This window comes from Colwellia sp. RSH04 (genome assembly GCF_003545765.1).
Classification (GTDB): domain Bacteria; phylum Pseudomonadota; class Gammaproteobacteria; order Enterobacterales; family Alteromonadaceae; genus Colwellia.
The window spans coordinates 403,700-461,370 of record NZ_QXIO01000003.1; the positions used below are offsets into that span (position 1 = coordinate 403,700).

Genomic DNA, 57,671 nt, shown 5'->3' on the forward strand with positions numbered 1-57,671 from the left:
GATTGACTCTTGCTGATTATGGCGCCAGTCACCTGAAAGAGACAACATAGTTTTGTCACGCTTAGCACTAAACTGATTTACAGAAATGATGTCATCATGGCTACGTTCAACAGTAAAATTAACTTCGCCTAAATTTAAAAGACCAACCTGACAGCGATCACAATGAAAGTTCATTTTGGGAATATTCGCAAAGACCATATCATTGGTAACAATTTCAGACACTGAAGATTCAAGCGCTAATGCCGCTTCATTAGATTTTTCAGGCTCTGAGTCAGTCGGAACAAGGTGTACAAACTCAGCATTTATATCAACACCTTGCTCGTACCAATCAGGGTAGAACTTTATCTGACTTCGAGTCTCTTTAGCATTTAGCTGTAGTAACCACCAATGCTCTTTATCTAGTAAGTTAAACGAGACATTGTTTAGTGTTTGTCCTAAAACGGCTAACTCACCAATAGTGCCACGGATACGCTCTGGCACAGCAAATAAAGGGGTGCTATCTGCTGCGATTTCATTATTTTTGAGTTGTTCTTTGTCATTAACAGTGTCAATAATGTCACTAATTAATGGTTGCCAATGAGAGAATTCTGCTTGCTTTAGTTTAGTCGTAATGTGAAAACCGTTCATGGGTAATAACATTTTTTCATTACCTAATACTAAATGGGCTTGAGCAAAACTAGTGTTTTTATGATGTAAAACGCCATAAAAACTCATCTCCTCACCAAGCTGCGCATTAATCGTTGACCGTGCCTTTTGCCCCGTTGCGATTACAGAAAAGCCATTTGTTTGTGCTGCTTTTTTACCATAAGGTTGAGGCAAATTCAGAATGCTACCCGTTAAGTCTGAAGATATCGCTAAATTATAGGAAAAACCGTCTTGATGATGTTGATGCAGGGATAAAGTACCAGACCAAGGTAATTCACCTGCACTATATTTTTTTAATAAATCAGGCACATGTTGCTGATAGACATCTTCTTGCCAAATCGCCTGCATTGCAATATCTGTATTATAATAACTCTCTTTATTTTCGCCATTTATATCAAGCTTGATTGGTAAGCCTTGCCACAATAGAGATAAATTCTTTGTTTTAATTCTATCGTTTGCAAAAGTTAACTGGCCATTTACCTCACTAAAATCCATGCGCGGAGTTTGCAGTGCCACGTTATTATCAGCAAAATTGATCACCCCCCTTGCCAAACTCTGTGATACGTCATGTAACGGTAAATCTAATGAAAAATTACCACTTATTTCACCCGACACTTGTAATTGTTCGAGTGTCGCGCCCACGGTGTCTTTTAATGGGCTGTGATTCATTAAGTTTGCGACAAGTTCGGCTTGTGAAGGCTTTATTTTCGTTTCAACTTTTAACAGCTGTTCACCTTTCAATTCTTCAATTTCAGCACGAACACCAGTGACATCAAGCCCTGATAAGAATCCTTTTCGTCCAGTTATTAGCATTGAATTATTAGTAAAATTCAAGTTTGCTGAGAAATCAGTTATTTCAGGCCAATCATTGGCAAACTTAAACGTACTCTCGGTCAATTCAGCATCAACGACGAAAATACCGCTGCCATCAGTAAAAGGGAAATGAGATAAAGGACCATTCACTAATACCTGAGCTTGTTCAATAGTGCCATCAACTATTGCAGAGTTTAAGTAGCCGACTAAATTATCACTCATCAAAGATAATGGATAAAAATGACCTGCTAAAGCGGCATCGCCTTGATGAATATCAGCCATCAGCGCCATAGTTGTTTCACCACCAGAAGGTGAATCCACCTCAACCTGTGCTGAAAGGTTAAGTTTAGGCGAGACAAAATCTAATGAATTAACGGCTAAACGCCAACCTGACGCTAATAAAGATAGATTAAGTTCGGCATTAAGCGTTTGATAGTCAATTGGGGTGATAAAGTGCTGTTCAAAATCTAAAGCGCCGTCATTTGCATTAATCTTTATAAATAATTCATTATTAACATAACTGATATTCCCAGAAATATTGGTAAGCCCAGGAATACCATGACTAAATTTATTACTTAGTTGTGAAAAGTCTGTAACGAGTTGAAAGCTTTCTTGTTGCTTTGCAATATGTATATCGGTGACTTGACCTGAAAGGGACAGTTGTGAAAAAAGGTCTCGCGTTGCTTGCTCTTCCACAACTAATGGCCCAAGTTGACCTAGTAAGGATAGATCTAAAGCAGAGATAAAGGCGGAGAAGTATTCACTTTCTTGATTAATCGAAACAGTAAACTCTTGTTTTTCTTGCTGGTTAAATTGCAACAACAAAGGAGTACTAAACATTCTAAAGCTATTTGGTTTCTTCCCTTTCACTAAAAGAAGCTGCCCTTCTCCTAAGCTTAGTTTTTGCTTTGACTCCTTGATAAACCAATGAATATTATTTTCATCGAGTTTTGCTTGTAGTCGTTCTATGGCACTATTTTTAACATTTAACCAAGCCGAAAAGCTAATATCTGATTTTGTTTTGTCGTTTTCAACAGCTAAAACAGAGTCAAGCCATGGGGTTATATCTAAATTGTTTGCTTCAACATAAATTTGTCCATTTAGCTCATTACTACTTTCTCCCGTTAAATTTAAAGAGAGTTGAATATTATTAGAACTTAAATCATTGATAACGACACTGCCTTGTGCTTGATGTAATTCATCTGTATTTAACCAATGCAGGTTATTAATATGGACATCTCGCTCAAGAGCGTCATTCTTGATAACAATTTCACTATCGATTATTGAAAAGCGATTTAAGCGGTTGAGGAATATATTGGTGATCATAGAAAAGTTATCAGCATTTTCTTCTTGTGCTGATACAGGCGATTGATTCACCTCGTTATTAATAGGTGTTTGATTAGACCACAAGCTCTGTTCAATATGAACTTTAGCGCCTTTAATCACTAAATTACTTGATACTAATGTTTGCTGGCTTAAAGAGGCCCAAAAATCTAATTTCAACTCCATTTGCTTTATGTAAACAGACGCTTGATCAGTATCAAGTAAGGAGACATCAGTTGAAACAAGAACAGGTCCAAAGCGATGCCATGCCATGCTTAATGAGCCGAGTGTTATTTGAGTTTGGTTTTTTTCGTTTAGGTAATCTTGTAAATCAGCACGGTAATGTCCAACGTAAGGTAGCAGCAATCGAAAAGCGCTAAGCAGCACTGCCACTATCACCAGAAAAATGGCAATAGTTTTATACAGGCGATTCAGCCAACGGTTCGAAATAGTGGTTATACTCATGTAAAAACGATTTATTCCTAATGACTCTTATTGCTTAGATGCTTTATTTCGTTGAAAGTTAATTTTATATCGTGACTTATTTTAATCTACATCATCACAACATCGAACTGTTCTTGATTATACATTGGTTCTACTTGTACTTTAATTAACTTACCGATAAAGACTTCTACTTCCCCTAGGTTATGATACTCATCATTCACTAGAAACTCGCTGACCGCAGGTGAGGCATAGACAATAAATTTGTCTGCATCATGAGCACGATTTACTCTTACAATTTCCCGTAATATCTCAAAACATACGGTTTCAACGGTTTTTAAATTACCACGACCTGTACAAACTGGGCATTCATCACATAAAACGTGCTCTAAACTTTCTCGCGTTCGTTTTCGTGTCATTTCGACAAGACCAAGCGATGAAAAACCCTGAATTGAATATTTTACCTTATCTTTACTCATTGCCATATCAAGACTATGTAATACTCTGCGTTTATGATCTTCGTTGTGCATATCAATAAAATCAACAATGATAATGCCACCTAAATTTCGCAGCCTTAGTTGTCTAGCAATCGCTTGAGTGGCTTCAACATTAGTACTAAAAATGGTGTCTTCTAAGTTACGATGTCCGACAAAAGCCCCCGTGTTAATGTCAATTGTTGTCATGGCTTCCGTTTGATCAATAATTAAATAGCCACCTGATTTCAATTCTATTTTTCTGTGTAATGCGCGTTGTATTTCTCTTTCAACAGAAAACAAGTCAAAGATCGGACGTTCACCAGGGTAATACTCAAGTACAGGCGTAAGTTCAGGAACAAACTCTTGAGTAAACTCCGCTAATTGATCATAAGTTAATTTAGAATCAACTCTTATTCGCTCAAGTTCAATACCAACAAAGTCTCTTAATACTCGAGAAGATAACGGTAAGTCTTGATATAAAGGTAACTTTACTTGTTTGCGTAATTTACGCTCTAATACTTTTTGCCAAACACGACGTAAAAACTCCGCATCATGTTTAAGCTCTATTTCTCCTGCTCCTTCACCCGCTGTTCTAACAATAAAACCTTGGTGCTCATCGCAATAGGGACTAACGATACTCTTTAATCGTTTACGTTCTTTATCATCTTCAATGCGTTGAGAAATACCTGCATGGGTTGCATGAGGCATTAACACTAAATAACGAGAAGCAATGGTAATATCTGTTGTTAATCTAGCGCCTTTAGAGCCAAGTGGATCTTTAACCACTTGCACCATAATGTACTGCCCTTCATGAACCAATGAGCGTATATCGGCAGTTTGATCATTTTCTTCTTTTAACAGTAATTTAGAATTGATATCTGACGCATGCAAAAATGCCGCTTTTTCTAAATTAATATCAACAAAAGCGGCTTGCATACCTGGTAAGACTCGGATGATTTTACCTAAATAAATATTACCTACGATACCGCGTTTTGCTTCACGCTCAATATGAACTTCTTGCAATGAGCCATTTTCAATAACAGCGACACGTGTTTCACTTGGCGTTACATTTATTAATAATTCTGCGGTCATGTTCGTTGCCTTAATTGAAGTCAGATAATGAAAAAAATGTCATCAAATCAGCCTTTATTCTGAAGACATAGGTAATACACTTGTTAAGCCAGCTTGCTTTAACAATTGACCACATTCAAATAATGGTAAGCCGACAACAGCAGAAAAACTCCCTTGAATTGACTTAACAAATTGCCCTGCAATACCCTGAATAGCATAAGAGCCTGCTTTATCTTGTGGCTCTTTGGTTTGCCAGTATTGTTCAATTTCATCAAGAGTTAATGTTTTGAAAAAAACACGAGTGGTAACAACATCAAAAGTAACCGTGTTGTTGCTCACTAACGCAATAGCTGTCAATACTTGATGCTCTTTACCTGAAAGTGAAGTTAACATCGAAATACTATCAGCTAAATCGTTAGGTTTGCCAAAAATACGCCCATCACAAACAACACAAGTATCAGACCCTAATACTAAACTATTGTCTTGATTTGCTAATAAATCAAAAACATGTTGAGCTTTTTCTTTAGCTAACCTAACAACATAATGCTCAGGGTCTTCATTGCTATATTGATCTTCGTTTATATCAGCAACTACCGTTTCAAATTTGTATCCTAGTTGATTCAATAAACTTTTGCGTCTTGGCGACTGTGAAGCCAGAATTAATTGCTTACTCATAATTACATAATCTTGAAATGGCGACGAACTCGGCGCAGTAATAAAAAGACCCAAGGCCACAACACGACACTGGTAATAACCGGGTATAAATAACTGGTAAGAAAAACAGCATCAGTAAGGAAGCGCTGCATCCAGAAAACTAATAAATGATATAAAGCAGCTAAAATACCTATGATTAACGCTTGTTGCCAAACGGAAAAATTTCGTATTTTTTGAAAGTTTACCACAACAATATATACTGATAATGCCATAGCAGCCGCATGCACGCCCAATACCGAGCCTAGCAATACATCAAGTATAAACCCCATAAACCAAGCGGTAATAATATTAACTTTACTCGGCAAAGCTAAACACCAATAGACTAATACAATGAGTACCCAATCAGGGCGAAAAGCATCAACACTAAGTGGCATTGGCATAATGCTCGCCATCAGTGCTATCAACAGAGTAAAAACAATAATAATGCCATTATGAGAAAACATTAGTTACTCTCCGTTACGCTAGCTGCTTCTTTTATTTTTTCACTCGCACCTTTGGGTGCAAAAATGCTGACAGGCTCTTCTTTAGAGAGTAATAACACATATCTTAAGCGATCTATTTCGGCAATGGGTTGACTGTAAACACGTAAAAACTCGCGTGTTTCATCATTGCTTACTCTAGTCACTCTAGCCACAGGGTAACCTTCAGGGTATTTACCGCCTAAACCAGAAGTAACAATTAAATCACCTTCTTGAATATCTGCACTGTGTGGAACAAAATTATGTATAAGTAAGTCAATTCTACCGGTACCTGAAGCTGTTAACCGCAAGCCATTTCGTTGAATTCGTACTGGAACTGCATGAGTCACATCAGTGATTAATATGACACGTGAGCTTCTTGCGCCAACATGTAGGATTTGACCTACAATACCTTTTTCATCAAGTACAGGTTGCCCTTCATAGACACCATCGCTAGTACCACGATTAATCAAAACTTGATGCGTATAGGGGTCACTATCTACTGACAGAATCTCAGCAAACATTTTTTTTATATCAGGTCTTACAGGTGAGGCAAGTAATGAGCGTAGTCTTTCATTTTCTTGTTTTATGATGTTCAATTGCATGGACTGTTCATGAAATGAAAGTTCATTTTTACGATACACTTCATTTTCAGTCATTAATCGCTGACGAGTGACTAAGTTCTCAGCCCCCCATGTCATCAATTGTTTAGGGGCATTCGCCATATACTGCAATGGACTAACAATCGATTGCAAATAACCTCTTACTACATCAAAGCTTGACATCTTATGATCAAAAAATATCAACACTGCAGAACAGAACAGCACCAAGATAAGTCGGTGCTGTGGGGATGGTCCATGTTTAAAAATTGGGTTCATAGAAAAGCTACAAGTTTTGCGTATTTAAAAAGTTAAAAACATTAAATCCTTGTGAGCAATGGTTTATTCGTAGGAGAATAAATCTCCACCGTGCATATCAATCATCTCTAATGCTTTACCACCGCCACGTGCAACACAAGTTAGAGGATCTTCAGCCACAACAACCGGTATCCCTGTTTCTTCCATCAATAAACGGTCTAAATCTTTAAGTAATGCTCCACCACCGGTAAGCACCATACCACGCTCAGAAATATCTGAGGCAAGTTCTGGTGGTGATTGTTCTAAGGCAACCATAATAGCGCTAACAATACCAGTTAAAGGTTCTTGCAATGCTTCTAAAATTTCGTTGCTGTTTAAGGTAAAGCTGCGTGGAACACCTTCGGCTAAATTACGGCCACGAACTTCAATTTCAATTAACTCTTCGCCTGGATAAGCTGAGCCAATCTCATGTTTAATGCGTTCAGCCGTCGCTTCACCAATTAAGCTACCAAAGTTACGACGTACATAATTAATAATGGCTTCATCAAATTTATCACCACCAATACGCACAGACGATGAATAAACAACACCATTTAATGAGATGATACCAACCTCTGTAGTACCACCAATATCAACAACCATAGAGCCTGTTGCTTCTGATACCGGCATTCCTGCACCAATTGCCGCCGCCATAGGCTCATCAATTAAGTAAACTTCACGAGCGCCAGCGCCCATAGCTGATTCACGTATAGCTCGACGCTCAACTTGGGTAGAACCACATGGAACACATACTAAGACACGAGGGCTTGGGCGAAGAAAGTTATTGCTATGCACTTGTTTGATAAAGTGCTGTAACATTTTTTCAGTAACAAAAAAGTTAGCGATTACGCCATCTTTCATTGGGCGAATCGCTTCAATATTTCCAGGTGTACGACCTAACATTTGTTTGGCAGCTACCCCAACGGCAGCAACACTTTTCGAGCCACCTGCGCGGTCTTGTCGAATAGCAACTACAGAAGGTTCATTTAATACTATGCCTTGATCTTTGACATAAATAAGGGTGTTTGCTGTTCCTAAATCGATGGATAAGTCGTTAGAAAACATGCCGCGTAATTTTTTAAACATAGGGTCGAAATATCCTATTAAAATGGTCAATTAACTAGTGCGCGTGATCTTTAAATCACAGATCGAACAATCATACCTTAGTATGAAGTGAATGTGTTGCTTTTTTTGAGAGAAAACAAACGATACCAAGAGAAATATCATAAAAAAAGTAACAGAATATTAGAGCCTGTTACTTTTTTAATTATATTACTCATTTTGGCGCTTAATGCGTCTTTGGTTATCTATCGACTTCACGCTGATAAATAATACGATCGTTGCCGCGGTATAAGCCAAAAGTTAAGGTTGCTCTTGGGTTATCATCAAAAGCATCATTACCAGTCCAGTCAAACTGTAACCACGGTGGTACTTCATATTCGACCCTCAGAGGACCTTGACGATTACTTGGTGGTGGCGCTGAAAACTTCAACGCAGGAGAAAGCCCACTCTCTCTATAAACACCTACAGTAAAGCTTTCACCATCAACACTGGCATCTGTGTGTGCAGGCGTAAGATTATCTGTATTATCTGCATCAACTAATCGATAATCCCATAAGGCTAATCCGCCACTACCTAGGGTGCCTGATATAGACTTAGTTGCAATTTGTGGAATCATACAGCTTTCATCAGGGTTATTAATATACTCAACACCATTAAAATATTGAATAAACATTGGCATAGGCAAGTCTTGTGTTTCTGGTGCAAAACTATTTTGCATTAACCAACGCCCAAAACGTATTTCAACCCCTTCGGTAATCACGTTCTCTTTAGGGGTAATTGAAGCAGCAGAACCAGCATACAAAGCAACACCATCGTCATCAATAATGGTATCAACGATAAAAGGAATGCGCGCCTGAAATGGTGCTAATTCAGAGCGATTATTGTGCTCATAAATAAAATGGTCGGTGCTATTAAAGGTGTAAATCAATTCGCCATTATTATCACCTACTACAGGATTACTACCTGCACTCATCACCGAGGAAATTCTCACTCTATCATCAACAACAGGTGGAACAATGGGCTTTCTCTCTTTAACATCATCCATAGTCGGTTCAAGTATGGTGATACCTGAGGCAGCTAATTTAGTAAACCCTGCCTCGGTATAATTCTGTGTGACGACATTATTTATATTATACGCGGTAATCTTAATTTCAGGTTCATCAGCGGCGGCATAAGAGATAGCACCTGTTGTATTGCCACCTTGAGTAATCGTTTGCCCTGCATAGGCCCAATCTTTATTTTCACATAACAGCTGCGTGCCATCTATGTCATGATTAGCCGATAAGCTTCCCGTATTATTGACTGTTTGTATGAAGTAAGCAGGATAAAAACGACCTACGTTAGCAATTTTTCCTTGAATCTTCCCTAAACCACTGCCAAGGTAGTCCGCATTCTTCAATTCTGCGTCAATGGTAATAATACCGACTTCACTATAAGTGAGCGTATTATTCACCGAACTATTATTAGCTTCTATAAAGAAATTATCTGAAATTTGCTCAAATATACCTGCATTGCCAGGTGTTGGTAATTGAAGGGCACCTGTTAACGTTACTTGCTCATTGGCAAAATGTAATGCAGTAGTATTTGCAGATACTGATGTTAAATCATCAGGGTAACCATCACTATTACCATCTTGACCACTCGCCCATTGAACAGCCGTTGTCGTAATAATAAAATTATCGCCTGCCACTTTAAACTTAGTGCCATTTGCCCGAGAACCAGAGACAATCTCTGCCAAAGCCTCAGCATTATCACTATCTACATTTTCATCAAAAAATAACTTAAAAGCAAAAGGGCGCACGACAAAAGCATTAGAAGAAACAGACAAGTCTAAATCTTCTGTATTGCCATCAGCATCACTCACTTGCACCGTCTTTTGTGCATTAAGTATTAATTTACCCGCGTCAGGATAATTAATATCAAAAAAGGCTTTTGAATCGGTATTAAAACGTAGGCTAGGAGCAGATACCGCAGTAGAAATAGCATGAGAAGTACCATTATTGGTTAACATTAACGCATTAGTGCAAGCACTGCTGTCACCATGACAAGTATATGACAAGTTGATTGGTACATCACCGCCATCGGGAAACAGCCCTACGCAAGCACCACTGTTATCATCTGTTTTAACGGCTTGAATAAATAAATTACGTGCGTTGTATTCAACATCGGAAGATTTTCCCGATAACTGCGTTGGAATACCGTCATTTAATGCATTATCAATAATGAAACCAGCCGTCTTAAAATCAACATCACATGGCGTACCATTGCTGTTTCGACATTCGTACCCTTGAGCTAAACTTAACTCGGCATTACCTGCAACAGTGTAGCTATAGTCGGTATTGACACTACCGCCTGAAAAATTGATGCTCTTATTTGGTATACCATTTATCAATAAGTCAACAGTAAAATTGTCTATATTTAAAGTATTACAGTCAACGTCCGCGCAAGCGCGAATGGTAATATTATCTGCCTGACAAGTGAGCCCTTCTCCGTCTAAGGTATCAATTTCAAAATGATCTAAATAAATATCACAAGGATGAGTTGCTTGATAGACATCATTAACTTCAGTACTGCTTAAAGCATAATCATAAATGCGCACTTCATCGATACGACCATGAAAAAAGCGAGAACTAATACCTTGATCTTGACCTATCTGCAATGGGTTGCTATTGACAGGTAACGTGCCAGCGTGACTTAACGACCCTCTATTTACGCCATTAATATAAATATTCTGCTTGCCATCACGATACGTTATAACAACATGATACCAATTGTTTGCGGCAATATTAGCGCCTGAGGTACTGAAACTATTGTCTCCCCACCACCAAAATATTTCCCCTTGCGGGTTTAAGTGAAATTCATAATTAGTATCTTTTGATACTATCGACTTTAAACCAGAACCTGGAATAGATTCGGGATAAATCCAAGTAGACACACTTAATGCCTCAGACAAGTCTAAAAGGTCATTGTCGGCTATTTGTACGTAATCATTTACACCATCAAAAGTCCCAAAGCCACACGTTCCGGGGTTGCCTGCACGAGCAGGATCACTATTTGATGTCAATGCACCGCCCAGCGCTTGGCCATGTAAAGCGTTTATTTCATCCAATACTTCACCCGCAGAGCCATTCCAAAGCAGCTCATCCATACGCCACTCGGCAATGATTGACTTAGCACATCCATTGTCGTCATCCATATCGGTTTGAATTTCTGTCGGTGTTAAGACTTTGTTATAAATTCTGACTTCATCATAATCACCCCGAGATGAATAAGGCGAAGCAATTACAGAGTTACCCGCTTGGGTATAGTTTGATGAATTATCACCGAAAACAATTCGATTAAACTCACCTAGTGCACCGTTAGTATTGCGTGTTTCTTGAACTCTCAAGACGCCATCAACATAAATAGCAAAGCTATTATTGGTAAAATCCCAAGTAGTGGTGACATAATACCAAGTATCTTTAACTCGGTTATTACTCCCTTCAATGATAGTAAAATCAGCATCAGCAGAGTCTTCAAACGCAAACTTTAATCGTCCGTTTTGTTGAATTTCTAAGACAAAATACTTATCTGTCGCTGATTGTTTACTCGCATCAAAAAGAACACGCTCTTGCCCTTGGTCCCAATCAATTGAACTATTAAACCAAAAGCTAATTGTCCCTTGAACCCCTACTTCATTAATAGTTGGCCCTGCTCTAAAAGCATCGGTGATACCGTTATAATCATTCCAACTTTCACTTTCAAAGCCTCGGCAATACTTACCATCAGGTGTCGACAAACCACCCAAAATATTATCCGCATGGTTATCATAACCACTAGTGTCATCTATTTGCGTATTAAAATCTGGTTGCTCAAATTTATATTCCGCCACCAAGGGAGAACAAAATACTGGAGTTCGAGTTGTTCCATCATAGTTATTTTTAACAGATTGATTGGCAAAAATCTCTTGGATTTGTGTTAATGATAAAGCGTTATCAAATACGATAAATTCATCTAATGGGGCTCTGAACCCTTGGGGGGAACCACTACCTATATCATCAAATGAAGTACCTATGTATCTTAATGTACCACTTGGCATTCTACTGACAGAATCAACAAAAACGCCATCAATAAATAATTGAGTATTGCCTGCGCTATATACCAATGTTAAGTGATGCCAATCACTATTTAAATTACCAAACTCATAGGTACCATTCGTTGATCCTGCACCGTCATATACCCCCCAACGCCAGTTATTTTGACCGTCTAAGTACAATAAATCTCCGCCCGTCGCCATAGCACCTAAAACAAAATATTGATTTCCATTAGCTGCTGTTGGTTTTTTAAACCACGTTGAAACACTATAGCTTGCCGGCAAGGCAACAGACGTTTCAATATAATGCTGCGCGTCATCTATATTAGCAGAATACTCTATTTGACCATTAACATCAGTCGTAAACCCACCGACGGCTATACCGTTACTTGCTCCGACACTATCAACCACTTCGCCACTAACGCCCTGATAGCGACACTCATCAAACCGATACTCTAATATCGCAATAGCTGGCGTAACACCGTTGTTACACATTCCATTGAAATCTGCATTTAAAATAGCATCACTATCATAATTAATGTCAGCACTGGGTGTGGCACTGATATTACCTTCAGCCGCAATAGCACCATTAATATCGACTTTACCGGTAATAGTAACAGACCCCATACTGTAAATAATGGCATTGATTTCAGTATTACCGCCATCTATAGCTAAACTACCACTAACAATTATAATAAGATCTTCGGGGTTACCACTGACATTAATTTTAGCATTTATCCAACTTGCGCCCCCAGCAATATATAAACGAGAGGTTGTTTCAGATGTTGGTAAAGAGTCAACTGTAATAGTTTGAGATGATGCATTCGCTAAATAATGTTGATCGCCTAACAATAAGTTTTGAGGATTACTTAAATATCCATTTGCCCCAGTAAAAGGAGGCACATTAATAAAGCCATTTCCCAATAAGCCGTCATTAGTTGCACCGGGAAAAATATCAATACAATTCGCACTGTAACTTGATGTTGAAAATACTAGGCAAATAATTACGCCTAAGTGAATACAGGTTCTTTGCAGCAAGTTCATCAACATCATAAACTCCTCGCTTCAACTTGTATTGTTCTGCTACTACGCACTACGCCTTTAGACTGGTCACTAATAGCACCGCTACCGCATTCACCTGTGCTGGTTAAACGATAATAATTAACTAGATTATGCGTATTATAGATGGCACAACTTACTGAAGCATTACAGTGCTTTAAACCATCGATATCTGATAGATCATAGGTGTCATCAGCAGGGCATGAATTGGAATTATCTAAGGGAAAAGTGCGCTGTAAATGTGCCTGCATGCCTGAATTTGCCGCCATCAATGCGCGAGTACCTATCACTTCTTGTGCAATAGTTTCGCTGCTGGTTGAAAGTACCTTAATTAAAGCACTACCTAACAATAACAATACAATAATAATAAATAATGACAGCATAAGCGCACTCCCTTGTTGAGAGTCAACTTTAGTAAAATATCTTCGCTTTAAAGGATAAATATACTGCTTCATGATTGGTCTCTTAATCTTAGCGCCATAATTAGCGACTACTACATTTTTGTATCAAGAAAAAACCTTATCTATAAAAAGGTAACGCGATATGCCTAACTTAGCAATAGACCTTCGTAATATCAGGTTCATACTAAGGAACATTATTTATATGTACTGCATTGTCGAAAACTACGCGTTCGTTATCACGTAAAAATACCAACTTTGTTTGTACAACAGCATTACGCTGTAGCGTTGCATTTAACACAATAAAAGGTATTTCAGCTTGAGAATAAACTACGTTTTCTGCCATTAAGCTTAAATTAGCGCCTGAAGCAATTAAGTCACTCGAACTTTGCTGATTTTGCTGAAAATTATAGTTACTGTAACGTACCACCTTTGCCTCTCCCGATTGCGCAATAACACAATACGATACAGGCGAATTAATAATATAGGCTCGATTTGTTGGTGAATGTTCGGCAAAGCTTTCCGCTGCTTCTAATGTTAATGTTGCAACCTGTGCTGGCGCTATCGGCAAGGTATAATCTTCGAGCGAATAACGTTTATTATTTGCTGCAGTGTAAATATCTTCGCCATTGGTATTCGTTGGATAAACCACGATAGCATCAGAGCAATTAGCGCACACATAGTCATTACCATCAATATCAATGAAAGGAATAACCTCTAAGGTATTACTATTGTCAGGGTTAACAGGGATATCAGTATATACAGTACTTGCCAATATTGGTGTAAATTCAAGGCATTGCTCAGTGGCTGAGCTTTTCTGGCGAATACTGTTAGGAACTGCATTTCGAAGTTCACGATTAAGCCTTTCAACAACAAATCGGGCACTAGAAATAAGCTCATCTCGCTCACTCACGTTTAAATAGGTTTGAGTCGTTAATTTAATAAAGCCTGAAATACCAACAGCCATTACCCCAAGTAAAATAATAACAATGATCAACTCCATCAAAGTAAAACCTGCTGTTCGCTTACTCGATGTATAGTGTCTATTAACTCGACTATTGAATAATTTAGCCATTATAAATTTGCCTTATGGCTAGCAAATTCAATAACAGTACCAAGCGGTGTTTCTACCGAAACAGTTATTTTTTTAGCTAACCTGTTATTAGCTAGACTTAAACTGTCTCCGTCATAAGTCACTTCAACATTCAAAACAAAATTAGTGTAGCCCGAATCTAATCCCGCATTTATCGCGTTCACCTGCTGAGTAAAACCATGAAAATCATCCACATCATCAAAGGTATTTATATCGTTCGCATTTTCACCCGCTTCAACGCCAAAATTAACTTCATCAGTACAATCAGGTTGAGTACCATCATCACAGCGCAATCGACCACCTGTCATATCTGAATTATCATCAAAAGCACGGCTATTAATATCATTCATTAAGCTTTGACCTAACTCTGCCGCTTTAATTTGTAAAATTGCATCGGCACTTTGCTCTTCGGTTGGGGCAATTAAAGAAGAGATAATAGACAGGGAAATTGATAACACGACAATCGATAAGATAATTTCTATTAAGGTAAAACCTTGCATTTTTGCTTTAACATTGAGTAAAGCATATTTATTTAGTTTACAGGCCATGAATATAGCCCTCAGGTTCTATTTGAATCGATAACGTTTCGACATTACTGTTAACATTTATAATACAACCACTGGCACAACCCCCTATTGGACGGCCTAACCAATCAAAGGCAATAACAGCATTGACTGCAAACGAATTGTTAAAGGTAATATTATATCGGCTGTCCACAACATGCCCTGTTATATCAGACGCTTCATCCCAATCATCATTTAGGGTTAAATCAGTACAATCCAGACGGTCAGGTACGCCATAGCGCTTATTTTCAATGACTAGGTGATGACAATAAGTCTCACCTGAAGCGTTATCTTGACGAGTTTGCTGCATGGCACGTTGTTGCGTTAACCGTAAAGCTGATATGAGTTGTGCACGGTGACTATGTGCCTCATAAGCACTTGTACCATCAAATTTTGGCAGCACATTGACCGCTAAAATACCCACTAAGATAATTACGGTGACCAATTCAATTATAGTAAAACCAGATTGATACTTCATATGGTTAATTATATCACCTAAATAGAATTATATTTTTAACAAAATAAAGCGCTTAAAGCAAAAAAGGAGAGCCGAAGCTCTCCTTTATATATTAAGATAGCAGTCTAACTATAAACAAATCACAACATCAGTAACAGGTGAAGTACCTAATGCTTGAGACTCTTGATAATATGCAAAACAACTCGATTCTGCGGCTGTTGGAGCATCGTTATCTGCTGGCAAAGCAGTAGGTTCAGTTCCACCCTCAGGATAAACAACTACATATCCGGCAATTGAATCGTCTGAAATAATAAATTCATCAGCATTTACCTCTAACAATAAGGCCCAATCGTCTGCAGGTACTGTTGCAGCACCTGCTGTTGAAATAGGGTAACCCAAATCTAAATTTACTACATCACCTTGACTATTAACCACAACAGTTTCACCGTCAGCTGCTACAGCTGATTCATTACCTTGAATCAATGATTTACTGTGAACTAAGGTATATGCACTTTGCATAGAAGCTTTTACTGCTTCTAATGTTGCAGTACGTGCATCAGCTTGTAAGTTAATAAACTTAGGTGCTGCAGTTACTGCTAAAATACCTAAAATGACAATTACTACAACTAATTCGATTAGCGTAAAACCTTGTTGCGCTTTATTTTTCATTGAATATTTCATATTAAACCCTTTACCACTTAAAAAATCATTACAAATACTATCTATAAATTAACACTAATCGTCAAGTACTTATGGCGTATTAACGTTAACAACCACTTCACTATTCGCTGCATTGTAAGTAAAGTTATTACCAATATCGATATTACCACCAGGTGAAACAAAATTACCTGCTGCATTCTTATCTAAAGTTTCTTTTAAATAAAACACACAACCTGTAAATGTTTGAGTAGCACCCGCTGAATCGATTAATTCTACACTGGTAGTGTCGGCTAAATAATCAATATTTAATCCCACGGTATTTAAGTCTGCAACCGCTGAAGACACACTAGGTGGCTGAGCAAACACCCCTTGCCACAATTCAATACAACGGGCATTTGTCATGTCTGCTGTACTGGCATTACCGTTAACAAGGCCAACTGGATAACCAGGACGGATACTTTTAGTATTATTTGGTGTTGGCGGAGTCGTTAATGCAAAGAAGCTTCCTTCATAATCTACACGGTTCACATTAGCAGCCGTTGGGCGACCTTCTGCTTCCCACTGCGCACGAACTAAAGATACGCCTGTGGCAAAGCCACCCGCCATACCTTCAATATTTGCTTGTTTAGCTTTATCGGTTAGATCCAAAAATTTTGGAATAGCCGTTACCGCTAAAAAACCTAAAATAACGACAACAATCACTAATTCAATTAATGTAAAACCGCGCTGGTTATTTAAGTTTTTCACATTGTATTGAGAAAACACTTTATTCATATGAACCTCACAAACCTTGATGTACAGATATTAAAATCATTGTAACAACGATTAATTAAATAAGTCACTTAATTAATCGACAAAAACCTCTTTGAGAACAAATTATTACTAAATCTAAATCGAAATCATAAATTCTTATTTTATAGTCATAGTGTAGCGTATTTTTATAGATGCGTAATTTAGTCTATTGTAAATACAAATTATTTGTTCACTTGCTTTTTGGTATTACTTCAGTCACTTTGCCCGTTTCACTGTGATAATCAAAAAATTGCCCTGAAGGCAAAATATATCGACAATGATGAAAGTTTTTACCTTGTTCTTTTAACTCTATTGTTGCTATAGAAAGTTTCATTAATGACATCGGCACCGCAACAGCTGCTTGCCATATTTTCTCACAAGAAAAATTATTCTTTGTGATATCTAACCAGCCATTTTTATTTACTGAAAACCTTTGCTTAGCTTCACTATTAAGTTGTTTAAGTGTTACAACGCTAGGCTTATTTTCCATCAACCACTGGGCATGTACTGCAATGACAGTGCTATTAAAACTTTGCGCTAAACGGTTAAAGCCCGTCGTGGTTATTTGTTCTTGCTGGTCAAAATAATAACTAATAAACACTTTCATCAACAACGCGAGTAGGACAACCGTGATAATAAACTCAGTCAGAGATTTTTCTCGTTTCTCGACTTTATCAATCATAGCCTTATCCTAGCGCACATAACACAACGTTACTTACCCTGCATCGCAGACGCCATATCCCACATTGGTGTAAATATACCTAAGGCAAGTACTAAAACCATCGCCGCTACAACAATAAGTAATAACGGCTCTATTCTCGCTGTTAGCGTACTTAGATCGTAATCAACCTCACGTTCATAGTAATCGCCCACTTCTTTTAATAGGTCGTCGACACGTCCTGTTTCTTCACCTACGGCAATCATTTGCAATACCAGCGGCGTAAATAATGTACTAGCAATTGCTGCTCGCAATAAACTTTCACCACTTTCTATTGCCACACGCATAGCAATAATTTTCTCTTTCATGAAACTATTATCAACGGCATCGGCAACTAAATTGAGCCCCGATGTCATCGGTACTCCTGCCGTCAAAACTATACCAAAGCTATGAGAAAATCGTGCCAATATTGAGCGTTCAATAATACTACCAATAATGGGAATTTTAATTTTTCGTCTATCCCAAACAAATCGACCTTGTTTGGTTTTAAGTGATTGGCGTAAGGTGACAAAAAGAATCAACACGCCTATTAGCATATATGGCCAAAAATTTATGAAAAAATTTGAACTAGCGATAATAAATTTAGTCGCTAGTGGTAGATCGGCTCCTAGTTTTGAAAACATGCTGGCAAAGGTGGGTATTACCCAAATATTTAAGATAACTAATGCAGCAGACAAAGCCATTACAACCATAGTAGGATACCGTAATGCCGTTTTAATACGTTTTTTTGTCGCTTGTTCACGCTCAAGATATGTTGTTAATTTTGCGAAGGATTGATCGAGTTGCCCTGTATTTTCACCCACATGAATTAACGAAATAAATAATGAACTAAAAATATTAGTGTGCTGATTGAGTGCTGAAGATAACGTGTAGCCACCTTCTAATTGCTTACCTATGTCATGTAATGCCTTTTGCAAACTAATTGAGTTACTTGACTCAGCCATACCGTTTATTGCACGAAGTATAGGCACACCAGAACGCATTAACGCATACATTTGACGACAGAAAATAATCATCTCATCTAATGAGACACTGGCAAAACCTAACAGTTCTTTAATATCAGCACTTGCCAGGCTGCCATCATTACTGTGCTTGGCTTCATTAATATCAATTGGTGTTATATTTTGCCTAAATAATTGTTCAGCCGCGGCAGTAGAGCTAACGGCTTCGAGCGTGCCCTTAACTTGACTACCGCTAATATTACGACCTGTATAATTATATGATGCCATAGTGCAATATTAACCTTTATTAACTTACATCAACTGTTTCAACGAGTCTTAGCACTTCTTCGACTGAAGTAATACCCTGAACTGCATAATCGAAAGCAGCTTTTGCTAAAGGCGTAAAGGTTGGGTTTGCTTTAGATAACTCTGTAAATGCCTCACTGTCATCTCTTTTTAACGCAGCCATCATTCCTTCATTCATTTCTAATAATTCAAAAACACCTATACGACCACGATACCCCGTATACTTACATGTTTGACATCCTGAGCCTTGCGTGAATTTTGCTTGCTTTGCCTGCTCTCCTGCTAAATTAGTTAGCCAAAGCAGCTCTTGCGCTTCAGGTATATATTCTTGAGCACAATTATCACACACTCTGCGTACTAAACGTTGTGCGATAATAGCTCGCAGTGAGCTACCCACTAAAAAGCCTGCTGCGCCCATATCGATTAAACGTAAAGCACTGGTGATAGCGTCGTTTGTATGTAACGTTGATAAAACTAAGTGACCTGTTAATGCGCCTCTAAGGCCTATCTCAACCGTTTCTTGATCACGCATCTCACCCACCATCATTATGTCGGGATCTTGACGTAATGCGGTACGTAATACACTTGAGAAAGTTAATTCTATTTTAGTATTAACTTGTACCTGATTAACCCGCGGTAACCGATACTCGACTGGGTCTTCAACGGTAATTATTTTCTTGCTAGCTTCATTTAACTCACTCAGCGCAGCATATAACGTCGTTGTTTTACCACTACCTGTTGGCCCAGTAACCAGTACCATACCATGAGGGCGTGTAATCTGATGGCGTACACGTTTAACTAAATCTGCTGGCATACCGGTTTGATCAAACGATAGCAAGCCTGCAGACTGATCAAGCAAACGCATAACTACCGATTCACCATATTGCACAGGCATGGTGGATATACGGACATCAATACTGTGACCACTAATTTGAATATTAAAACGTCCATCTTGAGGTATACGTTTTTCTGAAATATCAAGCCCTGCCATGAGCTTCAAACGAAGTACCATTGCCGCTGCAATTTTATTTTCTTTGAGAATATTTTCTTGCAATACGCCATCGATACGTTGTCTGATACGTAACTGGCTTTCATCAGGTTCAATATGAATATCTGATGCACGCATTTGCACTGCATCTTCAAAAACAGACTGTAATAATTTGCCTACCGTTGCATCACCCGTTTCATCAACAAATGAGGTGGATAAATCAAAATCTGATGTTTCTTGATATTCTTCTTCTAGCTGACTAGCAAACGATTCAATATCAGCAGTACGACGATATAAACTATCGAAGGCATCATACAGTTGAGATTCCATCACAACCGCAAGTTCTATTCGCTTTGGCGAAAGCATATTCTCTAATTGATCTAAACCACTTAAATCGGCAGGATCACTCATACCAAGAAGAACTGAATCACCCCTGTCTTCAATAATCAGTGCTCTTAAACGGCGGGCATGAACTTCAGGTAAAAGGTTAGCTATTGACGTTGGAATTTGTCGCTGGCTGATATCTAAAAAAGGAACATTTAACTGCTGAGCTAAAAATTGTAGTAATTGTTTTTCTGATAAGTAACCTAGCTCAATTAGCGTGTCACCCAATTTACGACCTGACGTTTTTTGACTGTTTAGTGCTTGCATTAGCTGATCATTGGTAATGATATGTTCATGTACCAATAAGTCACCTAGTCGCATCTTTAACTTGGGTGCCGCCATTACTTTCTCCTAAACCTTGTCTCGTTTATTGCCCTAGGGCGATTAATCGTTGTTGAGCAAATTGAGCCGAAGCATTTGTTAAGTCATTTCTTGCAAGTGCTAATTTATAAGCTTGCCCTGCTAAGTTAAACTGACTGTCTTTGTCGTATACAATCGCTTGACCTAAATACCATCGCCCAACGTTCGGTTGCATATTGATCAATCGCTGATAACTTTGTATTGCCATCGTTAAGTGGCCAGTTTCTTGCGCAACACTAGCTAACAGCACCTGATATTCTTCGTTTTCAATATCAGCGAGGGGCTCTAATACATTATAGGCTAAGCGAAACTTTTGTTGCTTAACAAGAATCTGCGCTTTCATTTGTCGTAATTCTTTATTCTTTGGTGCTAGTGCAATTCCCTGAGATAATAAATTACCTGCTTTGTTATATGCTTTTCTGCCATACCATAATGCAGCAAGCTTTTTTCGCGCTTCAAGATGTTTAGGCTCAATGATGAGTATATCTTGAAGTAATTCTTCTGCTTTGGCTACATTACGTGTCGCAAGAAGTTTTTCAGCTTGCTGTAATTTTTGCTCTATTAATTCTTGTGAGGTTAATTGCCTCCTTGAAACCGTCATGCTTGATGCTTTCTTTGGCTTTTCAGCATTCAGTATCTCTTCAGGCGTGACCTGTTCGTTTGCGTTCGCTACTTCATTATTGTTTTGAGCTTTTTTTTTAGTACTTTCAATAACCTTAGTCGCAGGATTAACAATGACTTCTGACTCACCTGTATTATTGTTATTTGTAGTGGCAACGGTACTTAGTGAGTTTGGCTTACTGACAGTTTCAAGCTCTATTTCAGCATTATTCGAGGTATGTAACTCAGCCATAGGTTGCTGTTGTCTTTTGGTAAACTTATTTGCTTTGATCGTATCAGCGCTATTTTTTGGCTCACTCGCTTGTTTATTTACTATCTCATCACCTATCGCTTCTTCGCTATTGCTGACAATAACCTTAGGGTCAGCGACATTCTCAACGCGTGTTAATTGTTGACCTTTTAGCACATTATTTTCTTGTGTTAATTGCCAAATATATAAGCCAACAGCATTAATCGCGACAAGGATAAAAACAATAACAACAATGAGTTTCACTGGTGATTTTTTTACTGGAACAGAAACAGGTACAGAGCCTGACTGATTTTGCTCAGGTGCTCTATCTTCCAAATCTTTTAACATTTGATTAATAACACTCATGAAGATATTCCTGCCTGATAAATTATATATGCCACACTTGCAACAACAATCAGCACAGTTAACGTTAGCTTAAGACTCATTGTATTATTGTCTACTCCTTCCGTATCTTTAATTGCTGCCTGCAAGTGCTTTTGAGTCATTTGATACTGTCCTTGACCATAAGCAAGCATTAACATTTTGTGGCATAAAATGTTCACTATTCTGGGAATGCCTTGACTCACTTTAGTCATTTTCTTACACACCTCTTTTGGAAAGAGTTCAGCCCCTTTATAGCCTGCGACCTTCATTCTGTGTTGAATGTAATGCTGAACTTCAGCTGCATTCATCGCTCTTAATTGATAAGAGAAAGTGATTCGTTGCCTAAGCTGTCTAAAGTCATTTTGAGCTAAACGCTGGTCAAGTTCTGGCTGAGCAAACAAAACAACTTGCAATAATTTACGTGTTTCTGTCTCTAAGTTAGTAAATAGCCTCAGTGCTTCTAGACTTTCTTCTGGCAGTGCTTGAGCCTCATCTAAAATCAATACAACAGAATGACCTTTTTTATGTAAATCTAGTAATCTATCTTGTATGCGCTGCGTTAATAATTGTACCGACATGCGCTGAGCTTGCTTAACGCCAAGCTCCACAGCTACAGCTCGCCTTAACTCATTTGGATTTAAATATGGATTTGGAATATAAGCCGTAACAAAGTGTTCAGGTATTTCATTTAACAATTTACGACACAGCAACGTTTTACCGGTGCCAACTTCCCCGACAACTTTAATGAAACCTTCACCTGTTTTTAATGCTGTCATTAAAACGGCTAATGCTTCATGGTGAGGCGATAACCCTAAAAAGAAATTGGTGTTGGGTGTGAGCGTAAACGGCAGTTCTTGCAAACCAAAATGGTACAAATACATATGTTACATTTACCCTCAATCAACCATCAAACTACGATAATGAGATTACTTATTGAGCTTGGTTATTATTATTGTCATTAAACTCACTTTCGCCTGGGAACCACTTATCTAATAGTTGTCGAGCGTCTTGAAGTTGGTTTTGCCAGGTATCAACACCTACCACAATAGGTTTTAGTAGAATCACTAACTCTCTTTTTTGTGTAGTTTCACTCTTACTTTTGAATAATTCACCAACAAATGGGATATCACCTAATAAAGGTGTTTTCGATTCTTTATCAATAGTGTAGGTTTCGATTAAACCACCAATAACAACAATTTCGCCTGACTTTGCGCGAATTATAGTATCTGATTCACGAACGCTGCTTTGTGCTAATGGTAAAATCAGTTCTTCACTGCCTAGTTGAATACTTTTATTTTGTTCATCAGTAAGAGTTACCGATGGATGAACATGAAGTACAACGTCACCACTTTTATCTATTTGTGGTGTGACATCAAGCGCAATACCAGAGAAGAAAGGTGTTAGGGTTACCTCAGGAGTCGTGGTTGTTGCCGTGCCTGTTGTGGTAGTACTAGAAACCTCTGTGACAAAGTATTCATCTTCGCCGACTTTAATGACCGCTTTTTGGTTATTAGTTGCTGTAATTCTCGGGCTTGATAAAACTTGTACGTTACCTTGGGTTTGCAATAAATCTATTACACCACTAAAGTCAGGGCCTGAAAAACTCAATGAAGTCGCGCCACCAATAGCCGACGAAATCACATTACCTGAAATGCTACCATTAGTTTGGAAGGTTAAATTAGTATCACCAATACTACCAAGCACTTCATCCCAATGAACGCCCTGTTGGTAATCATCATTCAAGGTGACTTCCATGATTTTAGCTTCGATAATCACTTGTCGGTGTAAATGCGTCTCGGTATCTGAAATAAACTTCTTAACCGCACTAATTTCATCTGGCATACCACGCACAGTAACTAAACCCGCTTGAGGTGAAACAATAACTGAACGACCGCCCTCTGTACCAACAAAGGCTGTTAGGGTCTCTTTTAATTCAAGCCAGAAATCAGATTCATTCTCTGTATAAATGTTGATGCCGCTAGTAGTACTTTGACTGGTAGAGTTATTGTTATTATTGCTACGATTATTATTACTGCTGTTTCCACCGTTGTTATTGTTATTATTGTTTCCACCAGAGTTAGGATCATTTTCAGAAACACCACCAGAGTTGATACTCGTACTGGAGGTACCAAAACGTTTTAAAAACAGATAATTCAATGCAATAGTTTCACTGCGCATACCTGAAGGATAAACCTTGATGATATTATTACTCTGCTGTATCTCGTAACCGTAAATCTCTTCAATAACACCTAACGTTTCAGCTAAAGTCACATCAGTTAGATTAAGTGATATTTGCCCAGTTACGTCTGGGTGAATAGCGATGCTATAAGCAGAGCCTTCAACAATTGCATTAAAGAAATCTTTTGCTTCGACTGCCGTAGCCGACACTTCTAATCGTTTCTCTGATAATAAACTTTGCTTAGCCTGAGCCATACTTTGCTGCATTACTTCTTGCTGAACAGCGTTTGGCACTTGTGTTAAAGGTTTAGGTGCATTAACCGCTTTAGTATCTTCAATGGCTTCAGATAGACCTTCTTTAAAATCTGTTGGTTGCAAAGGCACAGACTGGCAACCAGCAAGTGCAAGAACCAAGCTAGAAATAATTATGGATATTGGAATATTTTTCATATTAATCTTTGTTTCTATCATTGATATTTGCCAAACCTTACTTGATGTTTTTTAACACTGATGCTTTATGTACATACAACTTAAGGCGCTCGGTTTCACTGCGTAAGACTACACTGTCATCATTTACAGCAACTAGATGGTACTGCCCAATAGATTGATTTACCTGCAACACCTTCCCGTTAATAACAGCGGTATGAATCCCTTCACCATGAACTATTGATTCAAGTACAAGTTTATCCTCTTCTTTTACGTATGACTGTGAAAGACCTTTTCCAAAAGGCCTTGTTGGATCCACGTCCACTGCCAACACCTTGAAGGTAAATACCAGCGAAATGATAATGAATATCTTAAACACCAATAAAGTCCTCCTTGGTACCTAGGCTATATATCTCAATTTCAACTTCATTGGTTGGATATTCTTTCATGGTAAAATCAAATTCCTGCCAGAAAAATGTCCAAGACAACTGCTCTAACTTTTGTAAATAAGACAGTAATTCAAAATAACTGCCAGCAAGTTTTATACGAATACCATGGCGATAAAGGTTTAACCCTGATTCTTCAAGCATAACAGAATCTAAGGTTTTAGCTTGTGAAGCATTATCAGTCTCTTGGATAGATTGTGGCGAAATTAGTGGTACTGCACCAATGAGCTCAAATGATAACAACGAAACATTAGGCTCAAGCTTTAACAACTTTAATAACGCATGACGCATTTGTATCGGATTTATTAACTCAGAAGTAAGCGCTAGTAGTTTCTGGTCTACTTTTGCCATCTTTTGTTCAAGGCGCATAATTCTGTCTTTAATAACCTTGTTTGGATCGAGTTTAAGCGCTTCTTGATATTCTTTTATTGCCACAGTTTGTGTTTTATTTTCATGTTTAAGCTGAGAGATTTGCTGGCTGAACTTGTTATTCTCTTGAGCTTTTACCTCAATGAATAAAAAATATATCGTAAAGTAAACAGCAACAACGCCTGTTAATAAAATCAGGTACTGCTCTCTAGCTGATAGCTGCAAATACTTTTCTGTTAATAATTGCCACTGCTGCTTCATTCTGCATCTCCTGATGCTCGTTTTGAGCTGACAGTAAATTCAGTAATATTGTTATCATTGCGAGATAGTTCAAACTGCACAAACGATTTACCTGACAACAAGGTAGAGTTCTCGAAACCTGCTAACCAAGCAGGTACCGCTTCAGGTTTTTTAGCAACACCTGAAAAAGTCATATCATCTAAACTTATATTGATCGTTTGTAGTCTTATATCAGGGTGATGCATTTGAGATAACTCTTCCATCGCTTTGGCAAAACCAACAACGAATGTACGTTTAGTATCGGTTAGTTTTGCATGTAGGCTTTGTTTGTGTCGCATCAATAAATTTAATGTTGCGAGCTTCTCTTGCAGTTGTCTGTCTGGTGCTCTATCAGCTATCTTTTTTTCTAATAAGCTTACTTGTTGACTTTGTTTGTTATTTTTCTTTTGCAAAACACTATAGGTAGATTTTAGCTGTTGATTTGAAGTTTGTGTAATTACAGCCCATACGATCATAACTAACAATAACGTAATCCACAGCAATACAACACGGGGCAAGGTTATAAACATTTTTTCAGGCAGCAACTCTGCCTGCAATAAATTAATAGTATGCTTAGCCTGCATGTTGCACCTCAGAAGAAGCTTTTATTTCACCTGATGCTAATTCGCTTGCGTCTAATAAACTGGCTCCCAGTGCGACAGCAAACTCTCTTTGTTCATGATACGGACTAGGCAATGGTAACAAGGTAACAGGAACATTGGTGTTTTCTGACAATTTACGTGCAAAAAAACCTTCGAGTTCAATAGGTAATAATACTTGAATTTCTTTAATTGGCGCTTGTTTTAATTGTCTTTCAAAATAATCCGTAGAGCGCTGTATTTCTAGACTTAAACTATCAATAACACCTAAACTTAACTCTTCTTCAGTTTTACTCGCTAATTGAGCAAAACCACGTAAACGACGGTGAAAATAAAGCTGCCCTTGCTTCACAATGATAATTACAATTTCTTGGTCGGGCTGTTGGCATACAATTAATGTCGCTTCATTTTTTACTGGTACTAAGTTAGCAAAAGCAAACTCTTGAGTAATTATTCGTGTTACTTCAAGTTCTTGTTCATTAATTGTATGAACTAATTTTTTTAACTCAGTTAAAGGTGCACAAACAACATTAATTTTCTCTTTGCCTGACATCATCATCGGTGCATCATAGTAATCCAACACCATATTGTCAGGAGCAATGGTGACAAGATCTTTAACCTGCCACTTTAAAGCACCTTTAATTTCTTCTTCAGCAAGACTTGGTTTATCTACTTGAACAACTTGCGCTTGTTGTTCATTCAATACTAAGTAGACTTGTCCTGAAAAATTATATTGATCTTGCAAACCTTCAATAGCGCTACAAATATCATCATCATTAATAGCTTGCTCTTTGAAGTACACGTTTCCAGAATTGCTATCGTCATCTTTAGGAGGTATTGAACAAACGGAAATCACGTTTTGTCGCAATGCGATACCCACACGTTGAGTAGCATGTTTTTTGGAAAGTAAATTCTTTATCCGCGTAAGTATTGACATGTATTAGTATTATTTTATTTATCTAAAAGAGGTATCTAAAAGAAACACTTAACTAACATTATCCTTTAATGCATCTTAGGTGCAAGCTTTTTCCTTTAATTAAGCTATTAGTTATTCCATTTCTATTTTTAGGTTAAAGTTGCCTATCATTTATATTTATAGCTAGTCATAATACTGCTAAGCATTTATGACTATACCTAACTTGTTTTACACTTCCACCATTGTGCATAAAAAAGTGACCACTTAGAACGACATGGGTGACATAAGAACAAATAAACTTTGTGTGAGTATCGTTATTCTACATCAAACAAATTTTATCAAGCTATCATAGTGTCCATGTGTTCCCGAAGGACTACTTTTAAAGGTGTATATACATAGTCATTGATTTTAAATTCTCGCTAATAGAGCACTTTCTTATACTGATTAATTGATATGAAAACATTTATTTAACTATATTATGGACGAAAAAAAACGCTGTTGTTATTTAAAATAACAAAACAGCGTTTTATATCGAAATCAGTAAATACTGATTATCGATTATGCTTCAGCGATAACAGCCACTTTGATGCTAGTATCAACATCGTTGTGTAAGTGAATAACGATATCGAATTCACCTGTTTCACGGATAGCACCTAATGGTAAACGTACTTCAGACTTAGCAACTTCAACGCCAGCCTCAGTAATTGCATCAGCAATATCACGAGTACCAATAGAACCAAATAATTTACCTTCGTCACCAGCTTTTGATGCGATTGTAACTTCTGCTAATTCAGTTAATTTAGCAGCACGAGCTTCTGCAGCAGCTAAAACTTCAGCTAATTTAGCTTCAAGTTCAGCGCGACGAGCTTCAAAGTGCTCAACGTTTGCTTGAGATGCGAAAACTGCTTTACCTTTAGGTAATAAGTAGTTACGTGCATAACCTGATTTAACAGTTACCTTGTCACCAAGGCCGCCTAATTTGGCGATTTTGTCTAGAAGAATTACTTCCATTATAAACCCCTTATTAGCTTACTTGTGTAAGTCGGTGTATGGTAACAATGACAAGTAACGAGCGCGTTTGATCGCACGAGTTAATTGGCGTTGGTATTTTGCAGCAGTACCAGTGATACGGCTAGGAACGATTTTACCACTTTCAGTGATATAGTTTTTTAAAGTAGCAATATCTTTATAATCGATAGATGTTGCGCCTTCCGCTGTGAAACGGCAAAACTTACGACGTCTAAAAAAACGAGACATGGAGTTCTCCTCATTTGATTTAACTAGCAAATGTTAGCTAAATCTTAATTAATCATTTGAATTTGCTGAGCATGTAATACTAAAAGCGGATTTCCGTTTCTAGATTCGTGACGGTTTATAAATCCCACCACTTTTACATGACATCCAGCAACTAATTCACGAGTTAAGTGTGATAATTCACCTGTTGCTACAACTTGTATTCTGACAAATGCTTGTCTATTCATACCGGCTTCATTTTGTATAGACTTATGGTCTATTGAAAACTGGCTATGAGTAATACCCGCTGGGCTTGTTGACTGTTTAGGGGTTTTCACCACTTCGCCGGTCAACGTCAGGCTATTCTCTGGTAGAGCTTCTTGCATTGCATTCACTCTAATAAAGAAAGTTCACAGGATGCTTATTCTTCGCTAGCAGCTTCTTCAGACTTCTCTTCAGTTGAGACTTCTTCAGTTTTAGCTGGCTCAGCAGCAACCTCTTTCTTAGCTTCGCGACGGTCATCTTTAGCAGCAGCCATAGGTGATGCTTCAGTTACCGCGTCTTTAGTACGCATGATCATGTTACGAATAACAACATCGTTATAACGGAAAGAAGTTTCTAATTCATCAATAACTGTTTGAGGCGCTTCAATGTTCATAAGAACATAGTGTGCTTTGTGTAGTTTATTGATTGGGTATGCTAATTGACGACGACCCCAGTCTTCTAGACGGTGGATTTTGCCTTCAGCAGCATTGATCAAGTCTGTGTAGCGCTGGATCATACCAGACACTTGTTCACTCTGATCAGGGTGAACCATAAATACGATTTCGTAATGACGCATTACGAGCTCCTTATGGGTTGTAGCCTCAGAATCTGGCTCAGCCAACACCAGTGTAGAGGCAAGGAACAAAAAGTTCAGGCTGAATTAAGGACGCGTAGTATAGAGAAAAGTGATGATAATAACAAGCACAAAAAATAGACATGAGTTGATAACTTATCACGCTCATTCTTTAGCGCTATTTTTATAATCAACTTTTACTGGTTATTATGAATATAGCGCTAAAGTATAGATAAACTATCGGTAAGCTAGAACAACGGCACTGATTTACCGTTGACTTCTAATTGCCCTTTAGTAAAAAGCGCATTGAAACGCAACTCTGTTTTGTCTCTCATCAATAACCCTTGCTGTATATATTGATTAACTGCGGCATCTAAACCATATTTGCTTAATAACGCTTCTGGTGAAGAACCATTTGCTTTAGCGCTAATTGCAGTCATCAAACTCATGATATTTTTAGCATCAAAAATATCTTTATCAATACTTACAATTAAGTCTGACTTTACTTTACCTTCAGGTGTCTCAACACTTAAGTTTTCAACGATAATTTGCGGCTCTTTTACAATGAGCTTTTCCGCTAATGCGGTAAGTTGCATCATGTTATTTTGCGCAGATAATTGCTCAATATTATTGGTTAAATCTGCAAAAGTACTATTCACTTCTTGCATTGTCTCTACATCTAAGCGTGTTATTTTTAAATCAAAGTCGGCATTAGTAAACTCTTCACTTGCTGAAGTAAGCTTATCAACATGATAAACCACACTTACTTCCATCAAGTCATCATCGACACGGGTATCAGCAATTAATGAAAGACCATTCATAGTTAACACTGCTGCATCTTTCTCTTCATTTACAACCAAACTATCTAGATGAAGTTTAAAAAAACCAGTAGATAAAGTATCGCCTTGAAAGTAATTACCCGAGATCGCTTGTTGCTGAGATTCAAAAGATAATGCACCAATTTCCACCTGAGCATTTTCTTGACTAATAGTTAATCCTCCCCAATTAAATACGCCCTCAAAAGAACGCATATTCGCTAATGTAAACTCGCCGTAGGCAGGCTTTGAACTAATAGTTTCACCGTCAATAGTTTCATTTATACTTGCAACTTCAATTGTTGAGATAATGTCTTTACTGAACGTAAATAAACTGGTCATTTTTACATTTTTACTGATAAAGTCAGTTATTAATTGATTAAATTCACCTACATCAGTATTTAGCTTAACGGAAGAATTAATATGACTCATGCCAAAGTGAACTTTTTCATTAGCTAGAATAATGGGGCCAAAATCTAACGTATCTTCAATAATAATTGATACTTCTTCAATGTCATCTTCCGCAATAATGAAGGTAATTTCACTACGAGCAGTGCCACTAAACCAACTTAGGGTAAAATCAGTTATTTTCGCGTTTATCGCAGGGTGCTCATTCAGTTGAGCAATTGTATTGTGGTATTCCTCTTTGACAATGCCACCAAATATTTTTGGTAAAATTAAGCACAAAGCTACCACCAGCATTAGGGTAATAAAGAGTTTTTTCATTGGAGTCCTTTCCTTGTAGGTTAATCCGTTGGAAATGCATTAAATATGACATATTAACAATTGCATATTTCATACATTAAAATATAAAAGCGGTGGATTATAGCCCGCGTTGTCGCACCATTTCAAATAAACAAATCCCCGTTGCCACAGAGACATTTAGACTTGAAACGCTGCCAGCCATAGGTAGTTTAACTAATTGATCACAGTTTTCACGTGTTAAGCGACGCATTCCTTTACCTTCAGCACCCATGACTAAAGCAATTGAGCCTGATAGTTTAACATCATATAAACAAGTATCTGTTTCTCCAGCGGTACCTACTATCCACACACCTGCTTTTTGCAGTTGTTTCATTGTTCTTGCTAAGTTTGTTACTTGCACTAATGGAACGCTTTCAGCAGCGCCAACAGCAACTTTTCTTACTGTACCGGTAATTTTAGCGGCATTATCTTTGGGAACAATAATCGCTTGTACACCCGCCGCATCGGCATTTCTTAAGCAAGCACCTAAGTTATGTGGATCAGTTACACCATCAAGGATAAGAAAAAAGGGAGATTTTTTTTGCTTTTCAGCTGACGCAATGATGTCATCTAAGTCGTTTTCTGACAGTGTTTTACCTGGTTTTACTCGGGCTACTATACCTTGATGCTGTTCACCTTTGCTTTTGTCATCTAACACTTTACGCTGCACCATTTGAGCAGAAATACCATACTTCCTTGCTAGATTAATAATTGGCATCAAACGCTCATCTTCGCGTCCTTTTAATAACCACATTTCAATAAAACGCTCTGGTGCACTTTGAATTAATGCATTAATCGCATGAATTCCAAAAACTATTTCTTCATTTTTTGCCATGTTAACTTCCTGTGACAACACCAATTGTCATCAACTTTTTCTATTATTTATCAACAACTACTGTTTTATTTGTTTTCTTGCATTTTTACCTGGACGTTTTTTCCGCGCGGTTCTTTTCTTCGCTTTGCTTTTTTCTTTCTTTACTTTACCTTTGTTAGCGTCCGTTTTTTTAAAACTGCTTTGAGAAGGTTTAGCTTTTGCTTTCCCTGATTTATTTCGCTTCGAGGGTTCTTTTTTATCGCTTACGCGCTTAGCACTAGCAAGCTTATTCCCTAATGATAGATCTATCTTTTTCTCATCAAGATTTACGGCTGCAACCTGCACCGTAACTACATCACCTACACGATACTTAACCCCTGTGTTTTCACCGGTAAGACACATACGAACATCATCATAATGATAAAAATCTCTGCCAAGGGAAGTAATATGAACTAAACCTTCAATATGAAGATCTTGTAGGCGCACAAACATACCAAAGTTAGTGACCGTTGAAATAACCCCTGTAAAAGTATCACCAACGTGATCCTGCATAAATTCACATTTAAGCCAATCAGAAACATCGCGGGTCGCTTCATCAGCACGCCTTTCCGTCATTGAGCAATGCTCACCTAATTCGATAACTTCGGCTAATTGATAATCATAAGCGCCAGACGTTGCCTTTTTGACTAACTCATCTTCTTGCTGTTGCTGCTGCAAAATGGCTTTAATGACTCGATGAACCACTAAATCAGGATAACGCCTAATAGGAGAGGTAAAGTGACTATATGAAGTCAGAGCTAAACCAAAATGCCCTAAGTTATCACTTTGATATACAGCTTGACGCATTGAGCGCAATAACATCGTTTGGATTAATTCTTGATCGGGTCTATTGGCAACTTTCGCTAAAATATCACAGTAGTCTTGTGGCTCAGGCTGTTCTTTAGCAGGTAAGAAAATACCTAATTCACTTAAATAGCTAACAAAATTATTATATTTATCTTCACTAGGCTTATCGTGCACACGAAAAAGCCCTGCTTTATTATGCTTTTCAATAAACTTAGCTGTAGCCACATTCGCCAAAATCATACACTCTTCAATGATTTTATGGGCATCATTTCGAAGTAAAGGCTCAATGCTATCTATCTTTTTATCCTCATTAAATATAAAAATAGACTCTTGTGTTTCAAAGGCGATTGCGCCACGTTTAGCTCTAGCATCACTTAATGCTAAATACATTTGCTCAAGATTTTTTAAATCATTAACTCGTGGTTGATATTGCTCAATTAATGCTTCATCGCCATCAAGAATGGCGGCAACTTTAGTGTAAGTAAATCGAGCATGAGAGCGCATAACAGCAGGGTAAAACTGGCTACCCGATAATTTACCTGCAGCACTTACGGTCATTTCGCATACCATACACAGCCTATCTACTTCAGGGTTTAGTGAGCACAACCCATTTGACAATTTCTCAGGTAGCATCGGGATGACTTGGCTAGGAAAATACACCGAGTTTCCTCGTGAAATGGCTTCCTCATCAAGAGCACTACCATGTTTCACATAATGACTTACATCGGCAATTGCTACCCATAAACGCCAACCACCAGATTTTTTTGGCTGACAATATACCGCATCATCAAAATCACGGGCATCTTCGCCATCTATAGTAACAAGCGGAAGTTCACGTAAATCTTTACGGGGTAACTTGTCACTCTCTATCACTTCATCACTGATCAATGCCAGTTCGGCTTGAATTTGATGCGAGAATTGATGAGGTAAATCGTGAGCACGAAGCGCTATTTCAATCTCCATACCAGGGGCTAAGTGATCACCAAGTACTTCAATGACTTTACCTATCGCATTTGAACGTTTTGTAGGTCGCTGCACTAGTTCTACAACAACCATTTGACCATGTCTTGCCCCTAATTTAGCTTTAGGGTCAATTAAGATTTCTTGCTTGATTTTACTGTCTTCAGGTACAACAACACAGATATGATGGTCAACATGAAATCGCCCTACAATCGGTGCTTTTCGCCCTTCTACAACATCAATAATTTTAACTTCTTTACGGCCTTTGCGATCAGTTCTGTCAACTAAAATCGCTTGCACAATATCACCATGAAATACACGTTGCATTTCATGAGATGAGACATAAAAATCTTTGCCGCGTTTATCTGCTAAGCCTTCATCTTCTGGTGCGAAAAAACCAAAGCCGTCACGGTGGCCAATGATTTTACCTGTGACCAAGCTATTTTTAGCTGGAATAGCGTATTGTTTAAATTTATTAAAGATTAACTGTCCCGCATTCTCCATTGCTCTAAGGCGACGCTTTAAACCAACTAGCTGTTCATCATCTTTATATTTTAAAAGTTTAGATAGCGTTGAAAACGTGGGTGGTGGTGAAGACTTTTCTATGAGAGAAAGTAGTAACTCTCTACTGGCGATAGGTTTTTGGTATTTATTAGCTTCACGTTTAGCATGAGGGTCGTTTATGGTCACAATAATATTTGATCAGTGATATAGGTAATCTACCTTTAGTATATCACAACCAATTAAGCAATTAATGTGTAAGCCTTTGAAATAATTAATTGGTGTAATCTGTTCTTTTAGCCGCAATAACCACTTTTTCAGGCATTTTAGTCGCTAACTCCTTGAGTAAAAGACTAATTTCTTTATGTAATTTTTTATCATCGGTAACTGCATGGTGTAACTGAGAATAAAGCGCAGGGTAATCTAATGGACTTCCATAACCTTTTTGATAAATTTTGGCTAAACGCATTTGAGCGGCAAGATTATTCAAGGATGCCGCTGTTTTAAGGTAAACAATTGCCTTATCGATATCAATTTGCATGAACTTACCAATATGGTAATAACGCCCCATCTGCTCAAGACCTTCAGCTAAACCTTGATCAGCAGCTAACTTCATATAGTGCAAACCAAGGGAAATATCTTTTTTGACACAAACGCCATAAGCAAGCATATCTCCCCACAAAAATTGATATGAAGGCATGCTTGCCTTAATTGCTCTCGCTTCAATATCTTGAACTAATTGACATTCATCAAGAACAACTTGGCTTAAATGTTTGTTTTCTTTTATTAAATCAAGAAGTTGATCATCAGTGTAAATTTGCACAGCTTGTAAATTACTTTGAAATGCCTGTGCAGAACAGACATAACAAAGACTTAGGAGAAAAATTAACAAAATTCGCATATTCAAAAATCCAATCAATTGCCGTTATATATCACTGTATTTAGTAACGCATCATTTATTACTAACGATTTACCACGACATAATAAAATAGACATATCTATATCGGCCGATAACAGCCAATATTTAATCTAAAGATAAACAATATTAAGCATAAATTAAGCCACTAAAAAAACAATGCCCTATATTCCTGTTTGTTTTCAATTATATTGTACCTTAACGAATTAATAGCTAATATGAATTTTAGAGTAGGCTAAATCTTTTTTCATTTATTAACTATTTTGGCGTGGTTGAATGCTAACAGAAAAGAAAATTTCAGAAGTAGCTGTTGGCCATTATGTGGTTAAAATTGCCGAGCAAGAAGGACAGTTTTCACTGACTTCCCCAGGTCATATCAAAAGCCTTGCTGTGATTAATAATTTAAAAAATAAAAAAGTATACTCAGTCATCATTGATGAAAGCAAAACGATTACCTCCCCTTCACCTGAAAGTTCTGAAGCCGTATTCAAAGAGCAAATACAAGAAGCAAAAGTCATCTTTGATGAATCTAAAAATATTCAAAAGCAACTATTCTCCGATGCCCTAACAGGTAGCATCATTGAGTTAGGGCCTGTAGTTGATATAACCAACAAATCAATTGAAGCAGTGTTTACTAATCCAGATTCATTAGCTTGTATGGTTAACATTAGACAAAAAGATGAATACCTATTAGAGCATTCTGTCGCGGTTTCAGTATATATCACGCTTTTTGCTCGTTATTTAAAACTCAATCGTAAAATTATTGAGCAACTCGCTATCGGCGCTTTTTTGCACGACATTGGTAAAATAAAAATACCTGACGAAATATTAAATAAACCAGGGAAGTTAACTGATGAAGAGTTTACAGTAATGAAGACCCACGCTAATCATTCTATCGATATCATTAAAAAAACACCGGGTATCAGTAAACTTGCTTTAGAAGTTGCCGCATTACACCATGAGAAGTTAGACGGTAATGGATATCCTTTTAAAGTGCCCGGAGACAAAATTAGCAAGTATGGTCGAATGATTGCTATTTGTGATATTTTTGATGCCTTAACAGCAACGCGTGTGTACAAGAAAGGCTTTTCTCATAATAAAGCTTTTGCTATTCTTCGAGAGTTAGGGCAAAAAAATCATTTAGATGCCAAGTTAGTCGACCATTTTATTCGTTGTGTTGGTGTATTCCCTGTGGGCACCTTAGTACAGTTAGAATCGAAAAAACTCGCGGTAGTTAAAGAGCGTAATAACACTAACCCAATCAATCCCAAAGTACACTCTTTTTACAGTGTAAAACTTAACCATTTTTTAAATGCCCAAGAAATAGATCTTAACGATAGTAATGACGCTATTGTCAAAGGTGTTAGAGCTGAAGATTTTAATTTAGATATGAATAAAATTATCGAAATGCTACTTATGGATGGTTAATTATGGACAACTCTGCTGAGCAACTAGAACGTTTATTAGAAAACTCGCGCACCAACGAAGCCATAGCACAAAAACTTTTTGATATTGAAACTGAGATACTAGCCTGCCATACCAGCAATGAACTATTACAACGTTTATTAGTACTTATCAAAGAAAAGTTTGCATTATCAGACATCGCTCTTTTAATTGTTCAGCCGACACCTATCTCTTATCTTCTAAGTGACAACTTAGCCTCACATTGGCATAAAGAAAACTGTTTCAATATCACAGAAGAACACCTTCAATCATTACATCAACACTCTTTAAAGCCATTACTCACTAACAAAAAAGAGCAACTTAACCATATCATTCCTAAAGCTCTGTTAGCACAAACAGGCTCGGCAGCATTAATTCCTTTAACACTAGAAGGAAAACATTTTGCTAGTTTATACTTAGCAGATAACGATCAAGAAAGGTTTCATCCCAAACTGGGGACTTTTCACTTAGAACAGTTAGCCGTAAAAATAAGCCTGTGTTTATCAAATGTATTAATTCGCGAACAACTTGAGTACATGGCTAATTACGACAGATTAACAGGTGTTGCTAATAGGCGGTTAATGGAAGTAACAATTACCGAAGAAATCACGCGACAAAAACGTTATAACATTCCTTTTTCAGTGCTATTTATTGACTGTAATAAGTTCAAACAAATTAATGACACCTATGGCCATGATTGCGGCGATGAAGTATTAAGTTATGTAGCAAAAACAATTGAACATTTAATTCGAGAAAATGATAAATGTTTTCGTTATGCGGGTGATGAATTTGTCGTTACCCTTGCTGGCCAAGGCTATAAACAAGCTTTAGAAGTTGCTAAACGTTTAACTCAATATTTTCAAAGTACGCCAATGCCTTATAACAACGAATCATTGCCCGTAACAATAAGTTGTGGCGCTGCAGTTAGCGATGGTGAAAAAACAATGAGCGAATTATTAAAACAAGCAGATCAGCAGTTATATTTACACAAAAAAATCCCCGTAAGCTAGGGCATACTGACTTTTCGCTTACAAAAAAGCCCCATGAGCAACTTGTTCATGGGGCTTTTTCATTATAGATCTTATGACAAGATTTATTTTCTAAAATCAGTGGTTACTTGCGCTGAAAAATAAGCGAACATCGTATAAACCGCGGTATTTTGCTTTAAATCTTCTACGTCTACTTTGTCTAGCGTATCATTTTCAGTGTGGTGATAATCAAAATAATCCGTACCATCAGCAGAGAAGTTCATCGCTGGCATACCAGCTTTGGTTAATAAGCTAAGATCTGATTGACCTTTACCGTCATTACTGTCAGATAATGCCACGCCTAATGGTGTTAGATACTGAGCGAGTTCGCGCACAACATTTAGACTGCTCGCACCCACCCCTGGTGTCATTTTGTAAATTCTGCCGGTACCAAAATCCCATTCAGCGCCAATAATATGATCATTTACCTTACCGTTACGTAGTTTCATGTATTGCTTTGCGCCAAGCAAACCTATTTCTTCTGCGGCGAATAAAATAACACGAATCGTACGTTTAGGTCGTTTGGGTAATTGTGCAATATGATGTGCTGATGCCATGACCATTGCTACGCCAATACCATCATCAAGTGCACCTGTTCCCACATCCCAACTATCTAAGTGCGCGCCAATGGCAACAATGTCGTTAGGTAATTCGCTACCCGTAATTTCACCGATAACATTCGCAGAGGTAATCACTTCTTTGTCTTTAATACTGGCGGTTAGTTTTAAATAAAAACTCACCGGCTTTTTGCGCTTAAGTTGGTTTACGAGTAAATCTGCATCGGGGTTTGATATGGCTGCGGCAGGAATTTTAGTTACACCTTCTTTATAACGCATCACACCGGTATGCGCGACGCGATCATTATCAGTGCCAACTGAACGCATAATTAATGCAATAGCGCCTTTTTCAGCGGCAACCGCAGCACCATTTACGCGAGTACCAACCGCAGCACCATAGCCTTTACCTGCAATATGGCGAGTCATTTGATAAGAAACAAAAGCAATTTTACCGGTTAAGCTTCCTTTTTTGGCAGCTTTTAACGCATCAAAATTTTCAAAGTGTACAATATCGCCAGTGATACCTTTATCACCAGTTCCGACACTTCCACCTAATGCAATAGCAACTACATTATGAGGGTACGGTGCTAAGATCTGCGCTTTTGCCTCACCGCGATACCATTGTGTGGTAGTGACTTCTTCTGTCCACACCTTATCAAAGCCTAGCGCATTCATCTTATCAACAGCCCAAGTAATTGCTTTTGCATCACCTGGAGTGCCCATCATGCGAGGCCCTACTTCCGTCGTTAAAGACTCAACGACTTCATAAGATAAATCAGAGGTTAGCGCTGTCTGCTTTAATGCCATCAACTCTGTTTCTTGCGCTGTTGATAACACGTTATTTGATGCTGCAATAGCAATACTTACATTTAAGAATGCGCCCAAAACGAGCGTATGTTTGATAAAAGAATAAATCATAAATCTCTCTTATTTATATTTGATTGCAAGTAAATTAATTCATTACTTACTTAGCATGAAAATATGAATAAACTTGCTATAAGAAGTTTTAGCTTTGAAAGGACAACTTATAAAATAATACCTTCAAAAGTTGAAGGTATTATGTGTGTGCGAATCATTACAGTCCAGCTTTTCACTTTGTTCAAGTAATCACAAAACTATCCATATCGTAATAATATAGCTACACAATAAAATAAACTATCATGGCTATAACTTACTTTATAACAAACCTAATGCTATTTCGCATAATACTAATCCGTACAAGAAAGTGAACTCTTAACCCAAATTGATGTTAACGAAATCAAGAAACAAAAACGCCGACATGAAAGTCGGCGTGTAAATTTAGTATATATAGTGAATTAAATTGAGAAAGAAGATCCACAACCACACGTAGTTGATGCATTAGGATTATTCACCACAAAACGACTACCTTCTAAGCTTTCAAGATAATCAACTTCGCCATCAACAAGGTACTGAAGGCTCATAGGATCAATAACCATAGTAACGCCTTGTTTTTCAATCGTCATATCACCCTCATTTACCTTCTCATCGAAAGTAAAACCGTATTGGAAACCAGAACAACCACCACCGGTTACATAAACACGTAATTTTAGTGCTGGGTTTTCTTCCTCAGTGATTAAGGATAGAACTTTATTAGCCGCAGCATCGGTAAATTTAATCGGTAATTCAAGGTTTGACATGGCACTCTACTTATTACAAAAATGACAGAAAAAATAAACTCACTTTACTAAGCTTAATTTAAGGCCGCTAATTATCTTAAACCTGACCAATTTAATCAAGTATTATAATTGCTCATCAATTTTCCAAGGAAAACTTTTCTCAAGTTTATAATATTTTTGCCAGCGGGCTTTGGGTAGAGTTGCGGTTATATGGATCTCTTCGGCAATAAAACCTTTTGGTAAAGTGACTTCCCCGTTAATCACCTGAAAATATTGAAAATTGAACGATAATTCTTTCTTAGACATTTTCGCGATATCATTAAGTTTTAACTGCTTAGGTTTACCCGCTAAACTACCAGAAACCGTCAATTCAATACTGCCTTTGCTATACCTTCTTTTGAGCTGTTGCTGAACTAACGCGACTTGAAATTGATAATGCTCTGCGCTTCGGGTGGCGACAATTTTCACATTATCTATCACTAACCCACCCGCATCTTTTTCAGGTGCCATCACTTTTTCATAAAAAGCGAGCTGCTTTTTTACTTCAAAATGCTCTTGCTCTGACTCTTTCAATATAGCTTGTGCTTCTTGATTTGCTAACTGTTCTACCGCAAGCTCAACTTCCAGCGTATGAATACGCGCAAGCTGTTGTGATTGTTCTGTATAAAGCTGCTCTAAACGTTCTTTTTGCTGCGCCAGCGTCATCAATTGTTGTTGTTGGTAGTAATTACCTAATCGATACCCGACAAACACACATAAACTTATTAAGATAAATAAGAACAAAGCAGACTTAAAAGAGCCTAGTCGTTGGCTGACTACTTTAAGATTTATTTTTGCTAACCAATTCATTTGTAACGTACAATAACCTTATATAAGAAATACTAAGGGCTATTTCACTTTATTTTCCACCTCTGAAAATAAAGTCGTTCATAGTAAAACATGCAAATACATTGCTGTTAGCAAGTATAATGCTGATGCCCTGATATTTTATTTTGACTTAACTAGGCCAATTCATGATTTCAATTCCAGCAATTAGAAAGCACTTAGCCTTACCCAAAACATCGTGGCAAATTTGCTTATTAGCCATTATTGGAGGAGCCGCTTCTGCATTACTGGTGGTGTTATTTATCTTAACAATTGAAGAAATTCAGCAGTTATACCTAGTAAAACGCGACAACTATAACAGTTTAGACTCCATAAGTCGTTTTGATTTACCGATAATCGGCTCAATAATCATTCTCTTCATCGCATGGCTTACAGGGTACAAATACCTTAGAACCGGCATTGCATTTGTTCTACATCGCCTAAAAGTGGCTCATGGTGTAATGCCATTCAAGAATACTTTAAATCAATTCTTTGGTAGTGCGGTCGCTTTAGCCTCTGGTTTTTCCGTTGGTCGAGAAGGACCTGCCGTTCATTTAGGTGCGGCCTGTAGTAGTTATTTAGGTCATTTATTAAAACTACCTTACAACAGTATTAGAACTCTTTGTGCCTGTGGTATCGCAGCGGGTATTGCAGCAACATTTAATACACCAATAGCCGCAGTAATCTTTGTCATGGAAGTGATCATGCGTGAATATAAAATTCATATATTCATTCCTGTGATGTTAGCCGCAATTGTCGGTTCATTAATTACACAAACCATTTTTGGTACCTCCCATCATTTTGAATATTTCTCAACAATCACCTTAGGCCATGGTCAATACTTCTTTTTAATCGTATTAGGTTTATTTCTTGGTGTACTTGCAGCACTATTTAATAAATCGTTGGTCACCTTGATTAAACGCAGTGAAACCATACATATTATTCCACGTTTAATGCTAGCAGCCTTTATCACAGGGACATTAGGATATTTAGTGCCCGGTGCGATGGGGACAGGCACCACTGCTATAGACTTTTCTTTAGAAAATCATTGGCAAATTAGCTTGTTGCTAAGCCTTCTTTTGGCAAAGCTATTAATGACAGTTTCAGCTCTTGGTTTAGGTATACCGGGTGGAATAGTTGGCCCTGTTATTGGGATAGGCGCAATCACTGGTGCATGCGCAGGGGCTATCGCGATGCAAATAATTCCTGGAGACAATGTCGCAAGTGATTATATTTTAATGGGTATGGCTGGCTTTATGGCAGCAACATTAAATGCACCATTGGCGGCATTATTGGCTGTTGTAGAACTCACCAGCCAATTAGAGATAATTGTTCCAGCTATGATTGTTATCACAGTTGCCAGTGTTATTTCAAAGCAAGCTTTTGACAATCGTTCAATCTTCACAATGCAATTAGATGTTCAAGGGCTTATTTATCATAAACCACCAATAGAAGAAGCACTTCAGAAAATTGGCGTATTGGCCATAATGAAAGACCAGTTTAAAATGTTTGATAACGCAACACCAAGAAGCCTTGCTGGTGAAATAACGAGTACATCTCAAGACACGTTAATAATCAATAAAGTGATATCAAACAAAGAAAAAGAGCAAAATGTTACTTATTATTGGGCCGAATTTAACGCCGAAATACCTTTGGTCAGTATTTTAGAGCAACAAAAAAACTCAGAAATACCACTAAAAGACCTAGCTCCTGCTGAGCATGCAGAATATCAGGTGGCGGAAAAAATGCAGTTACAACCATTACTTGCGCTCTCTTGCCAGGCTACTTTGGCAGAAGCTTACTTGTTGTTAGTTGAGCAACGTAAAGGTGGTGTATATATATATGAAACCCATACCGATGATTTTATGGGTGTGGTAACGTTTGAACAAATTCGATATTACCTTGTTGAAGGAAAGTTAATTTAATGAGCAGTTTTTTACTTAGTAATGTTTTATGGTTAAAGGCATTTCATGTGATTTTTATGGTGGCATGGTTCGCCGGTATTTTTTATTTACCGCGTTTATTTGTTAACCATGCTGAAACCAGCTCTAAAGAAGTGTCTGAGCAATTAAAAGGAATGGAAAGACGTTTACTTTTATTTGTAACCCCTTTTGCTTTGTTCACATTGATTCTAGGTATCGCCATTATAGTCGCTTATGGTAGTGCATGGTTTGCTGCGGCAAGTTGGTTACATATAAAATTAACGTTAGTGATTATTTTATTTGTCTACCATGGATATTGCTTCAAACTGGTGAGCACCTTTAAGCAAGATAAAAATAATCGTTCAGGTAAGTTCTACCGCATTTTTAATGAAATACCGGTATTAATATTATTCGCTGTTATCATTCTCGCTTATGTAAAGCCTTAACTTTATAAATAACACTATGCTGCCTCTTTATTGTGGATACCTAATTTTTCAACTGTCATTAGTTTTTGGCTTGTTTTACAAAGTAAATATCTCAGCTTCTGCGGTATTTTTCTCGATTATTGTTTTCATTGTTTGGACATTTATACCTACCTTAGGCTATACCGTAGCAAAGTGGTTTTTACATAAAAAACCCGACTATGTTGCTCCATCAACGAAAGTATTGTTTTTTACTGGCTTGATTATCGGCTTTATCGAACAAGCCTGGTTCTACTTCAATATATCTATCAGAGAGCAAAGTAATCTCAGTACCTTTATTGTTTTTATTTTATTTTTCTTAGCGGCTTTCATTACCCTGCCGAAGAGAAATGGTGCTCCTAAGCATTCTCATTCAATAAATAGCTAAGTCACGCTCACTAAAATATGTAAACAAACTTGTATAGGCGTTCTCAATTTTCACCATTTATGCTATATTCTGGCAAATTTTTTAGGATGATATACCTTCTCTTAGGCCAGAAAAGATGATGAAATTCCAAGGCAGTCATATCCTGTCAGTATCTCAATTTGATCGCGAAGCGATTGCAAAGATTCTACAAGTATCAGCTCAGATGGCACCTTATGCCTCTCGTCAAAAGCGCTGTAATGTACTTGAAGGCGCTATATTAAGTAACCTATTTTTCGAGCCAAGCACTCGAACCCGAGTTAGCTTTGGCACCGCGTTTAATTTGTTAGGTGGCTTTGTTAGAGAAACCGTAGGCCAAGAAAATTCATCATTAAGTAAAGGTGAATCTTTATTTGATACCGCGCAGGTGATTAGTGGTTATTCTGACGTCATTGCGATGCGTCATCCTAAAATGCACTCTGTGGGTGAGTTTGCTCAAGGCAGTACCGTTCCGGTAATAAACGGCGGTGATGGTGCTAATGAACATCCAACACAAGCCCTGCTCGACTTGTTTACCATTCAATCAGAAATGATGCATTACAATAAAGGCCTTGATGACTTAAATATTGTGCTGATGGGTGATTTAAAACACGGAAGAACCGTACACTCATTATCTAAACTATTAAGTTTATACAATAACATTAAGGTAACGATGGTTTCACCCAACGCATTACAAATGCCAGATAGCGTTATCTCAACGTTATCAGATGCAGGTCATGAAGTTATAATCACCGATAAAATGGCTGGCAACTTACAAGCAGATGTTATTTACCAAACACGCATTCAACAAGAACGCTTTGCTAGTAAAGACGAAGCGGACCTATATCGTGGGCACTTTAGTTTAAATAAAAGTGTTTACCAACAATATTGCAAAGACAACACCGTGATCATGCATCCGCTTCCGCGAGACTCTCGCCCAGAAGCAAATGAATTAGATGCCGATTTAAATGAACTCGATAATTTAGCCATTTTCAGACAAGCCCAAAATGGGGTCTTAGTTAGGATGGCATTATTTGCTTTAACTTTAGGTGTTGAAGATCAACTAACTCAATATGAAATGCCAGTAAACTGGTACACAAATAAAAATGGTTAATGAAATTACGAACCATATAACTCATTTTACATTTAGGTAATCAAGAAGCTAATTATGAACAAATCTGAACAATTATTTGCCCAAGCGCAAAAGACTATCCCAGGTGGTGTTAACTCACCAGTACGTGCATTTAATGGTGTAGGCGGTAGTCCTTGCTTTATTAAACGTGCTGAAGGCGCCTATGTTTATGATGCAGACGATAAAGCCTACATCGATTACGTAGGTTCATGGGGGCCTATGATTTTAGGGCATAACCATCCAGCGATTCTTGATGCTGTAATGAAAACAGCGCAAAACGGTTTAAGTTTCGGTGCTCCTACTGAATTAGAAATTACTATGGCAGAAAAAGTAAAAGAACTTGTTCCATCAATGGAATCACTGCGTATGGTTAGTTCAGGCACTGAAGCCACCATGAGTGCTATTCGCTTGGCGCGTGGTTATACAGGCCGAGATAAAATTTTAAAATTTGAAGGCTGCTACCACGGCCATGCTGATTCTTTACTTGTTAAAGCAGGCTCAGGTGCATTGACTATGGGCGTACCTAATTCACCAGGTATTCCAGCTGATTTTGCCAAGCATACGCTCACGGTAAGTTACAATAACTTAGATGAAGTCAAAGAAATCTTTACTAAATATGCCGATGAAATTGCCTGTATTATTGTTGAACCTGTTGCAGGTAACATGAACTGTATTCCACCTGTTGAAGGGTTCCTTGAAGGTTTACGCGCAATATGTGATGAATACAAAAGCGTGTTAATTTTAGATGAGGTAATGACAGGTTTTCGTGTGGCACTAGGTGGCGCACAAGCTCATTACAATATTACGCCTGATTTAACCACGCTAGGTAAAGTCATTGGCGGCGGTATGCCAGTAGGTGCTTTTGGTGGTAAACAAGAGATTATGGATTTCATTGCTCCTGTTGGCCCAGTATATCAAGCAGGGACATTATCAGGTAACCCAATTGCCATGGCAGCTGGCTTAGCAGCATTGAATGAACTATCACAAGGTGACAAACACGCACAATTAAGCGATGCTACAGAAAAGCTAGCAATGGGCTTAAAAGCTGCTGCAGAAAGAAATGGCGTTAGCTTAAACATTAATTACGTGGGTGCAATGTACGGTATTTTCTTCACTGAAGAACAACAGCCTATTACCACTTACGCTCAAGCAACAGCCTGTGATACAGAGAAGTTTCAGAAATTCTTCCATTTGATGTTAGATGAAGGTGTTTATTTAGCGCCATCAGCATTTGAAGCAGGCTTCTTATCAACAGCACATACTGATGATATTATTGAAAAAACATTAGCTGCTGCTGATAGATGTTTCGCACAGTTGTAACCAATTACAGCATGACATATTTAGGTCGGTGTATTTAAACTAGACAAAAAAGCCGTTCACTCAAATGAGTAAACGGCTTTTATTTTACTTGTTTCTTAACCCTAATTAACTTGCCTGTTTTAACTCTTCTTCAAGCCAAGTCATACATTCTTGCCTACCTAATTCAAGACCTGGATATAAACGTACATTAAAGTCATCTACTCGTCTTAAATTAGCAATTTCAGAGGCTATTTTTTCTGCGTTCTTATTATAGAATATTACAGCTATGGCTTTTAACTTCTCATGTGAGCCGATTAATAATTTAGCTTCAAATGAATAATCATATGAGTTGATTTGATTGACGATCAACGCAAATTCATCATGAAATAATTGACCTAATAAAGCTTCGTATTCTTCCACCATTTCAATAGAAATATTAACGCCAGCATCTACAATAACTTCCGCAATATTAGGGTTAATTAATTTTACAGAAGCAAAACTTAATCGATGTTCCATTAGCACAACTCTCCAAGTACAACATTTACTTTTTTATTGTTGAACTATAGACCACGATAAAAATTCTACAAATAATTATCGAACATTTGTACAGTAACAAACTCATTTTTGGTAACACTACCTTGTTCGCTATCAAGCACAATAAAGCAATTAGCTTGTGCTAAACTGGATAAAATGCCTGAGCCTTGTGATCCCGTTGAAGCCACAACCGTTTCGCCTTGCTCATTAACTGATAAAACACCACGCTGAAAATCCATTCTACCTGCCGACTTTCGTAAATCGGTGGTTGTTTTAACACGTAAGGTAGTACGTTTGAGTGGTTCCGCATTCTGCATTTTCGTTAATGCGACTAACGCTAATTGGTGAAAGGTTACTAATGCTGAAACTGGGTTTCCTGGTAAACCAAAAAAAACACTATTTGCTAACTTACCAAAAGCAAACGGTTTACCCGGCTTCATGGCAATTTTCCAGAAACCAATCTCACCTAATTCATCTAATACCGTTTTTGTATAGTCAGCATCGCCGACCGAAACTCCACCTGAAGATATCACTGCATCCGCTTGTTCATCTGCCGCAATAAAAGCAGACTTAATCGCCTCAAGATTATCTTTAATAATGCCGAAGTTAATCACATTGACATGTAACTTCTCTAACATCGCTGATAAAACAAAACTATTGCTTTCGTATATATCACCTTCGGTTAACGTTTGCCCCGGTAATTTAAGTTCATCACCCGTTGCTATCAAGGCGATATTAAGTTTACGAAACACTTTAACCGTAGGCACACCTAATGAGGCTAACACACCAATATCTACTGGGGTTACGCGGTGCCCTTGCTTAAGTACTTGTTGATTTTGTTGAATATCTTCACCCGCTTTTCTAACATGCGAGCCTAATTTTTTATCTTGTAGAAAAGTGATTTGCTCACCGTCTGCTTGACAGTTTTCTTGCATTTCTACGCTATCACAACAGTCAGGCATTTTTGCCCCAGTCATAATGCGGATACACTCACCTTTTTTACATTCACCGCTAAAAGGTGCACCTGCCATAGAACGTCCAACTAAGGTTAGGGTTTTAGAATGCTCAAAACTAGACAGAGAAAAAGCATAACCATCCATAGCAGAATTATCATGTGGTGGCACATTAATAGGGCTGAGTACGTCACTGGCCAATACATAACCTAATGCCTGCTCAACAGGTAAATCTAATACCTCAGTCACAGGAGTTATTTGGGCTAACATTTTAGTTAACGCTTGCTCAAAAGGTAGTAAACCGGGTGCTGAACAACAATCAGTCATAAAAATACTCACTTATTCTCTTAATTTCATTAATTGGCGCTAGTATGCTTAATTGCCTTGTTATTGCATAGTGCAAAAGCTTATAAAATTTGATAAAGATCAAGGTTTTTAACGGCAAAACAAATAACCTTTTTTAATAAAACTAATATATACTTAACGAATAGAATTTTACACCGAGCTTTTATCGCTAACCTAGTTAGAACTTAGCAGTTTTATTAGCATGCCATATAAGCCGTAAACAAGTTTTTGTTTACCAGGGTTAACAAGGAAACACGTTAGCCTCCCGTTATTTGGAAAGGTGACATGTTAACAGACAATTATGGCCGTAGGTTTAGTTACCTTCGCCTCTCAATTACCGATGTTTGCAATTTTCGTTGCAACTATTGCTTGCCTGATGGTTATGAATGTAACCAGCCGCGCGATTTTCTATCTCTTGCTGAAATTAAACGAATCACTCAAGGTTTCGCTCAGTTAGGCACAGAAAAAATACGCATTACCGGTGGAGAGCCTGCTCTTCGTAAAGATTTGCCTGAAATAATCTCAATTTGTAAAAATACTCAAGGTATTAAAAAAGTTGCGATAACGTCAAACGGCTTTAAATTACCTGAGCATCTGCCACAATGGCTTGATGCAGGAATTGATGCTATCAATATCAGTATTGATAGTTTAGATCCAAGACAGTTTCTTGCCATAACAGGTCATGATAAGTTAGCCACTATCCTAAAAGGGATTGATATGGCTTTGGCAGACGGTAGCACTGATATCAAAGTAAACACGGTATTAATGCGTCAATACAGCGGCAAAGACATACAGTCTTACTTAGATTGGCTAAAAGATACGCCTGTGACATTACGTTTTATTGAATTAATGCAAACAGGTGATAATCAAGAGTTTTTCGATGCACAGCATGTACAAGGCTCAAGAATCAAACAAAATTTAATTCTAGACGGCTGGCTTCCTGTTATCCAGAAAAAATCTGCGGGCCCTGCTCAAGAATTTTATCATCCTGATTACCAAGGAAAAATTGGTTTGATCATGCCCTACTCAAAAGATTTTTGTAATAGCTGCAACCGATTAAGAGTGAGTTCTAGTGGTAAATTACATTTATGTTTGTTTGGCGAAGAAGGTTTATCTATAAGAGAACAGTTACAAAGTGATGATCTAGCACCATTACAAGCACAAATCCTTTCACTGCTAACTGACAAAAAAGCGACCCACTTTCTACACGAAAAATTAACCGGTGCAACTAAGCATTTGGCAATGTTGGGCGGTTAAATCGATGACATCATGTTTAGGAGTTGTATTAGCAGGTGGTTTGTCTTCTCGCATGGGTAAAGATAAATCCAAGCTTTTACGTAAAAACCAAGAGAGCATGCTCAATTTCTCTCGCCAGCTGCTTCATGACTCTGGACTTTCTGAGGTCGTTATCAGTGGAGATGAATATCAAATCCCCGATGCTATTAAACACTCTGGTCCTGTTGGTGGTATTTACAGTGTGCTTTATTACTTAAGACAACAGCAAATAAAGCAACCTGATAGCTTCTTAATACTCCCTGTTGATTTACCGTTAATGACGGCATCCGCTTTAACCTCACTTCGACTTGCTGGCGAACTAAAGCAAAAAGCGACTTTTTTTACTGACACGCAGAATAAACAGCACAACATTCCACTGTTTTTACCAAACAATGCCTTTTTAACGATGTTTATTGAAAAGAACTTTAAAGGCGATAGCTTAATTACAAAAACAGTAAAACCTGCCAGTAATCAAGCTAAAAACCATAATAAACAAGCACCTTCTATTCGTGCATTATTAAAAAACATGCCGCATCAAAGTATCGCGCTCACCGAAACAGGTGAAGCAACTAACATTTTATTTAACAGTAATACTCCCCAAGATTGGCAGCTAGCACAACAGCAGTTTACCGGTATGGGCAAGTTATAATCAAAGGAAAAACTTATGTCAGCACATGGCGGTAAATCATTCATCCCTTTAAATATTGCCGTGCTTACGGTGTCAGACACACGTACCGAAGCAAATGACACTTCAGGCCAGGCATTGGTTGAGCGCTTAACCCGTGCAGGCCATAATTTAGCAGACAAAGCCATTGTTATTGATGACGTATATCAACTGCGCGCGATGGTATCTAAATGGATTGCTGATGATGGCATTCATGCCATTATATCAACAGGTGGTACAGGGTTCACCGCTCGTGATAATACACCTGAAGCATTGATGCCATTATTTGACAAAGCAGTTGAAGGCTTTGGCGAAGTTTTTCGTCATGTTTCTCTTGGCGAAATTGGCACTTCAACGATACAGTCACGTGCTTTTGGCGGCATTGCCAACAAAACCGTTGTACTTTGTGTTCCCGGTTCAACCAATGCTTGTAAAACGGCATGGGATAAAGTCATTAAAGAACAATTAGATGCAAGCCATAGGCCTTGTAACTTTGTACCGCATCTAAACATAACTGCTGAACAATGTGAGAGCAGAAGCTAATGACAACTCCAAACCAAACTGCTGAACTTAGCCATTTAAATCAACATGGTGAAGCGAATATGGTTGATGTGACTGAAAAGGCAATGACTTCTCGCACAGCAACTGCACAAGGCTTTATCAGTATGAATGATGAAACCTTTGAGCTGATCACCACAGGCAAACACAAAAAAGGCGATGTTTTTGCCGTCGCTCGTATCGCAGGTATTCAAGCGGCTAAAAAATGTAGTGACTTAATTCCTTTATGTCACCCACTTATGCTAAGCAAAGTGCAAGTAGATTTCACGACTGATGCAGGAAGTAAGCAGGTTAAAGTAACTAGCTTATGTCGTTTAACAGGTCAAACGGGTGTTGAAATGGAAGCATTAACCGCCGTAAGTGTTGCATGCCTAACATTATTCGACATGTGTAAAGCTGCTGACCCTGCCATGGAAATTCATGGCATTAAAGTATTAACTAAAGAAGGCGGCAAGTCAGGTCAATGGCAAGCAAATAGCTAAATGACCGATAACCACGAAGGAGTTCCTATGATTAACATTGTATTTTTTGCCGCTTTACGAGAGCAGCTTGATTGTGCATCACTGACTTTAGAAAGTAATGATCTAGCCACTGTCGCTGATATCATCAAGCAATTAAGTGCTAGAAGTGAACAATGGCAACAAACGCTTAATAATGCATCATTACTTTCTGCCGTTAATCACGACATGGTTGATCAATCTCATCCTGTAAAAGCAGGTGACGAAGTGGCATTCTTCCCTCCAGTTACTGGCGGATAGTCGACACGTTAAGCGGTTAATTATTCAACCTTATAAAGTACAAACATAAGCCAATATAGATACAAAAAACTGAGTTAACCATGACAAGTGAAATTTCTATCCAACAGCATGACTTCTCATTAGCAGACGAAGTGGCATTACTTGAACAAGATAATGCGACTGATGGCGCAGTGGTTACTTTCACTGGTCGCGTTCGTAATAATAATAACGAGACTGAAGTTAGTACCTTAACGTTAGAGCACTACCCTGGTATGACAGAAAAATCGCTCGCGAAAATAATTACCACGGCAAAAGAGCGCTGGAATATTGGCCGCGTTAAAGTCATTCACCGTATCGGTGCATTGCAAGTTGGCGAGCAAATTGTTTTTGTTGGTGTTACTAGTAAACACCGAAAAGATGCCTTCGCTGCCAACGAGTTCATAATGGATTACCTTAAAGTGCAAGCGCCCTTTTGGAAAAAAGAGCAAAGCGATAAAGGCGAACAATGGTTAGATGCTAAAGACAGCGATGAAACCAAAGCTCAGCAATGGTCTTAACGACCTCTTTGATGTCAGAATATAACTAAGGTAATTAACCCCGTGCTAACAACGCAAGAACAGCTCAAATATTCACGCCAGATCATGATGAATAAAATTGGTGAATCGGGTCAAATAGCTTTACGTAATGCCAAAGTACTTATTTTAGGCGTTGGCGGATTGGGTAACCCTGCCAGTTTATATTTAGCGGCTTCAGGTATAGGCACGCTATATATTGCTGACGGCGACACCATAGAGTCTTCAAACTTACCAAGGCAAATTCTGTTTTCTGAAAGCGATGTTGAAGCAAATAAAGCAGAATGCGCAGCAGAAAAACTCAGTGAACAATTCCCCGAGACTACCATTGAAGCGATAGATGACATGCTTGATGAAGAGTTATGTGATTACTATTTACCTATGGTAGATGTAGTGCTCGATTGCTCTGACAATATTCAAACGCGTTATATGATTAATCAAGCCTGTATTCAGCACAAAACTCCACTCATTGTTGGCGCAGCAACTGGGTTTGACGGTCAACAACTCACTATAGACCCTCGTGATGAGGATAGCGCTTGTTATCAATGTTTATTTCCAGCCAGTGAAAAAGCGCCAGCGAATAATTGTCAAACCATTGGTATTATTGGCCCAATATTGGCTATGATCGCTGGCATGCAAGCACTACAAACAATCAAATTATTAACCGGTAATAAAGTTCAAGTAAATCAATTAAATATGATTGATGGCCTATCAAACCAATGGCAACAATTTTCCATGAAAAAACAAACTAACTGCCCTGTTTGTTCAGCTAACTCACAAGTTTAGTTAAGATATTTTACCCAACGAAAACTGGCACTTTGCACTAGTAAATACCAATTCAGTGCCTTGTGAAGTTTTTTCTTCGGTCGCTAAATCTACCCACTGATAATAAACATTACGATGCACCTTAGCTTTTAAATTGCGTCTTACAATCACGTATAAACTACCATCTTCACCACACTCTATTGGGTGCTCGCCGTTCAAGATAAAACTATCACCTACATTTGTTTCAACTAGCATAGCTTGTTCATTCTCTTGCCATTGCCAGTGTGTTAACACAAAAGGTGCATCTTCAACACGTATTCGCATTTTCTCAACGGGCGTAATAAGAAAATAATCATCATTATCAGAAGTTTGCTCTCTTATTAATACTGAGGACAACAGTTTAACTAACGGCATGCGCTTAAAGGCACTACCTTCATGAAACCAATCGCCATTTCGCTTTATTTCAATATCAATATCACCGCAATGGCTAGGATTCCAAGACTCTACTGGCGGTAATGACTGTTGATATTTATTTAATTCAGCAGAAAATTTTTCAAGTGACATAAGCGACCAAAATAAGAGAACTATCATGTCAGTATAAAGTAAAGGTTCGCAAAGAAAAAATAATTACGTTTTAAAGGTATAAGTCAGTCTTCGTTAAATTGAACCATTTTACTGAGTACTTTAATGAGCAACGTAATAAAAATTTAATGATCAATCAGCTGTAATATATTAAAAGTTAACTGTAATTCAGTCAGACTTTTAATAATGTTGAGGGTCTTTTAAAAAGATTTTGCATCTTTCAATGAAAAAGCATAACTTTTCCTTGTCAAATGTAAGTGAAATGCAATACAATCCCCGCGCTGTTAATTGACAGCGCACTCGTACATCAGTACACCTCAGTGGTGGCTATAGCTCAGTTGGTAGAGCCCCGGATTGTGATTCCGGTTGTCGAGGGTTCAAGTCCCTTTAGCCACCCCATCTTTTATACCTGTAAAAAATAATTAATAGCTAACAAAACTTTTAACTCTTCTATTTCTTAATGCAACGGTTCAATGCTAAAGGTAATGTAACTTTAAACGTTAACGTTTAAATTGTGTAATTAACGCTTCTTGACTTGATAATTTTTCAAGAAGTTCAGAAGATAACAAACTAGACTCTTGACTACTTTCTTCACAAGATATAGCTAAATCATTTATACGCACAATATTTTGACTCATTTGCTCTGACACAACAGACTGTTCTTCTATTGCTGTAGCGACTTGTGCAGTGGCATCTGAGATTAAAGAGACTTCTTTGTGTATACTCTTAAGTGCTATTCCCGCTTCATTTGAAAGTGACACACAGTTAGCTGATAACTCATTACCTTTATTCATTGCATCTACAGCATTATCAGAATCTGACTGTAGCTGAGTCAGTAGGGTTCTAATCTCTTCTGTGGATTGCTGCGTTCTCATTGCTAGCGCTCTAACTTCTTCAGCAACAACAGCAAAACCTCTGCCTTGCTCTCCCGCTCTTGCAGCTTCTATTGCAGCATTAAGCGCAAGTAAATTTGTTTGATCTGCTATACTACTAATTTCAGATAAAACAGTATTTATTGAATTACTACCATCAGATAGTTTACCTATCATACTATCCACTTCTGTTAACTGTTTAGACAAATCATTAATAGCATTTACAGAGATCGCTATAGTTTCCTGACCTGAAGTTGTCATTTCTTGACCTTCTTCTGCTGATTGAGCCGTTTCAACTACCGTTCTTGCTAAATCTTGAATCGTTGCTGACATTTCATTGATGGCAGTGGCAATTTGTTCTGATTCATTTTTTTGGTCACTTAATTTTTGAGAGACTAATATGCTTTGCTCAGAGGCTAAGTTGCCATTTTTACTAGCTTGAATAGATACATCTGTCACTCTTCCGACAACCGCATTAACCTCAGCTCTTCGCATTGCTAAAGCAAGCTGCACTTTACCAATCGCATCATTATTGCCAGAATATAAGTAGCTCATTAAGGGGTTATCAAAAGTATCTTTTGCTTCTTTGAGTACCCTTTTGTATTTTTTTCGCCACCGAATAAAAATAAATGAAGTCAAAAAGGCTACAATAAAGAAAGGAAGTGTTATCAACACATTTAATTCAGAGTGTATAGCGAACGCAAGACTTGCAAGAGTTAGTAACAATAATACTGATTGAAACCATAAAGTTTGGTCTATTTCATATTTTATTCTTATAGGCGTTTCACCTTTATTCAATTTTGAATATAAATTATCAGCTCGCTTCTTAACATGTTCATCCAACTTTGTGCGAACAGATTGGTATTCTATGTTTTTGCCCGATTTATCTTTAATTGGTGTAACGTATGCATTGACCCAATAGTAATCACCATTTTTACACTTGTTCTTTACTGGTCCCATCCATGATTGCCCTCTTTGCACATAAGACCATAAATCTTTAAATGCAGCTTTAGGCATGTCAGGGTGTCTAACAATGTTGTGAGGTTGACCATTTAATTCTTCATTCGTGTAACCCGCAATTTTACAAAATTCAGGGTTTGCATACTTAACTTTACTTTCTAGATCGGTAATTGACAGCAGTACTTTTGATTTATCAAAAACTTGTTCGGTACCTGACTTCATATTCAATACTCATATAAGTTGTATTTATCATCCATACTAATAAAAATATCCTTATAATGTAATTTAGCATGTTGTGAACACATTGTTATATGATATTAATCAAAAGCTATGCGTCTTTACTAAAGCTGTGTTGGAGCTACTTATAGTTAATTTTGATGGGTTATTAGTTGCTGATTTGCGTATAGGAAAACGCGACAAGAGAGTATTAACGTTCTTTTATTGAAAATAATACCTATACTCGCACAAATTTTATTTGTTCTAATACCGTTGTAAGTGATCACTTTTTTATGCGGAACAGTATTATTAATTTACATTCCACTTTTCAATTTAAACTACATTTATCACGTAACTAAAAAGTGGATATAGTTTATTAAATAAACTAAAGTTAATATTGTTTAGCTTTCCCTATATGCTAAAGAGTCCAATATTCTACAGGTTGTATGCTAATTAAATTACTATTGCTTTTTCGTCTTGCTTGTATAGTCGCCTTATTTTTAGTGGCTGCTACCCCCGCTTATAGTAATGAAAACTTCTCAGCATTAAACAATAAATATTCAATTAAAAAGCTCACCGCTGAAGATGGTTTTGTATCTTCAGAGATCTACTCAATAATTCAAGATAAACAAGGGTTGCTTTGGTTTGGAACTGCCGAAAACGGTGTAATGAGATACGATGGAAGAAAAGTAACGCTATTTGAATTCGACAGTATGAACTCTGGTGGTTTATCGCATAACGATGCAGGCAACCTCATGTTAGATCGAAACGGTAAAATATGGATTGGAACTTGGGGAGGAGGTGCTAATTTATATAATCCTGAGACTGGAAAATTTGAAAGTTTTATCCATGATCCACTGCGCAATGATTCTATTGCTTCAAACCGCATACAATCTTTATTTCATGATAAAGAAGGTAATATTTGGCTTGGCTCCTACGATAAGGGCTTAAGTAAGTACCTTGGTAATAATCGTTTCGAACGTATAGAAAAAATTGAAGGTTCTTCTACAAGTTTGTCTCATAACAGAATATGGGATATTGAGGATAATGATAGTAATAGTCTCTGGGTTGCAACTAGTTATGGACTAAATTTATTTGATAAAAACACTCAAACTTTTACTCATTTTTTTCCTGATCCAGAAAACAAAACCTCTACCGGCGCAAATGAAATACGCAGTATTTTAATAACTTCTGCTGGGCTATTTTATATCGGAACTCAACAAGGACCATACTTGTTTGACGTGAAAACGGGTGGTTTTACGCAGTTAAATACAAGCCAAGAAAAAAACTTAGGCCAAGTTAACTCAATGATAGAAGATCAAGGTGGTGATATTTGGTTTGTCACTTCAAAAGGGGTCTATCAAAAAACTACTTCAACTTCTCATATAGAAAAATTAGATTTTGAACATAATAATGGCCTAAGAATAATATTCGAAGATAACTCAAGAACTAAATGGATAACGAATGAAGTACATGGCATTTATAAGCTGATACCACGTGGTCGATTTAAATCAATTAATAGTGCAGACCTTATTGCCCCCAACGGCATAGCGACTGATAAAAATGACGATATATTAATTATATCCTCCTCATCAGAGTTATTTACTTGGAAGATTGCATCACAAACATTAGAAAAGCTTTCTGATGCTATTTTTAGCACAGGGAATGGCTACACTGATAATGGCATTACTGAAAGCCCAATAATATTGCCTGACGATAAAAATAACCTTTGGGTTGCACAAGATGAGGGATTGGCAAAATTTAATATCGAAACCAAGAATCTTGAATTAATCACTTACCCTAAAACAGATCAGAACCATAAAAAATTTAAAGAGTTTCGCACTCTCTGTTTAGATCAAAAAAATAGGTTATGGATTGGTACGTATAAAAATGGCGTGTATATCTACGACATAACAACCAAAACTTTTACTCATTTAGATGACATCATTAAATTGCCTCATCCTGAAATTTTAGAAATATTTGAAGATAATGAAAATAACATGTGGATTGGCACAGGTGACGGGGTACACCTTTGGCAAGAAAATAAGCAACAGTTACTGTCATTTAAAAGTGATGGAGAAAATACAGGCCATTTACTAGGAAGTATAATTCAAGATATACACCAAGCGAGTAATGGTGATATTTGGATTGCTACGCAAAAAGGACTGAATTTATTTCAGCCAGAGTCTCAAACCTTTAAACATTTTAATATGAAAAATGGTTTACCTACCTCTTTAATACGTGCGGTTGCAGATGATAGTAATGGGGATATTTGGCTAACCACCAACAAAGGTGTATCAAAATTAGAACGGCACACTGGAAAGATCACTAATTATGGAAATGAAAATGGCTCTTTAGGCTTAAACTATTACCCAAATAGTTTAGTAAGAGGTGTAAATGACACGCTATTTACCAGTAGTCAAAGGGGCATTGAGTTTTTTAACCTCGCTTCTTTAGAAACAAAACAGAGTGAACCCAATATAGTATTAACCGGCTTTAGTAAAATGGGACAGCCAGTTAAACTGAATAGACCTTACTCATACGTAACCGAAATAGAATTATCTTACCTTGATTACTTCTTTTCATTTGAATTCTCAGTGCTTGACTTCATTTCACCTAATAAAAATCAATATGCCTATAAACTTGAAGGCTATGATGACAATTGGATTGAAATTGGCAATAGAAATTCTGCCTCCTTTACTAACCTAGACGGTGGTTCATATCGGTTTGTAGTTAAAGCGACAAATAGCAGTGGTGTATGGAGTAGTAATGTACTTGCAATTAATTTACATGTAGCTCCTCCTCCATGGCAAACTTGGTGGGCATATACACTTTACTGTTTTATCATTGTGATATTTATTTTCTGCGCAATCTTTTTAAAAACACGCTTTCAACAACTAGAAATAAAACGACAAAAACAATTTGTTCTCGCTCTAGAAGAACAAGTGTCAGAGAAAACAGCCTCACTAAATGCACAAGCGACAGAACTAACTCAAGCATTAAAAAAATCTGAAGAAGTCACTCGGTTAAAATCTGAATTTTTAGCTAATATGAGCCATGAAATTAGAACTCCTATGAACGGTGTTTT

At 37.6% G+C, this 57,671-nt stretch carries 53 protein-coding genes, 1 tRNA gene and 1 riboswitch (2 of these 55 running past the window's edge); of the genes, 16 read left to right on the forward strand and 38 right to left on the reverse strand.

Annotated elements, in window-relative coordinates; translation table 11 throughout:
• The 31 genes from D1094_RS07410 to D1094_RS07560 all read right to left on the reverse strand — a co-directional run.
• A protein-coding gene (locus tag D1094_RS07410) for a YhdP family protein (RefSeq protein ID WP_118959452.1) crosses the window boundary here: on the reverse strand, positions 1 to 3,246 show its 5' portion. The gene continues 780 nt to the left of window position 1, outside the view; 3,246 of the gene's 4,026 nt are visible here — the first part of the coding sequence; its start codon is at positions 3,244 to 3,246; its stop codon lies off the left edge, out of view.
• 86 nt (positions 3,247 to 3,332) lie between these two features.
• A complete protein-coding gene (rng, locus tag D1094_RS07415) occupies positions 3,333 to 4,790 on the reverse strand; it encodes a ribonuclease G (protein WP_118959453.1) in 1,458 nt (485 codons plus the stop codon).
• Positions 4,791 to 4,844: 54 nt separating this feature from the next.
• Complete coding sequence (locus tag D1094_RS07420) at positions 4,845 to 5,444, reverse strand: nucleoside triphosphate pyrophosphatase (RefSeq protein ID WP_118959454.1); 600 nt, start codon at positions 5,442 to 5,444, stop codon at positions 4,845 to 4,847.
• A 2-nt stretch (positions 5,445 to 5,446) separates the two neighbouring features.
• Positions 5,447 to 5,926 carry a rod shape-determining protein MreD gene (gene mreD / locus D1094_RS07425; protein WP_118959455.1) on the reverse strand — a complete coding sequence of 160 codons (480 nt, stop codon included), beginning with the start codon at positions 5,924 to 5,926 and terminating at the stop codon, positions 5,447 to 5,449.
• Positions 5,926 to 6,819 carry a rod shape-determining protein MreC gene (gene mreC / locus D1094_RS07430; protein ID WP_118959456.1) on the reverse strand — a complete coding sequence of 298 codons (894 nt, stop codon included), beginning with the start codon at positions 6,817 to 6,819 and terminating at the stop codon, positions 5,926 to 5,928. Before mreC ends, mreD begins: the two co-directional genes overlap by 1 nt.
• A 63-nt stretch (positions 6,820 to 6,882) precedes the next feature.
• Complete coding sequence (locus tag D1094_RS07435) at positions 6,883 to 7,923, reverse strand: rod shape-determining protein (RefSeq protein WP_118959457.1); 1,041 nt, start codon at positions 7,921 to 7,923, stop codon at positions 6,883 to 6,885.
• Positions 7,924 to 8,140: 217 nt separating this feature from the next.
• Entirely contained in the window at positions 8,141 to 13,015 is a 4,875-nt protein-coding gene (locus tag D1094_RS07440; protein WP_182440124.1) for a LamG domain-containing protein, read from the reverse strand.
• A gap of 5 nt (positions 13,016 to 13,020) precedes the next feature.
• Positions 13,021 to 13,485 (reverse strand): MSHA biogenesis protein MshP, encoded by a 465-nt coding sequence (locus tag D1094_RS07445; RefSeq protein WP_118959459.1) that lies wholly within the window; start codon positions 13,483 to 13,485, stop codon positions 13,021 to 13,023.
• Positions 13,486 to 13,615: 130 nt separating this feature from the next.
• On the reverse strand, positions 13,616 to 14,503 hold the full coding sequence (locus tag D1094_RS07450; RefSeq protein WP_118959460.1) for a type II secretion system protein: 888 nt from the start codon (positions 14,501 to 14,503) through the stop codon (positions 13,616 to 13,618).
• The gene (locus tag D1094_RS07455) at positions 14,503 to 15,069 is read right to left on the reverse strand and encodes a prepilin-type N-terminal cleavage/methylation domain-containing protein (protein WP_118959461.1); all 567 of its coding nucleotides are present in this window, start codon (positions 15,067 to 15,069) and stop codon (positions 14,503 to 14,505) included. The genes D1094_RS07450 and D1094_RS07455 overlap by 1 nt, the downstream gene beginning before the upstream one ends.
• Positions 15,059 to 15,562, reverse strand: a complete 504-nt coding sequence (locus D1094_RS07460; RefSeq protein ID WP_118959462.1) for a type II secretion system protein — start codon at positions 15,560 to 15,562, stop codon at positions 15,059 to 15,061. Before D1094_RS07460 ends, D1094_RS07455 begins: the two co-directional genes overlap by 11 nt.
• A gap of 108 nt (positions 15,563 to 15,670) precedes the next feature.
• Complete coding sequence (locus D1094_RS19050) at positions 15,671 to 16,222, reverse strand: type II secretion system protein (protein WP_310648347.1); 552 nt, start codon at positions 16,220 to 16,222, stop codon at positions 15,671 to 15,673.
• Between the two features lie 69 nt (positions 16,223 to 16,291).
• Positions 16,292 to 16,975: a type II secretion system protein gene (locus D1094_RS07470; protein WP_118959463.1), complete on the reverse strand. Its 684-nt coding sequence runs from the start codon at positions 16,973 to 16,975 to the stop codon at positions 16,292 to 16,294.
• A gap of 208 nt (positions 16,976 to 17,183) precedes the next feature.
• Positions 17,184 to 17,675: a hypothetical protein gene (locus tag D1094_RS07475; RefSeq protein ID WP_118959464.1), complete on the reverse strand. Its 492-nt coding sequence runs from the start codon at positions 17,673 to 17,675 to the stop codon at positions 17,184 to 17,186.
• 29 nt (positions 17,676 to 17,704) lie between these two features.
• Positions 17,705 to 18,940: a type II secretion system F family protein gene (locus D1094_RS07480; protein WP_118959465.1), complete on the reverse strand. Its 1,236-nt coding sequence runs from the start codon at positions 18,938 to 18,940 to the stop codon at positions 17,705 to 17,707.
• A gap of 19 nt (positions 18,941 to 18,959) precedes the next feature.
• Entirely contained in the window at positions 18,960 to 20,672 is a 1,713-nt protein-coding gene (locus tag D1094_RS07485; RefSeq protein WP_118959466.1) for a GspE/PulE family protein, read from the reverse strand.
• 25 nt (positions 20,673 to 20,697) lie between these two features.
• Entirely contained in the window at positions 20,698 to 21,906 is a 1,209-nt protein-coding gene (locus D1094_RS07490) for a lipopolysaccharide assembly protein LapB (protein WP_118959467.1), read from the reverse strand.
• Complete coding sequence (locus tag D1094_RS07495; RefSeq protein ID WP_118959468.1) at positions 21,903 to 22,805, reverse strand: ExeA family protein; 903 nt, start codon at positions 22,803 to 22,805, stop codon at positions 21,903 to 21,905. The genes D1094_RS07490 and D1094_RS07495 overlap by 4 nt, the downstream gene beginning before the upstream one ends.
• A gap of 49 nt (positions 22,806 to 22,854) precedes the next feature.
• Entirely contained in the window at positions 22,855 to 24,573 is a 1,719-nt protein-coding gene (gene mshL, locus D1094_RS07500) for a pilus (MSHA type) biogenesis protein MshL (protein WP_118959469.1), read from the reverse strand.
• A 16-nt stretch (positions 24,574 to 24,589) separates the two neighbouring features.
• Positions 24,590 to 24,853, reverse strand: coding sequence for a hypothetical protein (locus D1094_RS07505; protein WP_259337858.1), 264 nt, complete (start codon positions 24,851 to 24,853; stop codon positions 24,590 to 24,592).
• A gap of 46 nt (positions 24,854 to 24,899) precedes the next feature.
• Positions 24,900 to 25,604 (reverse strand): hypothetical protein, encoded by a 705-nt coding sequence (locus D1094_RS07510; RefSeq protein ID WP_118959471.1) that lies wholly within the window; start codon positions 25,602 to 25,604, stop codon positions 24,900 to 24,902.
• Complete coding sequence (locus tag D1094_RS07515; protein ID WP_118959472.1) at positions 25,601 to 26,206, reverse strand: PilN domain-containing protein; 606 nt, start codon at positions 26,204 to 26,206, stop codon at positions 25,601 to 25,603. The genes D1094_RS07510 and D1094_RS07515 overlap by 4 nt, the downstream gene beginning before the upstream one ends.
• The gene (locus D1094_RS07520; RefSeq protein WP_147361061.1) at positions 26,196 to 27,158 is read right to left on the reverse strand and encodes an MSHA biogenesis protein MshI; all 963 of its coding nucleotides are present in this window, start codon (positions 27,156 to 27,158) and stop codon (positions 26,196 to 26,198) included. The genes D1094_RS07515 and D1094_RS07520 overlap by 11 nt, the downstream gene beginning before the upstream one ends.
• Positions 27,159 to 27,695: 537 nt before the next feature.
• The gene (gene rplI, locus D1094_RS07525) at positions 27,696 to 28,148 is read right to left on the reverse strand and encodes a 50S ribosomal protein L9 (protein ID WP_118959474.1); all 453 of its coding nucleotides are present in this window, start codon (positions 28,146 to 28,148) and stop codon (positions 27,696 to 27,698) included.
• Positions 28,149 to 28,166: 18 nt separating this feature from the next.
• A complete protein-coding gene (rpsR, locus tag D1094_RS07530; RefSeq protein ID WP_011041278.1) occupies positions 28,167 to 28,394 on the reverse strand; it encodes a 30S ribosomal protein S18 in 228 nt (75 codons plus the stop codon).
• A gap of 44 nt (positions 28,395 to 28,438) precedes the next feature.
• Positions 28,439 to 28,756: a primosomal replication protein N gene (gene priB / locus D1094_RS07535; protein ID WP_118959475.1), complete on the reverse strand. Its 318-nt coding sequence runs from the start codon at positions 28,754 to 28,756 to the stop codon at positions 28,439 to 28,441.
• A gap of 35 nt (positions 28,757 to 28,791) precedes the next feature.
• Positions 28,792 to 29,211 carry a 30S ribosomal protein S6 gene (rpsF, locus tag D1094_RS07540; RefSeq protein WP_118959476.1) on the reverse strand — a complete coding sequence of 140 codons (420 nt, stop codon included), beginning with the start codon at positions 29,209 to 29,211 and terminating at the stop codon, positions 28,792 to 28,794.
• A gap of 245 nt (positions 29,212 to 29,456) precedes the next feature.
• The gene (locus D1094_RS07545; RefSeq protein ID WP_118959477.1) at positions 29,457 to 30,749 is read right to left on the reverse strand and encodes a DUF945 family protein; all 1,293 of its coding nucleotides are present in this window, start codon (positions 30,747 to 30,749) and stop codon (positions 29,457 to 29,459) included.
• Positions 30,750 to 30,846: 97 nt separating this feature from the next.
• A complete protein-coding gene (gene rlmB / locus D1094_RS07550) occupies positions 30,847 to 31,602 on the reverse strand; it encodes a 23S rRNA (guanosine(2251)-2'-O)-methyltransferase RlmB (RefSeq protein WP_118959478.1) in 756 nt (251 codons plus the stop codon).
• A gap of 57 nt (positions 31,603 to 31,659) precedes the next feature.
• Positions 31,660 to 34,077: a ribonuclease R gene (gene rnr, locus D1094_RS07555; RefSeq protein ID WP_118959479.1), complete on the reverse strand. Its 2,418-nt coding sequence runs from the start codon at positions 34,075 to 34,077 to the stop codon at positions 31,660 to 31,662.
• A gap of 85 nt (positions 34,078 to 34,162) precedes the next feature.
• On the reverse strand, positions 34,163 to 34,789 hold the full coding sequence (locus D1094_RS07560; protein WP_118959480.1) for a tetratricopeptide repeat protein: 627 nt from the start codon (positions 34,787 to 34,789) through the stop codon (positions 34,163 to 34,165).
• A 291-nt stretch (positions 34,790 to 35,080) separates the two neighbouring features.
• On the opposite strand from D1094_RS07560, the gene D1094_RS07565 reads away from it, so the two are divergent.
• Positions 35,081 to 36,232 carry an HD-GYP domain-containing protein gene (locus D1094_RS07565; protein ID WP_118959481.1) on the forward strand — a complete coding sequence of 384 codons (1,152 nt, stop codon included), beginning with the start codon at positions 35,081 to 35,083 and terminating at the stop codon, positions 36,230 to 36,232.
• A 2-nt stretch (positions 36,233 to 36,234) separates the two neighbouring features.
• Positions 36,235 to 37,257, forward strand: coding sequence for a DUF484 family protein (locus tag D1094_RS07570; protein WP_118959482.1), 1,023 nt, complete (start codon positions 36,235 to 36,237; stop codon positions 37,255 to 37,257).
• Between the two features lie 83 nt (positions 37,258 to 37,340).
• Here the strand turns inward: D1094_RS07570 and D1094_RS07575 are convergent, their stop codons facing one another.
• From D1094_RS07575 to D1094_RS07585, 3 genes are all read right to left on the reverse strand, one after another.
• On the reverse strand, positions 37,341 to 38,750 hold the full coding sequence (locus D1094_RS07575) for a M20/M25/M40 family metallo-hydrolase (protein WP_118959483.1): 1,410 nt from the start codon (positions 38,748 to 38,750) through the stop codon (positions 37,341 to 37,343).
• A gap of 398 nt (positions 38,751 to 39,148) precedes the next feature.
• Positions 39,149 to 39,490, reverse strand: coding sequence for an iron-sulfur cluster insertion protein ErpA (gene erpA / locus D1094_RS07580; RefSeq protein ID WP_118959484.1), 342 nt, complete (start codon positions 39,488 to 39,490; stop codon positions 39,149 to 39,151).
• A gap of 102 nt (positions 39,491 to 39,592) precedes the next feature.
• Positions 39,593 to 40,318 (reverse strand): DUF6776 family protein, encoded by a 726-nt coding sequence (locus D1094_RS07585; protein ID WP_118959485.1) that lies wholly within the window; start codon positions 40,316 to 40,318, stop codon positions 39,593 to 39,595.
• 164 nt (positions 40,319 to 40,482) lie between these two features.
• Here D1094_RS07585 and D1094_RS07590 point away from each other — a divergent pair, with 164 nt between their 5' ends.
• The 5 genes from D1094_RS07590 (at position 40,483) to hemL (ending at position 45,571) form a co-directional block, all read left to right on the forward strand.
• On the forward strand, positions 40,483 to 42,258 hold the full coding sequence (locus D1094_RS07590) for a chloride channel protein (protein ID WP_118959486.1): 1,776 nt from the start codon (positions 40,483 to 40,485) through the stop codon (positions 42,256 to 42,258).
• Positions 42,258 to 42,701: a protoporphyrinogen oxidase HemJ gene (hemJ, locus tag D1094_RS07595; RefSeq protein WP_118959487.1), complete on the forward strand. Its 444-nt coding sequence runs from the start codon at positions 42,258 to 42,260 to the stop codon at positions 42,699 to 42,701. Before D1094_RS07590 ends, hemJ begins: the two co-directional genes overlap by 1 nt.
• A 70-nt stretch (positions 42,702 to 42,771) precedes the next feature.
• Entirely contained in the window at positions 42,772 to 43,104 is a 333-nt protein-coding gene (locus D1094_RS07600; protein WP_147361062.1) for a hypothetical protein, read from the forward strand.
• Between the two features lie 115 nt (positions 43,105 to 43,219).
• Positions 43,220 to 44,233 (forward strand): aspartate carbamoyltransferase, encoded by a 1,014-nt coding sequence (locus D1094_RS07605; protein WP_220452531.1) that lies wholly within the window; start codon positions 43,220 to 43,222, stop codon positions 44,231 to 44,233.
• A gap of 54 nt (positions 44,234 to 44,287) precedes the next feature.
• Positions 44,288 to 45,571 carry a glutamate-1-semialdehyde 2,1-aminomutase gene (hemL, locus tag D1094_RS07610; RefSeq protein ID WP_118959490.1) on the forward strand — a complete coding sequence of 428 codons (1,284 nt, stop codon included), beginning with the start codon at positions 44,288 to 44,290 and terminating at the stop codon, positions 45,569 to 45,571.
• Positions 45,572 to 45,676: 105 nt separating this feature from the next.
• Here hemL and D1094_RS07615 read toward each other — a convergent pair whose 3' ends face one another.
• Together D1094_RS07615 and moeA are read right to left on the reverse strand one after the other, a co-directional pair.
• The gene (locus tag D1094_RS07615) at positions 45,677 to 46,066 is read right to left on the reverse strand and encodes a hypothetical protein (RefSeq protein ID WP_118959491.1); all 390 of its coding nucleotides are present in this window, start codon (positions 46,064 to 46,066) and stop codon (positions 45,677 to 45,679) included.
• Positions 46,067 to 46,131: 65 nt separating this feature from the next.
• Complete coding sequence (gene moeA / locus D1094_RS07620) at positions 46,132 to 47,364, reverse strand: molybdopterin molybdotransferase MoeA (protein ID WP_118959492.1); 1,233 nt, start codon at positions 47,362 to 47,364, stop codon at positions 46,132 to 46,134.
• Between the two features lie 159 nt (positions 47,365 to 47,523).
• Positions 47,524 to 47,681, forward strand: a riboswitch (molybdenum cofactor riboswitch).
• Here moeA and moaA point away from each other — a divergent pair.
• The 7 genes from moaA to D1094_RS07655 all read left to right on the forward strand — a co-directional run bounded on the left by moaA (position 47,668) and on the right by D1094_RS07655 (position 51,974).
• A complete protein-coding gene (gene moaA / locus D1094_RS07625) occupies positions 47,668 to 48,639 on the forward strand; it encodes a GTP 3',8-cyclase MoaA (RefSeq protein WP_118959493.1) in 972 nt (323 codons plus the stop codon). Its footprint overlaps the riboswitch before it by 14 nt.
• A gap of 4 nt (positions 48,640 to 48,643) precedes the next feature.
• Entirely contained in the window at positions 48,644 to 49,306 is a 663-nt protein-coding gene (locus D1094_RS07630; RefSeq protein ID WP_118959494.1) for a molybdenum cofactor guanylyltransferase, read from the forward strand.
• Positions 49,307 to 49,321: 15 nt separating this feature from the next.
• Positions 49,322 to 49,864 carry a molybdenum cofactor biosynthesis protein B gene (moaB, locus tag D1094_RS07635; protein WP_118959495.1) on the forward strand — a complete coding sequence of 181 codons (543 nt, stop codon included), beginning with the start codon at positions 49,322 to 49,324 and terminating at the stop codon, positions 49,862 to 49,864.
• Complete coding sequence (gene moaC / locus D1094_RS07640; protein WP_118959496.1) at positions 49,864 to 50,361, forward strand: cyclic pyranopterin monophosphate synthase MoaC; 498 nt, start codon at positions 49,864 to 49,866, stop codon at positions 50,359 to 50,361. The genes moaB and moaC overlap by 1 nt, the downstream gene beginning before the upstream one ends.
• Positions 50,362 to 50,388: 27 nt before the next feature.
• Entirely contained in the window at positions 50,389 to 50,637 is a 249-nt protein-coding gene (moaD, locus tag D1094_RS07645) for a molybdopterin converting factor subunit 1 (protein WP_118959530.1), read from the forward strand.
• 80 nt (positions 50,638 to 50,717) lie between these two features.
• The gene (gene moaE, locus D1094_RS07650; RefSeq protein ID WP_118959497.1) at positions 50,718 to 51,173 is read left to right on the forward strand and encodes a molybdopterin synthase catalytic subunit MoaE; all 456 of its coding nucleotides are present in this window, start codon (positions 50,718 to 50,720) and stop codon (positions 51,171 to 51,173) included.
• 42 nt (positions 51,174 to 51,215) lie between these two features.
• Positions 51,216 to 51,974 carry a HesA/MoeB/ThiF family protein gene (locus D1094_RS07655; protein ID WP_118959498.1) on the forward strand — a complete coding sequence of 253 codons (759 nt, stop codon included), beginning with the start codon at positions 51,216 to 51,218 and terminating at the stop codon, positions 51,972 to 51,974.
• Here D1094_RS07655 and D1094_RS07660 read toward each other — a convergent pair whose 3' ends face one another.
• A complete protein-coding gene (locus D1094_RS07660; RefSeq protein WP_118959499.1) occupies positions 51,975 to 52,517 on the reverse strand; it encodes a DUF1285 domain-containing protein in 543 nt (180 codons plus the stop codon).
• Between the two features lie 341 nt (positions 52,518 to 52,858).
• Here D1094_RS07660 and D1094_RS07665 point away from each other — a divergent pair.
• Positions 52,859 to 52,934: transfer RNA gene (locus D1094_RS07665), tRNA-His, on the forward strand.
• Between the two features lie 101 nt (positions 52,935 to 53,035).
• On the opposite strand, the gene D1094_RS07670 is transcribed toward D1094_RS07665, so the two are convergent.
• Positions 53,036 to 54,589 carry a PAS domain-containing methyl-accepting chemotaxis protein gene (locus tag D1094_RS07670; RefSeq protein ID WP_118959500.1) on the reverse strand — a complete coding sequence of 518 codons (1,554 nt, stop codon included), beginning with the start codon at positions 54,587 to 54,589 and terminating at the stop codon, positions 53,036 to 53,038.
• A 440-nt stretch (positions 54,590 to 55,029) separates the two neighbouring features.
• On the opposite strand from D1094_RS07670, the gene D1094_RS07675 reads away from it, so the two are divergent.
• Positions 55,030 to 57,671 carry the 5' portion of a hybrid sensor histidine kinase/response regulator gene (locus tag D1094_RS07675; protein ID WP_118959501.1) on the forward strand. It continues 1,531 nt past the right edge of the window, so only the first 2,642 of its 4,173 coding nucleotides appear in the window; it begins with the start codon at positions 55,030 to 55,032; its stop codon lies beyond the right edge, outside the window.

Excerpts from the sequence above, each read along its gene's own strand:
- hemJ (WP_118959487.1), top strand. The coding sequence starts at position 42,258 with ATGAGCAGTTTTTTACTTAGTAATGTTTTATGGTTAAAGGCATTTCAT.
- rplI (WP_118959474.1), bottom strand. The coding sequence starts at position 28,148 with ATGGAAGTAATTCTTCTAGACAAAATCGCCAAATTAGGCGGCCTTGGT.
- D1094_RS07440 (WP_182440124.1), bottom strand. The coding sequence starts at position 13,015 with ATGAACTTGCTGCAAAGAACCTGTATTCACTTAGGCGTAATTATTTGC.
- priB (WP_118959475.1), bottom strand. The coding sequence starts at position 28,756 with ATGCAAGAAGCTCTACCAGAGAATAGCCTGACGTTGACCGGCGAAGTG.
- D1094_RS07495 (WP_118959468.1), bottom strand. The coding sequence starts at position 22,805 with ATGTATTTGTACCATTTTGGTTTGCAAGAACTGCCGTTTACGCTCACA.
- rpsR (WP_011041278.1), bottom strand. The coding sequence starts at position 28,394 with ATGTCTCGTTTTTTTAGACGTCGTAAGTTTTGCCGTTTCACAGCGGAA.
- D1094_RS07480 (WP_118959465.1), bottom strand. The coding sequence starts at position 18,940 with ATGGCATCATATAATTATACAGGTCGTAATATTAGCGGTAGTCAAGTT.
- D1094_RS07520 (WP_147361061.1), bottom strand. The coding sequence starts at position 27,158 with ATGTCAATACTTACGCGGATAAAGAATTTACTTTCCAAAAAACATGCT.
- moaB (WP_118959495.1), top strand. The coding sequence starts at position 49,322 with ATGTCAGCACATGGCGGTAAATCATTCATCCCTTTAAATATTGCCGTG.
- rpsF (WP_118959476.1), bottom strand. The coding sequence starts at position 29,211 with ATGCGTCATTACGAAATCGTATTTATGGTTCACCCTGATCAGAGTGAA.
- D1094_RS07475 (WP_118959464.1), bottom strand. The coding sequence starts at position 17,675 with ATGATTGATAAAGTCGAGAAACGAGAAAAATCTCTGACTGAGTTTATT.
- moeA (WP_118959492.1), bottom strand. The coding sequence starts at position 47,364 with ATGACTGATTGTTGTTCAGCACCCGGTTTACTACCTTTTGAGCAAGCG.
- D1094_RS07575 (WP_118959483.1), bottom strand. The coding sequence starts at position 38,750 with ATGATTTATTCTTTTATCAAACATACGCTCGTTTTGGGCGCATTCTTA.
- erpA (WP_118959484.1), bottom strand. The coding sequence starts at position 39,490 with ATGTCAAACCTTGAATTACCGATTAAATTTACCGATGCTGCGGCTAAT.
- mreD (WP_118959455.1), bottom strand. The coding sequence starts at position 5,926 with ATGTTTTCTCATAATGGCATTATTATTGTTTTTACTCTGTTGATAGCA.
- D1094_RS07570 (WP_118959482.1), top strand. The coding sequence starts at position 36,235 with ATGGACAACTCTGCTGAGCAACTAGAACGTTTATTAGAAAACTCGCGC.
- D1094_RS07605 (WP_220452531.1), top strand. The coding sequence starts at position 43,220 with ATGATGAAATTCCAAGGCAGTCATATCCTGTCAGTATCTCAATTTGAT.
- D1094_RS07460 (WP_118959462.1), bottom strand. The coding sequence starts at position 15,562 with ATGAAGTATCAATCTGGTTTTACTATAATTGAATTGGTCACCGTAATT.
- moaC (WP_118959496.1), top strand. The coding sequence starts at position 49,864 with ATGACAACTCCAAACCAAACTGCTGAACTTAGCCATTTAAATCAACAT.
- D1094_RS07670 (WP_118959500.1), bottom strand. The coding sequence starts at position 54,589 with ATGAAGTCAGGTACCGAACAAGTTTTTGATAAATCAAAAGTACTGCTG.
- moaE (WP_118959497.1), top strand. The coding sequence starts at position 50,718 with ATGACAAGTGAAATTTCTATCCAACAGCATGACTTCTCATTAGCAGAC.
- D1094_RS19050 (WP_310648347.1), bottom strand. The coding sequence starts at position 16,222 with ATGAAATATTCAATGAAAAATAAAGCGCAACAAGGTTTTACGCTAATC.
- D1094_RS07560 (WP_118959480.1), bottom strand. The coding sequence starts at position 34,789 with ATGCGAATTTTGTTAATTTTTCTCCTAAGTCTTTGTTATGTCTGTTCT.
- D1094_RS07420 (WP_118959454.1), bottom strand. The coding sequence starts at position 5,444 with ATGAGTAAGCAATTAATTCTGGCTTCACAGTCGCCAAGACGCAAAAGT.
- D1094_RS07445 (WP_118959459.1), bottom strand. The coding sequence starts at position 13,485 with ATGAAGCAGTATATTTATCCTTTAAAGCGAAGATATTTTACTAAAGTT.
- D1094_RS07615 (WP_118959491.1), bottom strand. The coding sequence starts at position 46,066 with ATGGAACATCGATTAAGTTTTGCTTCTGTAAAATTAATTAACCCTAAT.
- D1094_RS07510 (WP_118959471.1), bottom strand. The coding sequence starts at position 25,604 with ATGAAGCAGCAGTGGCAATTATTAACAGAAAAGTATTTGCAGCTATCA.
- D1094_RS07590 (WP_118959486.1), top strand. The coding sequence starts at position 40,483 with ATGATTTCAATTCCAGCAATTAGAAAGCACTTAGCCTTACCCAAAACA.
- hemL (WP_118959490.1), top strand. The coding sequence starts at position 44,288 with ATGAACAAATCTGAACAATTATTTGCCCAAGCGCAAAAGACTATCCCA.
- D1094_RS07545 (WP_118959477.1), bottom strand. The coding sequence starts at position 30,749 with ATGAAAAAACTCTTTATTACCCTAATGCTGGTGGTAGCTTTGTGCTTA.
- rlmB (WP_118959478.1), bottom strand. The coding sequence starts at position 31,602 with ATGGCAAAAAATGAAGAAATAGTTTTTGGAATTCATGCGATTAATGCA.
- D1094_RS07660 (WP_118959499.1), bottom strand. The coding sequence starts at position 52,517 with ATGTCACTTGAAAAATTTTCTGCTGAATTAAATAAATATCAACAGTCA.
- D1094_RS07585 (WP_118959485.1), bottom strand. The coding sequence starts at position 40,318 with ATGAATTGGTTAGCAAAAATAAATCTTAAAGTAGTCAGCCAACGACTA.
- D1094_RS07470 (WP_118959463.1), bottom strand. The coding sequence starts at position 16,975 with ATGAATAAAGTGTTTTCTCAATACAATGTGAAAAACTTAAATAACCAG.
- D1094_RS07485 (WP_118959466.1), bottom strand. The coding sequence starts at position 20,672 with ATGGCGGCACCCAAGTTAAAGATGCGACTAGGTGACTTATTGGTACAT.
- D1094_RS07455 (WP_118959461.1), bottom strand. The coding sequence starts at position 15,069 with ATGGCCTGTAAACTAAATAAATATGCTTTACTCAATGTTAAAGCAAAA.
- D1094_RS07450 (WP_118959460.1), bottom strand. The coding sequence starts at position 14,503 with ATGGCTAAATTATTCAATAGTCGAGTTAATAGACACTATACATCGAGT.
- D1094_RS07565 (WP_118959481.1), top strand. The coding sequence starts at position 35,081 with ATGCTAACAGAAAAGAAAATTTCAGAAGTAGCTGTTGGCCATTATGTG.
- rng (WP_118959453.1), bottom strand. The coding sequence starts at position 4,790 with ATGACCGCAGAATTATTAATAAATGTAACGCCAAGTGAAACACGTGTC.
- D1094_RS07515 (WP_118959472.1), bottom strand. The coding sequence starts at position 26,206 with ATGCAGGCTAAGCATACTATTAATTTATTGCAGGCAGAGTTGCTGCCT.
- D1094_RS07630 (WP_118959494.1), top strand. The coding sequence starts at position 48,644 with ATGACATCATGTTTAGGAGTTGTATTAGCAGGTGGTTTGTCTTCTCGC.
- mshL (WP_118959469.1), bottom strand. The coding sequence starts at position 24,573 with ATGATAGAAACAAAGATTAATATGAAAAATATTCCAATATCCATAATT.
- D1094_RS07490 (WP_118959467.1), bottom strand. The coding sequence starts at position 21,906 with ATGAGTGTTATTAATCAAATGTTAAAAGATTTGGAAGATAGAGCACCT.
- mreC (WP_118959456.1), bottom strand. The coding sequence starts at position 6,819 with ATGAACCCAATTTTTAAACATGGACCATCCCCACAGCACCGACTTATC.
- moaD (WP_118959530.1), top strand. The coding sequence starts at position 50,389 with ATGATTAACATTGTATTTTTTGCCGCTTTACGAGAGCAGCTTGATTGT.
- moaA (WP_118959493.1), top strand. The coding sequence starts at position 47,668 with ATGTTAACAGACAATTATGGCCGTAGGTTTAGTTACCTTCGCCTCTCA.
- D1094_RS07435 (WP_118959457.1), bottom strand. The coding sequence starts at position 7,923 with ATGTTTAAAAAATTACGCGGCATGTTTTCTAACGACTTATCCATCGAT.